47 protein-coding genes, 2 tRNA genes, 2 rRNA genes and 5 pseudogenes (1 of these 56 running past the window's edge) are annotated in these 54,162 nt (G+C 61.7%); 30 read left to right on the forward strand and 26 right to left on the reverse strand.

Annotated features, from left to right (window positions below; all coding sequences use genetic code 11):
- From X760_RS69535 to X760_RS69545, 3 genes are all read left to right on the forward strand, one after another.
- Positions 1-1,664 (forward strand): 23S ribosomal RNA (locus X760_RS69535) (it extends 1,143 nt beyond the left edge of the window).
- A gap of 96 nt (positions 1,665-1,760) precedes the next feature.
- Positions 1,761-1,875: ribosomal RNA gene (gene rrf, locus X760_RS69540) — 5S ribosomal RNA — on the forward strand.
- Positions 1,876-2,109: 234 nt separating this feature from the next.
- Positions 2,110-2,186: transfer RNA gene (locus X760_RS69545), tRNA-Met, on the forward strand.
- 66 nt (positions 2,187-2,252) lie between these two features.
- Here X760_RS69545 and X760_RS78425 read toward each other — a convergent pair.
- The 7 genes and pseudogenes from X760_RS78425 to X760_RS69570 all read right to left on the reverse strand — a co-directional run bounded on the left by X760_RS78425 (position 2,253) and on the right by X760_RS69570 (position 8,849).
- Positions 2,253-2,579: a hypothetical protein gene (locus X760_RS78425; protein WP_084643056.1), complete on the reverse strand. Its 327-nt coding sequence runs from the start codon at positions 2,577-2,579 to the stop codon at positions 2,253-2,255.
- 321 nt (positions 2,580-2,900) lie between these two features.
- Positions 2,901-3,407 carry an L-2-amino-thiazoline-4-carboxylic acid hydrolase gene (locus X760_RS69550; RefSeq protein WP_023722304.1) on the reverse strand — a complete coding sequence of 169 codons (507 nt, stop codon included), beginning with the start codon at positions 3,405-3,407 and terminating at the stop codon, positions 2,901-2,903.
- Positions 3,404-4,195 carry an ATP-binding cassette domain-containing protein gene (locus X760_RS69555; RefSeq protein ID WP_031195064.1) on the reverse strand — a complete coding sequence of 264 codons (792 nt, stop codon included), beginning with the start codon at positions 4,193-4,195 and terminating at the stop codon, positions 3,404-3,406. The genes X760_RS69550 and X760_RS69555 overlap by 4 nt, the downstream gene beginning before the upstream one ends.
- Positions 4,192-5,146, reverse strand: a pseudogene (locus X760_RS0139860) (ABC transporter ATP-binding protein). Before X760_RS0139860 ends, X760_RS69555 begins: the two are co-directional and overlap by 4 nt.
- The gene (locus X760_RS69560) at positions 5,143-5,973 is read right to left on the reverse strand and encodes an ABC transporter permease (RefSeq protein ID WP_023722306.1); all 831 of its coding nucleotides are present in this window, start codon (positions 5,971-5,973) and stop codon (positions 5,143-5,145) included. The pseudogene X760_RS0139860 and the gene X760_RS69560 overlap by 4 nt, the downstream one beginning before the upstream one ends.
- A complete protein-coding gene (locus X760_RS69565) occupies positions 5,970-6,956 on the reverse strand; it encodes an ABC transporter permease (RefSeq protein WP_023722307.1) in 987 nt (328 codons plus the stop codon). The genes X760_RS69560 and X760_RS69565 overlap by 4 nt, the downstream gene beginning before the upstream one ends.
- Positions 6,957-7,238: 282 nt before the next feature.
- Positions 7,239-8,849 carry an ABC transporter substrate-binding protein gene (locus X760_RS69570; RefSeq protein ID WP_023722308.1) on the reverse strand — a complete coding sequence of 537 codons (1,611 nt, stop codon included), beginning with the start codon at positions 8,847-8,849 and terminating at the stop codon, positions 7,239-7,241.
- A gap of 364 nt (positions 8,850-9,213) precedes the next feature.
- On the opposite strand from X760_RS69570, the gene X760_RS69575 reads away from it, so the two are divergent.
- Positions 9,214-10,401 carry a Xaa-Pro peptidase family protein gene (locus tag X760_RS69575; RefSeq protein WP_023722309.1) on the forward strand — a complete coding sequence of 396 codons (1,188 nt, stop codon included), beginning with the start codon at positions 9,214-9,216 and terminating at the stop codon, positions 10,399-10,401.
- Positions 10,402-10,413: 12 nt separating this feature from the next.
- On the opposite strand, the gene X760_RS69580 is transcribed toward X760_RS69575, so the two are convergent.
- The 3 genes from X760_RS69580 to X760_RS69590 are packed head-to-tail and all read right to left on the reverse strand — an operon-like array spanning position 10,414 to position 12,897.
- On the reverse strand, positions 10,414-10,833 hold the full coding sequence (locus X760_RS69580; protein ID WP_023722310.1) for a cupin domain-containing protein: 420 nt from the start codon (positions 10,831-10,833) through the stop codon (positions 10,414-10,416).
- Positions 10,834-10,849: 16 nt separating this feature from the next.
- Entirely contained in the window at positions 10,850-11,689 is an 840-nt protein-coding gene (locus tag X760_RS69585) for a phosphoenolpyruvate hydrolase family protein (RefSeq protein ID WP_023722311.1), read from the reverse strand.
- An 11-nt stretch (positions 11,690-11,700) separates the two neighbouring features.
- Positions 11,701-12,897, reverse strand: a complete 1,197-nt coding sequence (locus tag X760_RS69590; protein WP_023722312.1) for a Tm-1-like ATP-binding domain-containing protein — start codon at positions 12,895-12,897, stop codon at positions 11,701-11,703.
- 107 nt (positions 12,898-13,004) lie between these two features.
- Between X760_RS69590 and X760_RS69595 the strand changes: the two genes are divergently transcribed.
- The 7 genes from X760_RS69595 to X760_RS69625 all read left to right on the forward strand — a co-directional run bounded on the left by X760_RS69595 (position 13,005) and on the right by X760_RS69625 (position 19,738).
- Positions 13,005-13,700 (forward strand): TetR/AcrR family transcriptional regulator, encoded by a 696-nt coding sequence (locus X760_RS69595; protein WP_023722313.1) that lies wholly within the window; start codon positions 13,005-13,007, stop codon positions 13,698-13,700.
- A 359-nt stretch (positions 13,701-14,059) separates the two neighbouring features.
- Complete coding sequence (locus X760_RS69600) at positions 14,060-15,376, forward strand: extracellular solute-binding protein (RefSeq protein ID WP_023722314.1); 1,317 nt, start codon at positions 14,060-14,062, stop codon at positions 15,374-15,376.
- Positions 15,377-15,450: 74 nt separating this feature from the next.
- Positions 15,451-16,356 (forward strand): sugar ABC transporter permease, encoded by a 906-nt coding sequence (locus tag X760_RS69605; protein ID WP_023722315.1) that lies wholly within the window; start codon positions 15,451-15,453, stop codon positions 16,354-16,356.
- Between the two features lies 1 nt (position 16,357).
- Complete coding sequence (locus tag X760_RS69610) at positions 16,358-17,317, forward strand: carbohydrate ABC transporter permease (RefSeq protein ID WP_023722316.1); 960 nt, start codon at positions 16,358-16,360, stop codon at positions 17,315-17,317.
- The gene (locus X760_RS69615) at positions 17,314-17,535 is read left to right on the forward strand and encodes a hypothetical protein (protein WP_023722317.1); all 222 of its coding nucleotides are present in this window, start codon (positions 17,314-17,316) and stop codon (positions 17,533-17,535) included. Before X760_RS69610 ends, X760_RS69615 begins: the two co-directional genes overlap by 4 nt.
- A complete protein-coding gene (locus X760_RS69620; protein WP_023722318.1) occupies positions 17,532-18,635 on the forward strand; it encodes an ABC transporter ATP-binding protein in 1,104 nt (367 codons plus the stop codon). The genes X760_RS69615 and X760_RS69620 overlap by 4 nt, the downstream gene beginning before the upstream one ends.
- Entirely contained in the window at positions 18,635-19,738 is a 1,104-nt protein-coding gene (locus X760_RS69625; RefSeq protein ID WP_023722319.1) for an ABC transporter ATP-binding protein, read from the forward strand. The genes X760_RS69620 and X760_RS69625 overlap by 1 nt, the downstream gene beginning before the upstream one ends.
- An 85-nt stretch (positions 19,739-19,823) precedes the next feature.
- Here the strand turns inward: X760_RS69625 and X760_RS78435 are convergent, their stop codons facing one another.
- Positions 19,824-20,477, reverse strand: a complete 654-nt coding sequence (locus tag X760_RS78435; protein WP_245278744.1) for a transposase — start codon at positions 20,475-20,477, stop codon at positions 19,824-19,826.
- A 799-nt stretch (positions 20,478-21,276) separates the two neighbouring features.
- A complete protein-coding gene (locus tag X760_RS69640; protein ID WP_023722322.1) occupies positions 21,277-24,132 on the reverse strand; it encodes a winged helix-turn-helix domain-containing protein in 2,856 nt (951 codons plus the stop codon).
- 226 nt (positions 24,133-24,358) lie between these two features.
- Here X760_RS69640 and X760_RS69645 point away from each other — a divergent pair, with 226 nt between their 5' ends.
- The 7 genes from X760_RS69645 (at position 24,359) to X760_RS0139875 (ending at position 30,936) form a co-directional block, all read left to right on the forward strand.
- Positions 24,359-25,720, forward strand: a complete 1,362-nt coding sequence (locus X760_RS69645) for an epoxide hydrolase family protein (protein ID WP_023722323.1) — start codon at positions 24,359-24,361, stop codon at positions 25,718-25,720.
- Positions 25,721-25,807: 87 nt separating this feature from the next.
- Positions 25,808-26,236 (forward strand): DUF6130 family protein, encoded by a 429-nt coding sequence (locus X760_RS69650; protein ID WP_023722324.1) that lies wholly within the window; start codon positions 25,808-25,810, stop codon positions 26,234-26,236.
- Entirely contained in the window at positions 26,233-27,513 is a 1,281-nt protein-coding gene (locus X760_RS69655; RefSeq protein WP_031195070.1) for an epoxide hydrolase, read from the forward strand. The genes X760_RS69650 and X760_RS69655 overlap by 4 nt, the downstream gene beginning before the upstream one ends.
- A 103-nt stretch (positions 27,514-27,616) precedes the next feature.
- Entirely contained in the window at positions 27,617-28,207 is a 591-nt protein-coding gene (locus X760_RS69660; protein WP_156948277.1) for a VOC family protein, read from the forward strand.
- A gap of 72 nt (positions 28,208-28,279) precedes the next feature.
- Positions 28,280-29,398 carry a redoxin domain-containing protein gene (locus X760_RS69665; RefSeq protein ID WP_023722327.1) on the forward strand — a complete coding sequence of 373 codons (1,119 nt, stop codon included), beginning with the start codon at positions 28,280-28,282 and terminating at the stop codon, positions 29,396-29,398.
- A 43-nt stretch (positions 29,399-29,441) separates the two neighbouring features.
- Complete coding sequence (locus X760_RS0139870; protein ID WP_031195075.1) at positions 29,442-30,461, forward strand: alpha/beta hydrolase; 1,020 nt, start codon at positions 29,442-29,444, stop codon at positions 30,459-30,461.
- A gap of 55 nt (positions 30,462-30,516) precedes the next feature.
- Positions 30,517-30,936 carry an Ohr family peroxiredoxin gene (locus tag X760_RS0139875; protein ID WP_031195077.1) on the forward strand — a complete coding sequence of 140 codons (420 nt, stop codon included), beginning with the start codon at positions 30,517-30,519 and terminating at the stop codon, positions 30,934-30,936.
- Positions 30,937-31,301: 365 nt separating this feature from the next.
- Here X760_RS0139875 and X760_RS69670 read toward each other — a convergent pair.
- From X760_RS69670 to X760_RS69705, 8 genes and pseudogenes are all read right to left on the reverse strand, one after another.
- Positions 31,302-33,231: pseudogene (locus tag X760_RS69670) on the reverse strand (adenylate/guanylate cyclase domain-containing protein).
- 635 nt (positions 33,232-33,866) lie between these two features.
- A complete protein-coding gene (locus X760_RS69675; protein WP_023722328.1) occupies positions 33,867-34,571 on the reverse strand; it encodes a GntR family transcriptional regulator in 705 nt (234 codons plus the stop codon).
- 102 nt (positions 34,572-34,673) lie between these two features.
- Positions 34,674-35,414: an aspartate/glutamate racemase family protein gene (locus X760_RS69680; RefSeq protein WP_023722329.1), complete on the reverse strand. Its 741-nt coding sequence runs from the start codon at positions 35,412-35,414 to the stop codon at positions 34,674-34,676.
- 8 nt (positions 35,415-35,422) lie between these two features.
- Positions 35,423-36,145, reverse strand: coding sequence for an ABC transporter ATP-binding protein (locus X760_RS69685; RefSeq protein ID WP_023722330.1), 723 nt, complete (start codon positions 36,143-36,145; stop codon positions 35,423-35,425).
- Between the two features lie 2 nt (positions 36,146-36,147).
- Positions 36,148-36,927 (reverse strand): ABC transporter ATP-binding protein, encoded by a 780-nt coding sequence (locus X760_RS69690; protein ID WP_023722331.1) that lies wholly within the window; start codon positions 36,925-36,927, stop codon positions 36,148-36,150.
- Positions 36,928-36,931: 4 nt separating this feature from the next.
- Positions 36,932-37,906: a branched-chain amino acid ABC transporter permease gene (locus X760_RS69695; protein WP_023722332.1), complete on the reverse strand. Its 975-nt coding sequence runs from the start codon at positions 37,904-37,906 to the stop codon at positions 36,932-36,934.
- A 5-nt stretch (positions 37,907-37,911) separates the two neighbouring features.
- Positions 37,912-38,778, reverse strand: coding sequence for a branched-chain amino acid ABC transporter permease (locus X760_RS69700; protein WP_023722333.1), 867 nt, complete (start codon positions 38,776-38,778; stop codon positions 37,912-37,914).
- A gap of 76 nt (positions 38,779-38,854) precedes the next feature.
- Complete coding sequence (locus X760_RS69705) at positions 38,855-40,057, reverse strand: ABC transporter substrate-binding protein (RefSeq protein WP_031195079.1); 1,203 nt, start codon at positions 40,055-40,057, stop codon at positions 38,855-38,857.
- A gap of 189 nt (positions 40,058-40,246) precedes the next feature.
- Here X760_RS69705 and X760_RS75610 point away from each other — a divergent pair, with 189 nt between their 5' ends.
- Positions 40,247-40,555 (forward strand): DUF4143 domain-containing protein, encoded by a 309-nt coding sequence (locus tag X760_RS75610; RefSeq protein ID WP_245278745.1) that lies wholly within the window; start codon positions 40,247-40,249, stop codon positions 40,553-40,555.
- A gap of 102 nt (positions 40,556-40,657) precedes the next feature.
- Here the strand turns inward: X760_RS75610 and X760_RS0139885 are convergent.
- A pseudogene (locus X760_RS0139885) lies at positions 40,658-40,957 on the reverse strand (diacylglycerol kinase); the annotation flags it as partial.
- A gap of 663 nt (positions 40,958-41,620) precedes the next feature.
- Between X760_RS0139885 and X760_RS69710 the strand changes: the two are divergent.
- The 3 genes and pseudogenes from X760_RS69710 to X760_RS69715 all read left to right on the forward strand — a co-directional run bounded on the left by X760_RS69710 (position 41,621) and on the right by X760_RS69715 (position 43,831).
- Complete coding sequence (locus tag X760_RS69710; protein WP_023722337.1) at positions 41,621-42,295, forward strand: protein-L-isoaspartate(D-aspartate) O-methyltransferase; 675 nt, start codon at positions 41,621-41,623, stop codon at positions 42,293-42,295.
- Between the two features lie 669 nt (positions 42,296-42,964).
- A pseudogene (locus X760_RS75615) lies at positions 42,965-43,092 on the forward strand (IS6 family transposase); the annotation flags it as partial.
- A gap of 301 nt (positions 43,093-43,393) precedes the next feature.
- A complete protein-coding gene (locus tag X760_RS69715; RefSeq protein ID WP_023722338.1) occupies positions 43,394-43,831 on the forward strand; it encodes a hypothetical protein in 438 nt (145 codons plus the stop codon).
- A gap of 306 nt (positions 43,832-44,137) precedes the next feature.
- On the opposite strand, the gene X760_RS69720 is transcribed toward X760_RS69715, so the two are convergent.
- Positions 44,138-44,773: a carboxymuconolactone decarboxylase family protein gene (locus tag X760_RS69720; protein WP_023722339.1), complete on the reverse strand. Its 636-nt coding sequence runs from the start codon at positions 44,771-44,773 to the stop codon at positions 44,138-44,140.
- A 206-nt stretch (positions 44,774-44,979) separates the two neighbouring features.
- Between X760_RS69720 and X760_RS69725 the strand changes: the two genes are divergently transcribed.
- Positions 44,980-45,894 (forward strand): LysR family transcriptional regulator, encoded by a 915-nt coding sequence (locus tag X760_RS69725; protein ID WP_023722340.1) that lies wholly within the window; start codon positions 44,980-44,982, stop codon positions 45,892-45,894.
- Between the two features lie 12 nt (positions 45,895-45,906).
- On the opposite strand, the pseudogene X760_RS75620 reads toward X760_RS69725, so the two are convergent.
- The 3 genes and pseudogenes from X760_RS75620 to X760_RS69735 form a co-directional block, all read right to left on the reverse strand.
- Positions 45,907-46,200: pseudogene (locus X760_RS75620) on the reverse strand (DUF3363 domain-containing protein); the annotation flags it as partial.
- A gap of 776 nt (positions 46,201-46,976) precedes the next feature.
- Positions 46,977-47,053, reverse strand: a tRNA-Arg gene (locus X760_RS69730).
- A gap of 47 nt (positions 47,054-47,100) precedes the next feature.
- Positions 47,101-47,793 (reverse strand): helix-turn-helix domain-containing protein, encoded by a 693-nt coding sequence (locus X760_RS69735; protein WP_023722341.1) that lies wholly within the window; start codon positions 47,791-47,793, stop codon positions 47,101-47,103.
- Positions 47,794-48,133: 340 nt separating this feature from the next.
- Between X760_RS69735 and X760_RS69740 the strand changes: the two genes are divergently transcribed.
- From X760_RS69740 to X760_RS77475, 6 genes are all read left to right on the forward strand, one after another.
- Complete coding sequence (locus X760_RS69740) at positions 48,134-48,460, forward strand: DUF1330 domain-containing protein (protein WP_023677873.1); 327 nt, start codon at positions 48,134-48,136, stop codon at positions 48,458-48,460.
- 121 nt (positions 48,461-48,581) lie between these two features.
- Positions 48,582-49,112, forward strand: a complete 531-nt coding sequence (locus tag X760_RS69745; RefSeq protein ID WP_051409763.1) for a hypothetical protein — start codon at positions 48,582-48,584, stop codon at positions 49,110-49,112.
- Between the two features lie 238 nt (positions 49,113-49,350).
- Positions 49,351-49,875: a TetR/AcrR family transcriptional regulator gene (locus tag X760_RS69750; protein ID WP_051409761.1), complete on the forward strand. Its 525-nt coding sequence runs from the start codon at positions 49,351-49,353 to the stop codon at positions 49,873-49,875.
- Between the two features lie 86 nt (positions 49,876-49,961).
- Positions 49,962-50,987, forward strand: coding sequence for an alpha/beta hydrolase (locus X760_RS69755; RefSeq protein ID WP_023722344.1), 1,026 nt, complete (start codon positions 49,962-49,964; stop codon positions 50,985-50,987).
- A gap of 86 nt (positions 50,988-51,073) precedes the next feature.
- A complete protein-coding gene (locus tag X760_RS69760; protein ID WP_023722345.1) occupies positions 51,074-51,364 on the forward strand; it encodes a DUF768 domain-containing protein in 291 nt (96 codons plus the stop codon).
- A gap of 41 nt (positions 51,365-51,405) precedes the next feature.
- Complete coding sequence (locus X760_RS77475) at positions 51,406-51,549, forward strand: hypothetical protein (RefSeq protein WP_198023575.1); 144 nt, start codon at positions 51,406-51,408, stop codon at positions 51,547-51,549.
- A gap of 72 nt (positions 51,550-51,621) precedes the next feature.
- Here X760_RS77475 and X760_RS69765 read toward each other — a convergent pair whose 3' ends face one another.
- The gene (locus tag X760_RS69765) at positions 51,622-52,785 is read right to left on the reverse strand and encodes a M20 aminoacylase family protein (RefSeq protein WP_023722346.1); all 1,164 of its coding nucleotides are present in this window, start codon (positions 52,783-52,785) and stop codon (positions 51,622-51,624) included.
- 270 nt (positions 52,786-53,055) lie between these two features.
- Between X760_RS69765 and X760_RS69770 the strand changes: the two genes are divergently transcribed.
- Positions 53,056-54,162: D-alanyl-D-alanine carboxypeptidase family protein (locus X760_RS69770; protein ID WP_023722347.1), on the forward strand; the 1,107-nt coding region annotated here is incomplete at its 3' end.

The raw sequence follows: 54,162 nt of genomic DNA on the forward strand, positions 1-54,162 counted from the left end.
ACAGCTCACTGGTCTAAATAAGGGTCTTTGCGCCGAAAATGTAACGGGGCTAAAGCCATACACCGAAGCTTAGGGTTTGCAGCAATGCAAGCGGTAGCGGAGCGTTCTGTAAGCTGATGAAGCCATACCCGTGAGGGATGGTGGAGGTATCAGAAGTGCGAATGCTGACATGAGTAACGTAAGGGGAGTGAGAGACTCCCCCGCCGAAAGTCCAAGGGTTCCTGCTTAAAGCTAATCTGAGCAGGGTTAGCCGGCCCCTAAGTCGAGGCAGAAATGCGTAGACGATGGGAACCACGTTAATATTCGTGGGCCTGGAGGAAGTGACGGATCATTGAGGTAGTCCAATCTTATCGGATTGAAAGGGCTGCTGCGTGGTTCCAGGAAATAGCTCCTCCTTATAGACCGTACCCGAAACCGACACTGGTGGACTGGTAGAGTATACCAAGGCGCTTGAGAGAACTATGCTGAAGGAACTCGGCAAATTGCACGCGTAACTTCGGAAGAAGCGTGACCCTTTCATGCGCAAGCATGGGAGGGTGGCACAGACCAGGGGGTAGCGACTGTTTATCAAAAACACAGGGCTCTGCGAAGTCGCAAGACGACGTATAGGGTCTGACGCCTGCCCGGTGCTGGAAGGTTAAGAGGAGGGGTGCAAGCTCTGAATCGAAGCCCCAGTAAACGGCGGCCGTAACTATAACGGTCCTAAGGTAGCGAAATTCCTTGTCGGGTAAGTTCCGACCTGCACGAATGGCGTAACGACTTCCCCGCTGTCTCCAGCATAGACTCAGTGAAATTGAATTCCCCGTGAAGATGCGGGGTTCCTGCGGTTAGACGGAAAGACCCCGTGCACCTTTACTATAGCTTTACATTGGCATTCGTAGTGGCATGTGTAGGATAGGTGGTAGGCTTTGAAACCTGGGCGCCAGCTCAGGTGGAGCCACCCTTGAAATACCACCCTTATCACTATGGATGTCTAACCGCGGCCCGTTATCCGGGTCCGGGACAATGTATGGTGGGTAGTTTGACTGGGGCGGTCGCCTCCTAAAGAGTAACGGAGGCGCGCGATGGTGGGCTCAGAACGGTCGGAAATCGTTCGCTGAGTGCAATGGCATAAGCCTGCCTGACTGCGAGACTGACAAGTCGAGCAGAGACGAAAGTCGGTCATAGTGATCCGGTGGTCCCGCGTGGAAGGGCCATCGCTCAACGGATAAAAGGTACGCCGGGGATAACAGGCTGATGACCCCCAAGAGTCCATATCGACGGGGTTGTTTGGCACCTCGATGTCGACTCATCGCATCCTGGGGCTGGAGCAGGTCCCAAGGGTATGGCTGTTCGCCATTTAAAGCGGTACGTGAGTTGGGTTCAGAACGTCGTGAGACAGTTCGGTCCCTATCTGCCGTGGGTGTAGGAATATTGAAAGGATCTGTCCCTAGTACGAGAGGACCGGGATGGACGGATCTCTGGTGGACCTGTTGTGGCGCCAGCCGCATAGCAGGGTAGCTATATCCGGACGGGATAACCGCTGAAGGCATCTAAGCGGGAAACCCACCTTAAAACGAGTATTCCCTGAGAACCGTGGAAGACGACCACGTTGATAGGCCGGGTGTGGAAGAGCGGCAACGCTTGAAGCTTACCGGTACTAATAGTTCGATCGGCTTGATCGTTCTCATTCCTAATGCCCATTTCTGGCGACAATCCTTGGATTGCGCCGACATGGATGGCACAGAAAACAGCTTCTCGAGCAACGTGCGTTTTGCCGACCTGGTGGTTATGGCGGAGCGGCTGCACCCGATCCCATTCCGAACTCGGCCGTGAAACGCTCCAGCGCTGATGGTACTTCGTCTCAAGACGCGGGAGAGTAGGTCGCTGCCAGGTCTGCCAAGCGCACGTTGTTTAATCTTCTCCTTACGAACAGGCCCGCCAACGGGGCTCCGGGCCGCGCAAGCGGCCCTTTCATTTGGCGGAAGCTTGAATTCAGTGAGCCAAGGCTTACTTCTAGGGTTGACGCGGGGTGGAGCAGCGCCCCATCCGCCCACAAAGGCCGAAGGCCTTGAGGACGGACAAACAAAAAAGCCCGGGCTGCCCGGCCGGCGGTCGCCGTGAAGTTGACGCGGGGTGGAGCAGCCCGGTAGCTCGTCAGGCTCATAACCTGAAGGTCACAGGTTCAAATCCTGTCCCCGCAACCAAAGTACGAAAGCGGCCCGCCTTGTGCGGGCCGTTTTCGTTTGCTCCGAAGTGCAGCGACAGGATACTCAGCGTTCCGCAGCCAATTTTTCGCGTATGTGTTCCGATCCACCTCTCATACGTCGGGCGAATGGCCGATCGGGATTTACGACGCGCCAAAAGGGCGCGCTGCCGTCTTGACTGATATGCACCAAGTGCCGCCGCACAGTCACTGGGCAGCAGGCGTCTGCCCCGTATTTTGCCGCGAACTTACGTCGTAACTCTGCAAGGTCCGACAAGTGGCCAGGTCGCGCAGCCCGGAGCTCGTCTGCGACCATGTTCTCCGTTGGGATCAGCATGCTCTGCGTAAGGTTTTTGCCTTTGCGTCGCGTTTTGACTACCGGCAATTCGCTCATAATTCACCTCCAGGAATTCCCCTACAGAAGACGAACAAGAACGCCGCAATCCGACAAATCTCGGATTGATTTGATTGGGCCGTGGCTCGAACCTACGGTTTGAGGCCACAGCCATGAACCCACAAAGACGCCTCCGGCCGGACACTTACCAACGAAGCCGACACAGCGGGACACCGAGGCAGATCCTGTCCGCACCAAATTCCTCGCAATGCAAACATCAAAACCCCCGGTTGCCTTGCGGCGCCGGGGGTTTTTGTTGGCTCTGTGCTGCCCAACGGGACGGAGCTTTACGTCTTCGCCGACATGGCTCGAACTGCAGCTCTAGCCGGCATCCCGGTTGGTCAAGGCGATGTGGCAGCAGCCGGAACCGTGGCCCGGCGTCCAGGTGACGTTGTCGAAGCGCACTCCGGTGGCCTCGAACAGGCCGCGGTCGAAGGCGCCGGCGATGCGGCAGAGCGTGGCGAGCTTCTTGTCGCCAACGCCGGCTTCGACCCAAGCGTCCTTCAGCGGACAGCGCTTGACCTTGAAGGCGATGCGGCCTTGGCCGCGTTCGACGTCGGTCGGATACATGCGGCCGCCATCCGGGCTGACGGCGAGGAACGCCTCGCCGATTGCCGGTGCGTCGTTCGGGCCGAAATCGGCGAAGGCCGACGCCGCAACCTCCTTGCCGCGCCGTTCGATGGTGCGGATCATGATAGCCTCAGCCTTTTCCGCGCCAACTTCCGCGGTTAGCTCGTCGAGCAACAGACGATAGAGATCGGCGCGGTTACGGAAGGCGGAATCGAGTTCGCGCGACAGTTTTTCGGCTCGGGCTTCGACGTCGGTCATGATGCGTCCTGTTCGATCCTTGACAGTCTTGGCGCTGCCGCCACCAGCGCCTTGCCGATCGCGGATTGCGGCGCGTCGATGACGGTACGGGCATCGCCGCTCTCGGCAATGCGCCCGGCGTCCAAAATGGCGACGCGGTGGGCGATGGCACGGACGACACCGAGATCGTGCGAAATGAACAGATAGGCGATGCGCTCCTCGCGTTGAAGGTCGAGCAGCAGCCGCAGGATCTGCCCGCGCACCGAAACGTCGAGCGCCGACACGGCCTCGTCGAGCACGACCAGCGACGGTTTTGTGGCGATGGCGCGGGCGATTGCGACGCGTTGGCGTTGGCCGCCGGAAATTTCGTGAATGGCGCGGCCGGCGAGACCGGGGCTGAGGCCGACGCGTTCCAGCAGAGCGGCGATACGGCGCGGGCGCTCGGCACGAGAGGCAATGTGGTGGATGCGCAAGGGGTCGTCGAGCACGCGGGCCACCGTGGCGCGCGGGTTTAAGGCGGCGAGCGGATCCTGAAACACCATCTGCAGACGAGCGCGCCGGTGGCGCAAGGCAGCGCCGTTCATTGACAGGAAATCGCTGCCTTCAAATTCGATATAGCCGGCGTCGGGTTCGATGAGCCGCAGCATCAGCCGGGCTATCGTCGACTTGCCGCTGCCTGAAGGTCCGGCCAGCGCCAGCGTCTCGCCAGCTTCGATGTGGAAGGAAACGTTATCTGCCGCGGCAATGATCTTGCCGCCGCGAGGGTATCGTTTGGTCAGGCCGGAAACGGCGAGCAGAGGACTGGTCATGTTCGCTGCAACAGCGGCTCGGCGTCGAGGCCGAGATGAGCGTCAAGCAGCGCCCGAGTGTAAGTGTGCCGCGGCGCACTGACGACCTGCGCCGTCGCACCGAGTTCGATCAATTCGCCATTCCGGAACACGGCGATGCGCCCCGCCAGCTCAGCGGCCAGCGCGATGTCGTGGCTGACGAACAACAGCGTCATGCCGTCCTCGGCCACCAATTGCCGAATTAGCGCGACGATCTCGGCCTGCACGATGGTGTCCAGCGCGCTGGTCGCCTCATCGGCGATCAGCAGTTTCGGGCCGGACGCGATTGCCGCGGCGATGGCGACGCGCTGCTTCTGGCCGCCGGAAAGCTGGTGTGGAAAGGCATGCATAGCCGCATTGGGGTCGGGCAGACGGACCCGTTCAAGCAAGTTTTGGGCCTTCGCGTAGGCTTGCGGCCAATTGAGGCCGAGGTGGGTGTAGGCGACCTCGGCGATCTGCTTGCCAATTGGCATCACCGGGTCAAGGCTCGCCGATGGATCCTGGAAGATGAAGCCGATGTCACGGCCGCCGATTGAAGCATGGTCGCGAAGACTTGCAGGCTGACGTCCCGTCGCACCCCCCTCTGTCCTGCCGGACATGTCCGGCAGGACAGAGGGGGGTGTCTTGGCACCAGACATTGGCGGCGGNCTCTGTCCTGCCGGACATGTCCGGCAGGACAGAGGGGGGTGTCTTGGCACCAGACATTGGCGGCGGGCGCAAGAGCCAATCGATGCGGCCTTCGATCCTGGCAGAACCCGGCAGCAGCCCGGCAATGGCAAGCGCCAGCGTGCTCTTGCCCGAACCGCTCTCGCCGATGATGGCAAAGCGCTCGCCGGCGGGAATGTCGAGGCTGACACTCTTTAGTGCCGTCACCTCGGAGCCATCGCGGCGATAGGTCACCGTCAGATTGCGGATCGAAAGCAGCGCCGTCACGACAGGCCCCTCCTCACCGCCGTCGTCTCGACGACGCCTTCGCCGGCGAGATACACACCTAGCACCGTGAGCACGAGTGCTATTCCCGGAACGATCGACAGGAACGGCGCGGTGCGCAGCACGGCACGGCCTTCGGCGATCATGCCGCCCCAGGTAACGCGGTTGGGGTCGCCGAGGCCGAGAAAGGACAATGCCGCTTCGGTGAGAATCGCCGCGGCGACGATCACCGACGACAATGCCAGTACCGGCGGCAATGCGTTGGGCAGCACCTCGCGAAAGGCGATCTCCAGCGGATGCATGCCGATGACGCGGGCGCCCGCTACAAAATCGCGCTCGCGGATCGACAGCACTTCGGCTCGCGCCACGCGTGCCGGTCCGGTCCAGGCGCCCAGTGCGATCGCCGCGACGACGACGCCGAGCGACGGCCCGACGATGCTGACGAAGGCCAAAGCCAGCAGAAAAGCTGGCACGGTCTGGAAAGCGTCGGTGATGCGCATCAGCACTTCGTCGATAAGGCCGCCGGCAAAGCCGGCCAGCGTGCCGATCACTGCGCCGACGGCAAGGGCGGCGGCGGCGGCCGCCAGGCCGACCGCCAGCGAGGTGCGGGCGCCGTGGAAAAGCTCGGCCAGCATGTCACGGCCGAGGCGGTCGGTGCCTAGTGGTAGCGACCAGTCCTGGAACGGCGGCAGCAATGCCGGCCCGGCAATGGCCTGCGGATCGCCGGGAAAGAACAAAGGTGCGGCAAGCGCCACGGCAAACAGCGCCGCCAGGATGACAATGCCGGCGATCGCTTCCGGCGTCCGGAGAAAACGGCGAAGCGGGTTCACGCGCCGGCCTCATTGGCTCCGACGCGCGGATCGAGGACGGCGTAGGCGATGTCGACGAGAAGGTTGATGATGACGACCAGAACGGCGCTGACGAGAATGATGCCGAGCAGCAACGGCGTGTCGCGTGCCGCCACCGCTTCCTGCGCCAATCGGCCAAGGCCTGGCACCGAAAAGACGCTTTCGATGACGACGCTGCCGCCCAGCATTTGCGCGGACTGCAGGCCAAGCATGGTGACCAGCGGCAACAGCGCGTTGCGGGCGACATGGGCGAGCACGACGCGACGGCGGGAAAGTCCCCTGGCGCGAGCGGCGAGGACAAAATCCTGCCGCCAGACCTCGGCCATGCCGGCGCGCATCATGCGCAGATAGAGCGCGAGATAAATGAAGCCGAGCGCGGAGACCGGCAGGACGAGATGGCGGGCGATGTCGCCAGCGCGATCAAGGCCGGTCCTGGCCGAGGCGATGCTCTCGATGCCGCCGATCGGAAACCAGCGCAGGTCGACGGCAAAGACGATGATCAGCACCAGCCCGAGCCAGAAGCCCGGTATGGCATAGACCGCCAGCGAGCCGATAGACAGGAAGCGATCACGGACGCTGCCGGGTCTGGCGCCGGCATAGATGCCGAGCACCGAGCCGAGTCCGAAGGAGAGCGCGGTGGCGCTGCCCATCAACAGCAGCGTGTTGGGCAGGCGCTCGGTGATGACATCGCGGATCGGCCGCGAAAAGGTGACGGACTGGCCAAGGTCGAGATGCAGCAGCGCCCAAAGGTAATTGGCCAGCCGCGTCAGCTCAGATTGGTCGAGCCCCCAGCGGTGACGCAACAGCTCGATCATGCCGGCGTCGCCGCCGGTCGAGACGATGTAGGCATCGACCGCATCGCCGGGAGCGGCTTCGAGCAACAGGAAGGTGCCGATGACGACAATCAGCAACACGAAGATGCTGCCGACGAGGCGACGGCGAAGGAGGGTGAGGGCGCGGCTCATGGCGGCGCCGGGTGCTTGGCGCAGTGGCAATTAGGAGATGCGGTGTTTCTTCCCACCCCCCTCTGTCCTGCCGGACATCTCCCCCGCAAGGGGGGAGATCGGATGTCATTAGCGATTTCGCCAATCTTCAACGCAGCAGGCAAATAAGCCGACGTTGCGGCCAGCCAATCTCCCCCTTTGCGGGGGAGATGTCCGGCAGGACAGAGGGGGGTGTGAAGGAACTCGGTATTTGACCAAGTTTCCACACGGATTCCGGCGCGAATTTTCATCCGCCAGAATGTGTCACGATTCTAAATAGGTGTCCGCCCAGTTCGACACCGCCCAGCGCGGGGTGTTGGCGATGTTCTTGACCGTATCGCGGGCGACGCTGATGAAACTCCATTCGGCGACGTTGATCAGTGGCAGGTCGGCGGCAACTTTTCTCTGGAACTCCTTGTAGAGTTCGGTGCGGGCGGCGGTGTCAAGCGTCTCCGATGCCTTGGCGATCAGAGCGTCGAGATCGGCGTTCTTGTAGCCGCCCTGGTTGGAGAAAGGCACCCCGTCGGGAATGCCGCTCTGCACCAGGATGGTGGTCGAGATCGCCGGATCGCCGCGGAACACCGGCGGCCCGACCGCAAGGTCGAAGGCGTGGTCGGTGTAAACCGCCTTGATATGCGCGGCAGAGTCGTTGTTGACCAGCTGGGCGTCGATGCCGATGGCGGCGAGCGCCTGACGAAGATAGTCGCCGAACTGCTTGGTCTCGTTGAAATAGGGCGCCGGCAGCAGTTTCAGCGAAAAGCGCTTGCCATCATCGCCTCGGCTGTAGCCGGCCTCGTCGAGCAAGGCGTTGGCCTTGGCGACGTCGAAAGCATAGGTCGGCACGTCGGCGGTGTAGAATTGCGGGTCGTTTTTCGGCACCGGGCCAGTGGCGGTGGCGGCATAGCCGAGAAACACCGTCTTGACGACGAAATCCTTGTCGATAGCGTGAGCGATCGCCTGGCGCACTTTCAGGTCGGCCAGCTCCTTGCGGCGATGGTTGATCTCGACGACCAGTTGGTAAGTCAGCCCTTCGTATCCTTTGGTGATCACCTTGAGGCCGGGCACTTTGGAGATGCGGTCGAGATCGGCCAGGGGCACGGCGGAGAAGGCGGCGAGCTGGATCTCTTCGGCCTCGAGCGCGCTGGCCGCCGACGTGCGGTCCGGCAGCACCTGATAGATGATCTCATCGAGATAGGGCTCGTCCTTGCCCCAATAGTCGGTGTTCTTCTCCAGCCGGTAATATTCGCCGGGCTTGTATTCGGCAAATTTGAACGGTCCGGTGCCGACCGGGGCGTTGTTGGCCGGGTTGTCCTCGATCTTTCCGGTCTCGTAGATGTGCTTGGGCACCACGCTGCTCAGCGTCGGCAAGGCGTTGCGGATCAGCTGGAACGGGGTCGGCTTGGCGAATTTGAACACGGCGGTCGCCTCGTCCGGCGTGTCGACCGCCTCCAGATCCTTGAACACGGTGCGGCCGAGATTCTGCAGCGGTTTCCAGACCTGCAGCGCCGAGAAGGCGACATCGGCTGAGGTGAAGGGCTTCCCGTCATGCCATTTGACGGCCTCGCGCAGTTTGAACGTCACCGACAGGCCGTCGGCGGCGCCTTCCCAGCTGAGCGCCAGCCGTGGCTCGAGCCCGTCCTTGCCGCCGAAGGAGGCCTCGGCCAAGGTTTCCACGATCTTGCTCGAGATGAAGAAGACGCCGTTCGAGGCGACAATCGCCGGATTGAGATTGCGCGGCTCGGAATCAGCGGCGACAACCAGTCGTCCGCCCTTTTTCGGCGTCTGCGCCCAGCCGATCGTCGGCATGGCGGTGGAGGCCAGCAGCAATGCCGAACCCGCAAGCATCGTACGCCTGGAAATGGTGAACTCTGGCATGATCGAACTCCGTCCTCTCCGCGACCCGGCCGGGTGCGCCGTACCCCTCGGACGCTCGTGAGCATCCTGCAAAGCTGATTATGGCCCTTGTCCGGGGTTTCGCCAGAGACGGAATTGGCGCATCTTCACGTGGCTTTGAAATTTCCGTCCGCTGGACCAGTTACAGGGAAGCGGTCCAATGCGCTGATCTGGCCGGACCAGATTAGACCATGCCGGTAGCGGAATGAGCTTTTGGCGCCCGCTCGACCCATTCTGGCTGGACCAGACCGGGCAAAATGATGCAGATTTGAGGGGAGCCAAGGCTCTAAAACCAGAAAGGCCGGCGCCACGTGCGGTCGGTCATGGCACTTCAGGGAGAGAGACAATGAACGTTGCTCCGGGCAAGAATGTCGTCGGCAGCGTGCCGTTCGACCAGGCCAGGGTGGACGGGCTGATGGAGGAAGCCGGCATCGACGTGCTGCTCGCCACCTCCAAGCACAACACGCAATATCTGCTTGGCGGCTACAAGTTCATCTTCTTCGCCGCCATGGATGCGATCGGCCATAGCCGCTATCTGCCTGTCGTCGTCTACGAGAAAGGCGCGCCGGAGCATGCCGCCTATATCGGCAACCGCATGGAGGGCGGCGAGCACCAGAACCATCCGTTCTGGACGCCGACACTGCATGCCGCCTGCTGGGGCACGCTCGATGCCGCCAACCTGGCGGTCGAGCATTTGCGGAAGATCGGCAAGGGCAATGCCCGCATTGGCATCGAGCCCGCCTTCCTGCCGTCCGACGCCTATATGCTGATCCGCAACGCGCTGCCGGACGCCAAGCTGATCGACGCCACGCACATGCTGGAGCGCATGCGAGCAATCAAAACCGAAGCCGAGCTGGAGAAGCTGCGCATTGCTTCGGAGCTGATCACCGATTCCATGCTGGCGACCATCGGCTGGGCACGCGAAGGCACAACCAAGAGCGAGATCATCGAACAGCTCAGGCGCGAGGAGACCAATCGCGGCGCGCATTTCGAATATTGCCTGTTGACGCTAGGCTCCAGTCACAACCGCGCGGCCTCGCCGCAAACGTGGAAGAAGGGCGAGGTGATGTCGATCGATTCCGGCGGCAACTACCACGGCTATATCGGCGACCTTTGCCGCATGGGCGTGCTGGGTGAGCCTGACGCCGAACTCGAGGATCTGCTGGCCGAGATCGAGACGGTGCAGCAGGCGGCCTTCTCCAAGGTAAAGGCGGGCACGCTGGGCGGTGACATGATTTCTCATGCCGAAGGCGTGCTGAAGAAATCCAAGGTTGCGGCCTATACCGATTTCTTCGCGCATGGCATGGGGCTGATCACGCACGAAGCGCCGTTCCTGATGACCAACCATCCGGTGACCTATGAAGGCACCTATGCCGCAAAGCCGCTGGAGAAGAACATGGTGCTTTCGGTCGAGACGACCATGCTCCACCCGACGCGCGGCTTCATCAAGCTGGAGGACACGGTGGCGGTGACCGGCGCCGGTTACATTATGTTCGGCGATCGGGGTAGGGGCTGGAACAGGGGCGGGGCTTAGGCGCCGTCTATCTCAATTCCCACCTGACGGCAGCAGCCTGAAATCCGGCAGGTCGCGCAGTGCCAATTCCGGCCCGGCCGGCGAATAGACGACGAAAAGCTGCATCGGCGCGTCGCCGGTATTGAGCGTCGAATGGAAGCGGCTTTCCGGCACATAGATGGTGCAACCGGGGCCGACCTTCTCGACGACCGGATTGCCCTTCTCGTCTTCGACCATCTGCTCGCCATTGCCTGAGATGACGAAAATGATCTCCTCGGCACCCGGATGGTTATGACGCGTATGGCCCTTGCCCGACGGCAGGTCGACGACACCACCGGAAAAGCGCTTCGCGCCGTTCACTTCGGGAGCGACCGTCAGCGACAGCCTGCCCCAGTCGAAGCCGAAGGCGCTGACGTCTTTTGGGTATACGAACACCTTGCTGTTGTCGGTCATCGTCTCACCCCTTCTTCTACGCAGCGCCGAACGTGACGGCCTTGAAATCCGCCGTTTGCCTGGCGATCGAAGCTTCCGCCGGCAGCCGTTCCATCGAACTCGCGCCGTAGAAACCGTGCAGGCCCTTGCAGCGCTCGAGAATATATTTGGCGTCGTCCGGCATCGAGATCGGCCCGCCATGGCAAAGCAGGATGATATCCTCGCGCACTGAGCGTGCCGCTTCGGCAATGGCGTCGATCTCCTTCACACAGTCGTCCAGCGATTTAGCCGAGGTCGCACCGATCGAACCGCCGGTGGTCACCCCCATATGGGCGACGACGATGTCGGCGCCGGCTTGTGTCATGGCGCAAGCCTCGTCTGGATTGAAGACGTAGGGCGTGGTCAACAGGTCGAGTTTGTGAGCCTCGGCGATCATGTCGACCTCGAGCCCGAAGCCCATGCCGGTTTCTTCAAAACTCTGCCGCATCTGGCCGTCGAACAGGCCGATGGTCGGAAAGTTCTGCACACCGGAAAAGCCCATCGTCTTCAACTCGGCCAAAAGCAGCGGCATGATGACGAAGGGATCGGTGCCGTTGACGCCGGCCAGCACCGGCGTCTTCTTCACTACCGGCAGCACTTCGTAGGCCATCTCCTTGACGATCTCGTTGGCGTTGCCATAGGCGAGCAGGCCGGCGGCCGAGCCGCGCCCGGCCATGCGGTAGCGGCCGGAATTGTAGATGATGATCAGGTCGATGCCGCCAGCTTCCTCTGCCTTGGCCGACAGGCCGGTGCCGGCACCGCCGCCGACGATCGGAACGCCGTCCGCGATCATCTTGCCGAATTTCTCCAGGATTTTCTTGCGCGGTATGGCGGCCATATCTTGGTGTCTCACTGTCTGGCGATGTCGAGGAAGGCCGTTGTGGCGGCCCAGGCGAATTCGGGGTCGTTGATATGCAGCGGCAGGCGCAGAACGCGCCGCGTTTTGGCGGGTTTGATGGTGCGCTCGATCGCCTCGAACAAAGCTGCATCGGCTTCAGGGTCGAAGAAGGCGCCGCCTTCGATGTCGAGCGCCGACACGCCTTTCTCCGGAATGAGGAAACGAACCGGACCCTGGCAGAGGCTCAGCCTTGTACCGATCCATTCGCCGATCATTCTGCTTTCGTCGGCGGTGGTGCGCATCAGTGTGACGTTTGGATTGTGCTCATAGAATAGCCGGCCGCGATAGCGTTCCGGAATTGTTGGCGGCGCCCAGAAATTGACCATGTCGAGCGCGCCGACCGAGCCGACATAAGGCAGCCCGGTGCGGGCGATGGCACCAAAGCGATCGTCCGTCGCCGGCAGCACGCCGCCAAACAGCAAGTCGCAGACTTCGGTCGTGGTGATGTCGATGACGCCGGACAACAAGCCGCTGTCGGCCAATTTTTCCATGGTGCGGCCGCCGGTGCCGGTGGCATGAAATACCATACAGTCATAAGTCGAACGAAGTTCGTCGGCGATGGCGGTCACGCACGGCGTGGTGACGCCGAACATGGTGAGGCCTATCGAGGGTCTGCCGTCGGCCGGCGGCGCCGGCTTTGCCGCCATGCCTGATATCGCCTGGGCGGCATTGTGGAGCACGACACGGGAAAGCCGGTTGAGGCCGGCCATGTCGGTCACCGACGGCATCATGACGATGTCGGAGACGTCGACATAAGGCGCGGTGTCGCCGGAGGCCAAGGTCGAAACCATGATCTTGGGCAGGCCGAGCGGCAGCGTGCGCATGCCTGTGGTGATGATCGAGGTGCCGCCGCCACCGCCGATACCGATAATCCCGGCAATATCGCTACGCGATTGAACAAATCGGGCAAAGGCGGCAGCCATCGCCGCCACTGCGGTGCCGTGGTCGTCGACGCCGAGCACGGCATTGCGACCCTCTGAATGGTGGCTGGCGACCTCGTCTGCCGAAACATCGACCGGCACGGTCGCGCCGCGTGTTCCGATGTCGACACGGGCAATCGAAGCGCCGGTTGCGGCGACCGCATCGGCCAGAAAAGCGAGTTCCTCGCCCTTGGTGTCGGCGGTGCCCACCACATAGATGCGCTTCATCGCGTTTCCCCGGTCCTGGGCGTGTTCGATGCTGCCGCCCCTTAGCCCGGCCATTCGACGGCGCGAAGGGCCATTGCAATTTTTTGAGACGCGCGTATCGTATTGACATGAATGTCTCACGTCAACAAGCGGCAACGGACGACGATGCCGGCCAGGGGCCGAACCCGCGGGTAGAGCGCGGGGCCCGCGCGCGCACCAGGCGGCTGATGCTGGAGACGGCGACAAAGCTGATGCAGGCGGGCGCCACGCCGTCGGTCAGCGAGGTGGCGGAGGCGGCGGAAGTCTCACGCGCCACCGCCTATCGGTATTTTCCGAGCCAGGCGGCGCTGGTGCAGGCGGTGGTCGATGAGGGGCTCGGACCGATCCTTACCTGGAAATCGAGCTCTGCCGATCCCGAGCGCCGGGTGGCCGAGCTGTTCGAGACCGCCATGCCGCGCATCGAGGCCTTCGAAGCGACGTTCAAGGCGGCGCTGAAACTGTCGCTCGACCAGTGGGCGCAGCGACAGGCAGGCACGTTTGACGGCGAACCGGCGTTCACGCGCGGCCATCGCGTCGATCTTTTGAAAGATGCGATTGCGCCACTCAAAGGCCGGTTGCCGCCGCGCGAATTCAAGCGGCTCGCGCAGGCGCTGTCATTGATCTTCGGTGTTGAGATGCTGATCGTACTGAAGGATATATGGGGATTGGACAGCCGCAGTATGATGTCGGTCGCGCAATGGGCCGCCAGCGCGCTGGTACGCGCAGCTGTGACGGAATCGATGATTGAAGGAGATGGGATCGCACCGATGACAGCCGCTAGATGACGCCAATCTGGTTCGACCAGATTTGCACCCTGCCTACTCATACTATTGGCGATGCAGCGGCCGAGGCAAGGCCCCTATGTATCAAGGAGTAGGAAAATTCAGGGAAAACAGGCAGATATCGCAGAAACCAACTTGTCTGCGTGTCCGCCACCGTCCAAGAAAGGGCTTGACGTTCGTCTGAAATTGGTAATACCAGATCAGGACAAATAAAGCGGATCAAAGGGTGAAGGCTAATATCCGTTTCGGTCGAACGAGGAGGCTCAAAAACCGGAACGGTGCCGTCACGGGAGGACTACCAGGGCCGGCCTCGCCGCCGGCTCGCATGACGCGGTAGAATGCGCACAAGGGAGGAAATCATTATGCGCAAGACAATGACCAGCTTGCTTGCTGGTATCGGCTTAGTGCTAGCCTGCGGAACGTCCGTCTACGCGCAGGAAAAGGAACTTACAATCTTCTGGGCGGAATGGGATCCGGCCAATTACCTGCAGGAACTCGGCAACGAGTACGAGAAGGAAACCGGCGTGAAAATCACGGTGGAAACCACACCGTGGCCCGACTTCCAGACCAAGGCCTTCACCGAGTTCAACGCCCATGGCGATGCCTATGATATGGTCGTCGGCGACTCGCAATGGCTCGGTGCCGGCTCGACTGGTGGCCACTATGTCGACCTGACCGACTTCTTCAACAAGCACAAGGTCGGCGACGTGATGGCACCGGCGACGGTGAAGTACTACGCCGAATATCCGGGCGGCAGCAGCAAGTACTGGGCCATCCCGCTTGAAGGCGACGCTGTCGGCTGGTCCTACCGCAAGGACTGGTTCGAGGATCCGAAGGAAAAGGAAGCCTTCAAGGCCAAGTATGGCTACGATCTCGACGTGCCGAAGGATTTCAAGGCGCTGCGCGACATCGCCGAGTTCTTCTACCGGCCGGACCAGAAAAAATACGGCATCGCCATCTACACCGACAATTCCTATGACGCGATGGCGATGGGCTTCGAAAACGCGCTGTTCTCCTTTGGCGGCGAGCTGGGTGACTATAAGACCTACAAGGTCGATGGCTTCATCAACTCCGACAAGGCGATCGCGGCGCTCGACGCCTACAAGGAACTCTACAAGTTCACGCCTCCGGGCTGGGCCAAGTCGTTCTTCGTCGAGGACAACCAGGCGATCACTGAAAACCTGGCGGCGATGAGCATGAACTACTTCGCGTTCTTCCCCTCGCTGATCAACGAGGCGTCGAACCCGAACGCCAAGAACACCGGCTTCTTCGCCAATCCTCCCGGCCCGAACGGGGACCAGTTCGCCGCACTCGGCGGTCAGGGCATCTCCATCGTTTCCTACTCGCAGAAGCAGGAAGAGGCGACCAAGTTCCTGGAATGGTTCATCAAGGACGAGACCCAGAAGAAATGGGCAGCGCTTGGCGGCTACACCTGCAGTGCCGCCGTGCTCAAGTCGCCCGAATTCCAGAACGCCACGCCCTACAACAAGGCGTTCTACGAGACCATGTTCAAGGTCAAGGACTTCTGGGCGGTTCCGGAATATGCCGAACTGCTGCAGCAGCTCAACCAGCGCATCTACCCCTACATGATCGGCGGCGAAGGCACCGCCAAGGAGACGCTGGACGCACTGGCAGCCGACTGGAACGCGACCTTCAAGAAATACGGCCGCGGCCAATAAGTATGAAGCTTCACGGAGGGGGCGTTCGTGCCTCCTCCGTTTCTTTTTCTGATTCTTGAACCGGGAGCAGGGTCTTGGCGACCACGATGATCACCACGCTGGACAGGTCCTCGCGGGCCGCTGCTCGCGGTCTAAGCGACATTTCGATCCGCAATCTTTTCATCATCCCGACGATCCTGTTTCTGATCGTCTTCAACATCTTCCCGCTGATCTATTCGCTGGGCTATTCGTTCACCGATTTTCGCGCCTCGACCAGCGCGGCGGCGAATTTCGTCGGGCTGCAAAACTATCGCGACCTGCTCAGCGATCCCTATGTCTGGTCCAACTTCGCCATCACCGCAAAATACGTCATCATCTCGGTCGCCGGCCAGCTGCTCGTCGGCTTCGGCGTGGCCATGCTGCTCAACCGCGACATTCCGCTCAAGGGCCTGCTGACGACGCTCCTGTTGTTGCCGATGATGCTGTCTATGGCCGTCGTCGGCCTGTTCTGGAAACTGCTCTACGATCCGTCCTTCGGCATCATCAATTATGCGCTGGGCCTCGGCACCTTCGAATGGCTGTCGGATCCGAAAATGGCGCTCTATGCGGTCGCGCTGACCGATATCTGGATGTGGTCGCCCTTCGTCATGCTGTTGTCGCTGGCCGGCCTGTCGGCCGTGCCCAAGCATCTCTACGAGGCCGCCGCGATCGACAGGGCCGGGCCGTTCTACACCTTCTTCCGCATCACGCTGCCGCTGGTCGCGCCGATCCTGATGATCGCGGTCATCTTCCGCACCATGGAGGCGTTCAAGACCTTCGACCTCGCCTATATCCTGACCAGCCAGCCGACGGCCGAGCTGATCTCGATCCGGCTCTACAAGATGGCGTTCCAGGAATGGCAGACCGGGCGCTCCTGCGCGCTCGCCTACATCGTGTTGATCATGGTGCTGGCGATCACCAACATCTATGTCAAATACCTCAACAAGGTGAAGGAGCGCTGAGATGGCCGCAGTCCGCACTTCTTCCGAAATCACCTTCAACCGGGTCGCCATCGTCGCCGTCCTGCTGGTGACGATCATCTTCCTGGCGCCGATCTACTGGATAGCCTCGACGGCGTTCAAGCCGCGCAACCTCGCCACCACCATTCCGCCGACGGTGGTTTTCCAGCCGGAGATATCGCCCTTCGTCAAGTTGTTCACCAAGCGTTCGCAGCTGCGCAGCCCGCCATCACCGGAGGAGTACGCGGCTGCGCCGTGGTGGGAGCGCGTCGTCTTCAATGGCGGCGAAAAGATCGTGCGCGACGGCAAGGGCCAGGTGCAGTGGTCGGGCTATCCGAGCCGTTTCATGAACTCGCTGATCGTTGCCATAACCTCGACCGTCCTGGCCGTCGGCATGGGCACCTTCACCGCCTATGGATTCTCGCGCTTCAAGGTGAAAGGCGAGGCGGACCTGCTGTTCTTCATCCTGTCGACGCGCATGCTGCCGCCGGTGGTCGTCGCCATTCCGATGTTCCTGATGTACCGGGCGGTCGGCCTCAACGATTCCCATGTCGGCCTGATCATCCTTTACACCGCCTTCAACCTGTCCTTCTCGGTGTGGCTGATGAAAGGCTTCATGGACGAGATCCCCAAGGAGTATGAGGAGGCGGCCCTCGTCGACGGCTATACGCGCATGGAGGCCTTCTTCAAGATCGTGCTGCCCGAGGCCGCCACCGGCATCGCCGCCACCGCCGTGTTCTGCTTTATCACGGCGTGGAACGAATATGCCTTCGCACTGATCATGACCAGCCGCCGTGCCCAGACGGCGCCGCCTTTCATTCCCAGCCAGGTCGGCGCCGGCCTGCCGGACTGGACGGTGATTGCCGCCGGAACCTTCCTGTTCCTGCTGCCGGTCGCGATCTTCACCTTCCTGCTCCGCAACCATCTGCTGCGCGGCATGTCCTTCGGAGCGATCCGCAAATGAGTTTTCGCGACATCAATCAGAAATATCTCGAACCGGGCAGCCAGGTGCTGATGGTGCTCGGCATCATCGCGCTCTGCCAGCCATGGCACATGCTGCTGCACAGCTACGGCGTGACCATCATCCTGATCGGCCTGATCGGCTTCAACATCACCTCCAAGATCGCGCCGGAGGAGAAGGCCGGCACCGGGCAAGGGGCAAACCCGGGGGCGCAGCATTGACCCAGATCGAGCTTCGCGGTGTCCAGAAATTTTTCGGCGCCGTCCAGGTCATCAAGGACCTCAACCTGAAGATCGACGACAACGAGTTCATCGTGCTGCTCGGCCAGTCGGGCTGCGGCAAGACGACGACGCTCAGGGCCGTTGCCGGACTGGAGACGATCGACGGCGGCGACATCCTCATCGACGGCAAGCCGGTCCAGCATCTCAAGGCCGCCGACCGCGACATAGCCATGGTCTTCCAATCGTTCTCGCTCTATCCGCATATGAGCGTCTACGAGAACATCGCCTTTCCGCTGAGAGCGACGCGCAAGAGCAAGGCCGAGATCGACAGCGAGGTGCGCTCGGTCGCCAAGACGCTGCAGATCAGCGATCTCCTCGCCAAGAAACCGTCGGCCCTGTCCGGCGGCGACATGCAGCGCGTCGCGATCGGCCGAGCCTTGGTGCGGCGGCCGAAGGCGATGCTGATGGACGAGCCGATCGGCGCGCTCGATGCCAAGCTGCGCGAGGAGATGCGGGCCGAGATCAAGCGGCTGCACATCAAGCAGGGCTCGACCAGCATCTACGTCACCCACGACCAGATCGAGGCGATGAGCCTCGCCGACCGCATCGTCATCATGCATGAGGGCGTGCTGCAGCAGGTCGGCTCGCCGGACGAGGTCTATTCGCACCCGGCGAATCTTTTCGTCGCGCAGTTTGTCGGCAGCCCAGTTATGAACGTCGCCGACGCTTCGGTGACCGAGAAAGCCTCGTCGGCCTCGGTCACGGTCGGCGATGCGGCCGCCGGCTTCGAATTCCCGCGCACCTTGCTGTCGAAGCTCAACGGTCATGCCGGCGGCCAGCTCGCGCTCGGCATCCGGCCGGAGGGCGTTCTCGTTCGCCGCGAAGCCGCCGAGGGGTTCTTGCCGGTGGAGACGCAGATCGTTGAGCCGCTCGGCTCCTTCGATATCGTCGACCTCAAGGTCGGCTCCAAGATGCTGCGTGCACGCACCAAGAGCGGCTTCATCGGCGGCCCCGGCGAAAGGGTCTTCGTCAGAATCGATCCCAGCCAGGCGCATTTCTTCGACACGGCGAGCGGCAAATCGCTGGGAGTGAGACTCTGATGGCCCACATCCAGCTCAAGAACATTTCGAAGAAATTCGGCAACCACACTGCTTTGACCGGGCTCGACCTCGACATCGCCGACGGCGAGTTCTTCGTCCTGCTCGGCGAGACCGGCGCCGGCAAGACGACGACGCTGCGCATGATTGCCGGCCTGGAAAAACCGAGCGAAGGCCAGGTCTTTATCGACGGCGTCGATGTCGCCGATTGGGGCGCGGCCGAGCGCGACGTGGCGCTGGTGCTGCAGCAATATTCGCTCTATCCGCGTTATACGGTGCGCGAAAACCTCGAATTTCCGCTGAAGCCGAAGATCCGCCGGTTGCCCGATGCCGAGATCAAGGATCGTGTCGACCGCGCTGCCAGGACACTGCGGATCGAGCATCTGCTCGACCGCAAGACCGACCGGCTTTCAGGCGGCGAGATGCAGCGCGTCTCGATCGGCCGCGCCATCGTGCGCAAGCCGCGGGTATTCCTGATGGACGAGCCGTTGTCGGCGCTCGACGCCAAATTGCGCGAGGCGCTGCGCACCGAATTGAAGAACCTGCAGATGCAGCTCGGCGCCACCTTCCTGTTCGTGACGCACGATCAGATCGAGGCGATGTCGATGGGTGACAAGGTCGGCGTGCTCAACCATGGCCGCATCGTCCAGACCGGCACGCCGTACGAGATTTACAACAATCCGCGCGACACCTACGTGGCGAGCTTCGTCGGCTCGCCGCCGATGAATCTCATCGACGGCAAGCTTGTTAACGGGCGTGCGGTGATGGCACCGCTGAATTTCGAATTGCCGTTTGCGGGGGGTGCCAAGACTTCGGGGGGTGCCAAGACGGGCGCGGCGACCGACGGTCGCCCGCTCGTCTTCGGTATTCGTCCCGAGGACGTCTATCTCGAGACCGGCGCGCCGGTCGAGGCGCGGGTCCATGACGTCGAGAACCATGGCGTCGAGAAGATCCTGACGCTGCGGGTCGGCGACGCCATGCTGCGCGCCACTGTGCCGGCCAGGACCGACGTGCAGATAGAGCAGCCGGTGCGCTTTGCCTGGAACCCGGACAAGGTGGTGCTGTTCGATAAGGGCAGCGGAATAAGCCTGCGTCACGCCGGCTAAGTACAAGCCTCTTTACTGCAGCTAGAGTATCCGTCTTGGTCAAGGAAGGGATGGCGACCATTTTCGGTCGTCCCTGATGAGGGCGTTAGCGAGAACGACGAGCTTTCTCATGATGGCGGTTATGGCGAGTTTTGCAGGTNCGGTCGTCCCTGATGAGGGCGTTAGCGAGAACGACGAGCTTTCTCATGATGGCGGTTATGGCGAGTTTTGCAGGTTTTCCGCCGTCTCGGAGGTCTTGGTATTTTGTCTTGAGTGACTGATTGAAACGGACCGCGACGAGGGCTGGCATATAGAGCGCCTGCCTGACCGACGATCTTCCTCCCCGGATGAAGCACTTGCCCTTCCACTGCCCCGACTGGCGATCGACCGGTGCGAGGCCGGCGAGGCTTGCGACCTGCTTGTTGGCAAGGGTTCCCAACTCCGGCATGTCGGCGATGATGGCGAAGGCTGTGACTTCGCCAAGGCCTGGGATACTAGTGAGGATGTCGAAGCGACGGACAAGATCTGGCTCGCGGGCGACCAGCGTACGACATTCGGCNTTGTTGGCAAGGGTTCCCAACTCCGGCATGTCGGCGATGATGGCGAAGGCTGTGACTTCGCCAAGGCCTGGGATACTGGTGAGGATGTCGAAGCGACGGACAAGATCTGGCTCGCGGGCGACCAGCGTACGACATTCGGCGTCGATCGCATTGATCTGGGTGGTGATTTGCCTGAGCCGCTGCTCGGCCTGGCGCTTCAAAAGCGGGATGGTCAGGTTCTTCTGCCTGTTCTGNGGTGGTGATTTGCCTGAGCCGCTGCTCGGCCTGGCGCTTCAAAAGCGGGATGGTCAGGTTCTTCTGCCTGTTCTGCGCGGCGGTACGGTCCTTGACCAATGCGCGGCGCATCCGTCACTATGGACTGCTCGCCGGCTCCGCCCGCAAAGCCAGCCTCGCACTCGCGCGCAAACTGCTGGGCGTCGCTCCGCCGCCCGAAAACGACACTCCAGAAGAACCGGCTGACGTCCGCCCGCCTTGCCCTTGCTGCGGCGGGCGCATGGTGGTCATCGAGAGGTTCGAACGGTGGTGCCAGCCTCGTGCGCCGCCAACCTCACGAGCGCCGAACCGGGAGAACACCTCATGACCCGGCATGACCAAGTTGCTCGTACGACCGCGCCACGCCGGCGACGGTCAACGGGATGTTATGTGCACATTGCCGTCGAGCCGGTCGTCACGCACACCAATCCCGTCGGAATCAACGCTCCAGGCTCTGCGACCGGGCCCGGAAGCCGCTTCCACGACATGCCCACCGCATCCTATGCGGAAGTTCGCCCCAGGCGCTGGCACGCTCCGAAACACAAATCCCCATAGGCCGTCGTCTGCGGCCCGCGGGTTCCTGCATGAGAGACTTTCGTACGCCTGACGGCACCCGAAACCCTTCAGCATGTCGGTCATTCAGCCAGCCACTCCTGTCCTCCCGAAGCCGACATTAATAGTGCCCACACCACCGTCGAAATTGCGCCGAGAGGGGACGACACCATTAGGAGAAGTGGCATTGAGGCTCTACCTCAGTGTCGCCAGCAGGTGTTCGGCAGCCCCGACATCCGCCGTATTCAGGCTCTCCACAAAATACGCCGCAACCGACTGCAAGAGCTCGCGAGCGCTGTTGATCTCCCCGCGCCCGGCCATCAGCGTCGCCATGTCGATTGCGGTTCGCAACTCCCATGCCCGTGCGCGCTGACTTCGGCTCAACTCCAGTGCCTGCATGAGGTAGGCGGCAGCTTCATCACGGTTGCGCTCCGACTGGAGAAGGAGGCTTCCCTTCATCCGTAGCAACTCCGGGAGGTACAACTGGTCGCCGTTCTTTTCGACTTGACCAAGCGACTCGTCGATCAACGCAATGGCTTCATCAACCTGACCGATCGCGGACAGTCCCCTAACTAGCGAGAGGTTGAGCGGCGTCGTGAGCAATTCATAAGGCGCCGCGTGGAGCTTCCGAAGAGATGTCTGCAGGCCCTCGACGCCGCTTTTTGCATCGCCGTGACGGATCGCGACTTCGCTTTTGAAGCCCCGACCGACCAGCAGGTAAGGAGTCATGGAATGGGATTCCGCGCGGGCGATGAGCATATCTATGTACGCCTCGGCGCTCTTCAGGTCACCGGTCCACAGGAAGACCGATATCGCCCAGATCAACGCGATCGCCAACGTTAGAGAATGATCCATGGCGGCAGCCTCTTCGACGGCCTGTCGGGCGTGTGCCATGGCTTGGTCCGGATGGCCTTGTAGCCAAAGGTTCCTCGCCAGGATGGCCCTGGCCAGGATTTTGCCTTCGAAGCCCAGATAGATCGTCGTGGTCCGCTGGGAGCGCGGCCCACGGTCGAGCGCCGCCTCCAGCTCTGCGCGGGCCTCCGCGAGGTCGCCTCGCAGGTGGAGCGAGATGCCCAGGATCGAGTGTGCCAGCGCGTTGACGACCGAGTCGTCCAAGGTCGCGGCTGTGGCTGAACAACGCCTTGCAAACTCAAGGGCGGTTGCGAAATTGCCCGTCCGCAGATGGAACATGTTGAGCGAACCCAACAGACGCACCCGGTCCAGCGGATCGCCGCGCTGCTCGGCGATCGCCAGGCTCCTCTCCAGAGCTACGCGCGCCCTGTCGCGTCCTCCCCGCATGAACATGAAGGACACGCCGAGGGCTGCCTGAAGATGCATCTCGTCAAGTCCGCCAAGGGCGGCATCGTCGAAAGCGAATATTGCTCTTTCAGACCAGCGATGACACTCCGGCAACAAGGACATTGCCAGGAAAACCGGCGCGACAGCGCTGGCGAGTCCGACGCCGATGTCGGCGTTTCCGCTGTCGCCGAAGCACCATTCCAGGGCAGCCCGGACATTGTTGATGGCGGCGAAGTGGGGCGCCCGCTCCTCACCGGTCGCCAGGCTTGGCCACTCGATCCCGGTCTGCTCCAGCCATCTCCGATAGTAGGCGGCGTGGCGCACTGCCAGATCGGCAGCCTCGGCGTCATCGATCCGGATGTCGAGAACGTAGGCGCGCGTCGTATCGAGGAGCCTGTAGCGCATCATTGCTCCAACCGGACGCGTCGCCACGATCGATTTGGCGACAAGACTGTCCATGGCGCCAAGGACGGTCGATCGGTCGAGGGTCGCGCTCGTCACGACCTCCAGGGCGGCATCGAGCGTGAAATGACCGACGAATACAGCGAGCCTGCGAAGCACCACGCGCTCAACGTCGGTCAGGAGCCCAAAGCTCCAGTCTAGTGTCGCCTGCAAGGTCTGCTGACGCGGCGGCGCTGTCCGTGAACCGAGCCACAGCAGTGTCAGGCGTTGATCGAGAAGCGCGGCTGTCTGCTGCAGCCCATAGGATTCGACACGTCTGGCCGCCAGTTCGATCGAGAGCGCCACCCCGTCAAGCTTTCGGCAGATGCTTGCGATGATCAAGGCCTCGGCGTCGCCGACGTCCAAACGAGCGCCACCTGCCACCGCTCGCTCGACGAACAGTTGGGTGGCCGGGAATGTCTGGACGATGGCCGCCGTTAGCCCCGGTTCGTCGGGCGGAAACGCAAGCGCATCCAACCGGCAGATATGTTCGCCCTCGACCCGAAGCGCCTCGCGGCTCGTCGCCAGGATGTAGACCTGTGACGCCGCATCGACGATGCTCGAGGCCAGAGGCGCCACCGCATCCACGAGATGCTCACAGGTATCGAGGATCAAGAGAATCCGCTTGTTGCGCAAGTAAGCGATCAGGTTGGGCGTCGCATCCTCTGTTTGAACCGTTAGTCCAAGCATCGAGGCGACGGCTGTCGTCACCAGACCGGGATCGCCGATCATTCCCAGATCGACGAACAAGACCGCCCCTGAAAATGCTTCGATCAGGTGATGCCCGACTGCGATCGCGACGGTGGTTTTGCCGACGCCACCGGCGCCAACGATGGTGACGAACCGCGAAGCATTCAGCTGCACCGACAGCTTAAGAACATCCTCGTCCCGTCCGACCATCCGGCTCAAGCGGTTTGGAAGATTCGCGTGCGGAAACTCAGCGGCAATGAATAGGGCTTCGTCGCGTGGGCTGTTTAATCGCAAAACCGGCGCAACGAAGCAATAGCCCCGCCCCGGAAGCGTCGCGATGTACCGCGCGCCATCCTTTCCATCGCCCAGCGCCCTGCGCAGTCCGGTCATGTGGAACCGCAGGCTGCCTTCCTCGACGACGACATCCGGCCAAACCCGCGACATTAGATCTTTCTTGCTGACGACTTCATTCGGTGCAGAGGTCAGGACTATGAGAATGTCGATGGCGCGCGAACCCAACTCTACGGGAGCGCCTTCTCTTGTCAGGAGCCTTTCACCCGCAGCAAAATGGAAAGGGCCAAACGACAATCTGTCTTTGGCTTGTATTCCCGTTTTCGTCATGGCGTCTTCTTTTGGAGCCGCCTGCACCCAGCGCCGCAGTTTAAGTCAAGGAGCGCTCCTGCACCATAGGGAGTCTCACAGTCTAGGCGCCTCCTATCTGCTCAAAAAAGCGGCAGGCTGGCAGCGGCTAACACAAGCTCACGACGCATAACGGGCTAATCCCGCCTCCTGGGCGTAGTTCAAGCTACGTAGATAGATCGCAAACCCATCAACCCAGGAGAGACCCATGGACACGACCAGAACCTCCGAAGCAATCGACCAGGATCGCCGGCGACTTTTGGGCACTGCGGCGGCCGGCATCGCCGCCGCCGGCGCGGCAAGCCTGCTCCCGTCGCAATTGGCCGCCGCATCCACGAGCGATGCCATCCGCCCTTTCTCCGTCAGTTTCCCGCAGGAGGAGATCAATGAGCTGCGCCGGCGCATCGCCGCCACGCGCTGGCCCGAGCGCGAACTCGTCTCCGACGAGGCGTCCCGGCGGATCTGGTCGACCCCAGCAACTGTAGGGCCAACGCAGGGCGTGCAACTCGCCACAATGCAGAAGCTCATGCAGTACTGGCGAACGGAATACGATTGGAGCAAGTGCGAGGCGCAGTTGAAGGCGCTGCCGAATTTCGTCACTGAGATCGATGGGCTCGACATCCACTTCATCCATGTAAAGTCTAAGCATCAGGGCGCCCTGCCTGTCATCATCACGCACGGCTGGCCCGGTTCGGTCATCGAACTTTTGAAGATCATCGACCCGTTCACCAATCCCACTGCGCACGGAGGCACGGAGGCGGAGGCGTTCGACGTGGTGATCCCGTCGATGCCGGGCTACGGCTTTTCCGGCAAGCCCACCGAAACCGGTTGGGATCCCGGGCGCATCGCGCGGGCGTGGATCGTGCTGATGAAACGCCTTGGCTACGACCGCTACGTCGCGCAGGGCGGCGATTGGGGAGCACTCATCACGGAACAGATGGCCCTGATCGCACCTCCCGAGCTGGTCGCCATCCACACGAATATGCCGGGGACCATTCCGCCGGAGATCGTGAAGGCGCTGGCCTCCGGCGGTCCGCCCCCCGCTGATCTTGGCCCCGACGAGAAGCGTGCCTACGAGCAGGTAGCGTTCTTCTACCAAAACGGCCTGGGCTACGCCAACGAGATGGCTCTTCGTCCGCAAACGCTCTACGGGATCGTCGATTCACCGGCCGGCCTGGCGGCGTGGATCCTCGATCACGATGCGGACAGTTATGCGCTGATCGCCCGCTCCTTCGATGGAGAGCCGGAGGGCCTTACCCGCGACGACATCCTCGACAACATCACGTTCTACTGGCTGACGAACACGGCGATCTCGTCGGCACGTCTCTATTGGGAACATACGCAAACGGCGAAGGCCGGCTTCTTCGACGCCAAGGGCATCACCATTCCCGTCGGTGCGACTGCGAACCCCAGTGAAATCTACACCGCACCGAAGAGTTGGACCGAACGCGCGTTCCCGAAGCTTCTGCACTATGGCCGCACGGACAAGGGCTGCCATTTCGCCGCCTGGGAGCAGCCGAAGAGTTTCACCGATGAGGTGCGCGCAACATTCAAGACGTTGCAGACATGACGTGTTGGCGGGGGATGGCGCGCCGGACGCTCGTCATCTTCCGCCCAGCGATAGCTGCGTAGCGAACCTCCGAAGGGAGCGACTGCAATGAACCCCCTCATCAAGACGCTCACCGCACTCGCGGTTTGCACCGTGCTCGCCACGGGCGCGTTTGCCCAGAGCACGGTCGTTCCCATCGACAACGAGCCCGCATCCAAGCTGATCGTGGAGCCGCCGCTTCCGGGTCCGTTGGCCAACGGCGTCGTGTTCATCCCGTACCGGGTGGAGAACTTGCGCATCCTGCCTGTGGGCGGGGCGGCCGCGCGCAACGTGTCTCCGCGGGTCGGGCATCTGCACGTCACCGTCGACGACCTGCCTTGGGCGTGGGCGGACTACGGTCAGAGCAACACCATCATCTTGGTTGGCATGCCAAGCGGCCAGCACAAGGTGCTGATCGAGGTGGTGGATCCCGAAGGCAAAGTCTTCACCAAACAAACGGTGACGTTCCACACTCCGGACAAGAAGGTGCAGCCATGAGGCTCGACCAACTGGCGGCCGTGCTGGCATTCGGGCTTTGCATCCTTTCCGCGCCCGCCTCCGCCAACCCGGTCGAGGATCGCTCGATCCGGCCCTTCAAAGTCTATGTGCCGCAAGCGCCGCTCGATGATCTTCGCAGTCGCATTGCGCAGACAAGGTGGCCCGACCGGGAGACGGTCGATGACCAGTCGCAGGGCATACAGCTCGCGAAGATCAGGCCGCTCGTCGAGTATTGGGGCACGGCCTACGACTGGCGGACAGCGGAAGCGAAGCTGAATTCCCTGCCCCAGTTCATGACCACGATCGACGGAGTGGACATCCACTTCATTCACGTTCGCTCGAAACATCCCAATGCCTTGCCGCTGATCATGACGCATGGCTGGCCCGGCTCGGTGCTGGAACTGCTCAAGACCGTCGGCCCTCTCACCGATCCCACGGCGCATGGCGGTAGCCCGGAAGACGCGTTCGACCTCGTACTGCCGTCGTTGCCGGGTTTCGGCTTCTCCGGCAAACCCACAGATACCGGCTGGGGTACAGACCGCATTGCACGAGCCTGGGCAGAGCTGATGAAGCGCCTTGGCTACACAGATTACGTCGCCCAGGGCGGCGACTGGGGCTCTCCCGTTTCGAATGCAATGGGACGTCTGGCCCCGGCAGGCCTGCTCGGCATTCATGTCAACCTGCCGGCTGTCGTACCGCCAGAGATTGCCGCGGTGCTCGCCGCCGGCGGACCGGCGCCGGCGGGGCTCATGGACAAGGAGCGCGCGGCGTTCGATGCGCTCAGCATGGCCGCCAAGATGGGGAACAGATCCTACGCCACGATGATGGGCACCCGGCCCCAGACGATCGGTTACGCCATCAATGACTCCCCCGCAGGGCTCGCCGCTTGGATGCTCGGGCATCCGGGCTTTTCGGGCTGGACCTACGACAAAAGCGACCCCGAAAAGTCGCCTGACGAGGTGCTGGACGATATCACGCTGTACTGGCTGACGGACACCGCCACCTCGTCCGGGCGAATTTACTGGGAGTACGGCGGCGGGCGCAGTCCCGTTTTTGCCGGCCCTGAAAAGACCAGCGAAGTCTCGCTGCCGGTGGCCATCACGGTCTTTCCGGGGGAAGGCTATCAGGCCCCCGAGACGTGGGCCCGGCGCGCCTACCCCAACCTGATCTACTTCCATGAGGTCGACAAAGGCGGCCACTTCGCCGCGTGGGAGCGGCCGGAGCTCTTTTCTGCCGAGTTGCGCGCCGCGTTCAGGCCGCTGCGGCAAACCAAATAACCACCTCACTCGAAAGGAACGACAAATGTCTCAAACCATGAAAACGCCCCGTGACGAAAAGCACGAAACTGCGACCGGGACCCTCAAAAAGCAGGCGCTCGACATGAAGCTCGAGGTCGTGGTCATCCCCGTCTCGGACGTCGATCGCGCCAAGAGCTTTTATATCGGCCTGGGCTGGCGGCTCGACGGCGATTTCGTCGTCGGCGATACGTTCCGGGGTGTGCAGTTCACACCTCCGGGCTCGCCTGCCTCGATCCACTTCGGCACGGGGGTCACGACGGCGGAGCCCGGCTCGGCAAGCGGGCTTTATCTTGTCGTGTCGGACATCGAGGCGGCGCGCGCCGAGCTCATTGGCCACGGCGCCGAGGTCAGCGAGGCGTTTCACCGCACAGGTCCCGGCAAGCCGGCGGTCAAGGGGCGCGATCCCGAGCGGCGCAGCTACTCCTCGTTCGCGACGTTCAAGGACCCGGACGGCAACGAATGGCTGCTGCAGGAAATCACCACCCGCTTTCCCGGCCGGATCGACACCACGACCTACGCTTCCGGAGCGGATCTTGTTGCCGCGCTGCGACGCGCGTCGGAGGCCCACGGCGAGCACGAGAAGCGCAACGGCGGCCAGCGCGATGAGAACTGGCCGGACTGGTACGCGGAATACATGGTGGCTGAGCAGGCCGGCAAAGAGCTTCCGCTCTGAAGGATTCAGCGCGCAGCGCGCCGCTGAACCGTCTGCGCGGCGATATCGATCGAAACTGAAAAGGCGTCGTCGATGAAAGCAATTAAGCTGCTCGTCGCCGTGGCGCTCGCAATGGCAATCGGGGCTCCGATTGCCAGTTTTCTGGGAGACACGAATGTGGCTCAGCCGATACCCTCCGCACCGATGAGGGTTCCGTTCCTTCACGGACTTTCCTCCGACCAGTTCGAGAGTCAATCCGAGCTTGCTTCGCTTGGCGTGGCGCACGAGTGGATAAATTCGCCGCCGCTGACGGCGTCGGCTTTGCATGGCAAGGTCGTCCTCATCGATTTCTGGACCTACACCTGCATCAACTGGCTGCGCACGCTTCCCTACGTTCAGGCCTGGGACGAGAAATACCGGAAGCATGGTTTGGTGGTGATCGGAATCCACGCGCCGGAGTTCTCGTTCGAAAAAGACCTGAACAACGTGCACCGGGCGGTGAAAGACCTGGGGATCGATTACCCGATCGCCGTCGACAACGACCATCTCATATGGCGGGCTTTCAGCAACCAGTACTGGCCGGCACTCTATTTCGTCGATTCGCGGGGACGCGTCCGGTATCACCACTTTGGCGAGGGCTCATACCAACAGTCGGAAATGGTCATCCAGGAATTGCTGACTGAGGCTGGCGCCGGCGGATTCGACCGTGAGCCTGTGTCGGTGGATGCCCGCGGCATCGAGGCCGCGGCCGATTGGGAGACCCTCAAGTCTCCGGAAAATTATCTCGGCTACGAACGCACCCAGAATTCTGCCTCCGGCGGTGAAGCGGTCTTGGACGCGCCGCACATCTACGACGTGCCGGCGCGACTACGCCTGAATGAGTGGGGGCTGTCTGGCAGTTGGACGGTAAGGAAAGAAACCGCCGTACTGAACAAGTCCGATGCCCGCATCGCGTACCGTTTTCACGCGCGCGACCTTCATCTGGTCATGGGTCCGGCAGCGCCGGGAACGTCTGTGAGATTTCGCGTGCTGATCGACGGGCAGCCGCCAGGCACGGCTCACGGCATCGACGTCAATGAAATGGGCGAAGGCGCAGTGACAGAGCAGCGCCTGTACCAACTGATCCGACAATCGAAACCCATCGTCGATCGCCAGTTCGAGATCGAGTTTCTCGACTCAGGCGTGGAGGTCTTTGCATTCACGTTCGGCTGATCGCCCGCGCAAGGATAGAGGTTCCCAAATGCATTCGCTCAATATCCCCGATGAAATCGACCAAGATCGCCGTCGGTTCTTTGGCGCCGCCGCGATGGCTGTCGCCGCCACTCAGTTCGGCCTGATCGGCCCGGCACAAGCGCAACAGACGACTGGAGAGCCTGCGGCGTCCTTTGGGCCCTTGAAGCGGATCGAGGCCGGCGTGCTGAGCGTCGGCTATGCGGAACTTGGACGGACCGACGGCCCGCCCGTCATCCTGCTACATGGCTGGCCGTATGACATCCACACCTATGCCGATGTCGCTCCTCTGCTGGCAGCGAAAGGCCACCGCGTGATTGTTCCCTACCTGCGCGGATACGGCACGACCCGATTCCTGTTGGACGACACGATGCGCAACGGTCAGCAGTCAGCGATTGCCGCGGACATTGTCGCCCTGATGGACGCACTGGGCATCGAAAAGGCGACGATTGGCGGCTGCGACTGGGGCGCGCGCACCGCGAACATCATTGCCGCACTATGGCCTGAACGCTGCAAGGCGATGGTCTCGGTGAGCGGCTACCTCATCGGCAACCAGCAAGCCGGCAAGCTGCCGCTGCCACCCAAGGCCGAGCTGCAATGGTGGTATCAATATTACTTCGCCACCGATCGCGGCCGCGCCGGCTACGAGAAATACACACGAGATTTCACCAGGCTGATCTGGCAACTCGCGTCGCCGCGGTGGAATTTCGACGATGCCACATTCGAGCGCAGCGCCGCAGCCTTCGACAATCCCGATCACGTGGCCATTGTGGTCCACAATTATCGCTGGCGGCTCGGACTCGCCGCCGGCGAGCAGCAATACGACGCGTTCGAGGAGCGACTCGCGCAGGCACCGGTCATCGGCGTGCCGACGATCACCCTCGAAGGCGACGCCAATGGCGCGCCGCATCCGGACGCCAGCGTATACGCCACGATGTTCCCGGGCAGATACGCGCATCGGGTCGTCACCGGCGGCATCGGGCACAACCTGCCCCAGGAAGCGCCGCAGGCCTTTGCCGATGCCGTTGTCGAAGTCGACGCCTGATCGAGTTCGCGGCAACCGCCGAAGCGGCGGTTACCGCTACCAGCAAAGAATGCCCATGAGCCACATCACAAGGGTTGTCTATACGGCCAGGACCGCAACCACGGGCAGTCGCGAAAATGGCGCCTCGCGCAGTTCCGACGGTCTTCTGGACATCTGGCTATCGACGCCTGGATCGGCGCGCATCGGCACCAATCCGGAGCAGTTGCTCGCGGCCGGCTGGTCGGCCAGCTTCGCAAGCGCAATCGCATCTGCGGCCCACGAACGAAAAATCGCGCTGCCTGCAGGGATGAGCATCGAGGCCGAGGTGAATCTGAACTACGGAGAAAACGGCCACTTTCTTAGCGTCCAACTGGATATTGCCGTGCCGAGTCTGGAGCGCGATGTGGTACAAATTCTGGTGGATGAAGCGCACGAGATTTGTCCTTACTCCAAAGCGACACGGGGCAACATCGATGTCGTAATGAGGATCGTCTGATTTGACCTAAATCGCTCTTCGGCGTTGAAGCTTTTGGCACCTCGCTCCCAGTCTGTTCAGGGTCAGATGATGATGATGCCCACATCGACGTGAATGTCCGCTTTCGATATCCACGGGCTCGAAGCTGCCGATCCGTTGTCGGCCCATTCCTGACATAATCGCCACTGCTCAGAAAATCACTTGCTCAGCCGGCTTCCACCGTAGGGATACTCACTTGAGCGTTTGACCCTGAGTTCTTCGTTCGCTAGCGGGAGCCTCGCGCGGCGTCACAACCATATGTGTCATCGCCTCCAACCTTCGGCGACAGCGCCCGCCAGTGCCGGGGTGATTCGCGGCTCACGTCTCCCTTTTGCGCCGAGCTTGTTCTATGGCTGCCCGAGAGGCTGCGCCTCCCCCGCCTCGCATTCCGGCAGCCGCACAGGTTTGGCGAGTTTTGCCAGCGACCCGGTCTTGGCGCACGCCGGGAAGCCGGCTAGCGGCATTGTCTCGATGAAACGACCGCGCTCCGTCTTGCTCAAGCTGAATTCATTGACCATGCCCTCGACGGTCAGGTCCGGATACCGTTTGAGGGTTTCCCGGACCGAAGCATTCGCCTCATCGATTCGACCCAGAGCCGCAAAGGAGCTGCTACGCACCACCCAACCCCCTTTGCCGTAGTTATCGGGCGTCTTGCGCTCCAGCATCTTCAAGGCGTCCTCATAGCGACCAGCCATAAAATAGGCAGTGGAGTAGAAAGCAGTTGCCCACATCGGGTAATTCGGGTCGAGCCGTATAACTTGGTCGACCAACTGAGCGCCGCGTTCGGGTTCGTCGAAGCCTGCCGCAAAGCCGGAATAGAATGTCAGGATTTCGGCCGAACCCGGAGCGAGGCGGAGGGCCGTGTCCAGCTCGACCTTGGCGCGGGCGTTGTCGCCCTTGTCTTTGAGGCTCATGCCAAAAACGGCGTGCGCCTCGGCGTCGCTCGGATCGAGCCGCACCGCGCGTTCGGCTACATCGGCAGCCGCCTTGATCTCGCTCTCGGGATTGATACCGAAGCCAGCCAATATGTTATGAGCATGATAAAGTTCCACCCAGGCGCGGGCGAACCCCGGGTCCAGCTCGACAGCGAGGTTGAGCAGCCTGATGGCCTCCTCCTCATCCGCTACGGTAATCTTTTCAATCCTTTCGGTTCCGAGCAGGTAGTAATCATAGACAGTCAAGTTGTCCGGCCGTTTACGCTTCGCTGCAGCCCGCCCCGCGCCTTGAATCAGCCCCACGCCGTTGCCGAGGCGGTTGGTGACCTGCTCGGCGATCTCGGTTTGAACGGCGAATACGTCTTCAGCAGGCCGGTCCCATCGCTCCGACCACAGATGGTTGCCGGTTTTTGCATCGATCAGCTGCGCGGTGATCCGCAGCCGACCGCCCAGGCGCTGGATCGAGCCTTCCAGCACATAGCCGACGTCGAGCGCACTCGCGACCTGGCGGACATCCAGCGACTTGCCTTTGTACGCTTGCGTCGAATTGCGTGCCACGACGTCGAGTTCGGGAAACTGCGCGAGATCGGTGATGATGTCTTCGGTGAGGCCATCGGCCAAACGCCCGGTGGCCTCGTCGCCGCCATAATTATTGAAGGGCAGCACCGCGATCGACGGCTTGGCCCCCAGTGGCGCAGGCTGAAAGACCCACCATGTCCCTCCACCCGCCAGAGCCAGCACCACGATGGCCGCCGCAGCCGTCCTGGCCCAGCGCGGCATCATTCCGAGAAGCGGGCGGCGCGCCGGCTTGCCATCGAGCCTCAGCCGGTACATCCGCACGGGGCGATTGATATTCTTGACTTGCTGCTCGCCAGCGAAATCGAGGGGCCAATCAAGCTTGCCCTGCAGATGGTCAAAGGCCGTGCCCGATACGATCACGCCGCCCGGGTCAGCGAGTTGCTGCAACCGAGCGGCGATATTGACGCCGTCGCCATACACATCGCCATCCACGAGCGCCACATCGCCAAGATTTATCCCGATGCGGAACACAATCCGCTCATGCTCCGGCAGTCCACCATTGCGAACGGCCACAGCTTTTTGAATTTCGGCTGCGCAGATTACCGCATCGACCACGCTGTCGAAGACGACAAGTGCGCCATCTCCTAATAGTTTGACAATTCGACCCTGGTGCAGAGCGATCGCCGTATCGGTTACGTCGGCCCGGATAGCTCTCAGGCGTCCGATGGTGCCCTGCTTCGTCAATTTCGATCGCCGTTGAATAGCCGACCATATCCGCTGCAAGGATCGCCAGCAGTTTCCGGTTCAATGGAGGGACGATCATCATCCGGCCCCGGACCCAACATGGCTAAAATTGTACACCTATCGCGGCGCCCTGACGAGCCCGCCCGGCCAAAGCCAGGAGGTCGTCCATTAGCCCCAGTGGTCCGAAAGGTCGCTTCTGGCGCACAGCGGTCAGACGGGGCTGGACGCAAGGGCCGGCTATCTTGTCCAGTCATCTTGAAAGCTGACAGTCCGGTTCCGGCCCCTTCCAGGCATTCACAATGCCGGTCGATCGCCGATCTGACCGCCAGAGGCTGTTGACGTCGAAAACACATAAGCCGCTAGGTGTTCCCCTTTTGTGCTTCCAAAGTCGCATAAACTGGAACTGGCCTCTCGCGAGGGCCATCGACCGATCGCATCAGGTCGTATCTAAAGGCCGTAAGAAAAACCGGCAGTTTGCCAATCCTTGCTGCGACTGCGTGCCTCAAGCTCTGATCGGCGCATTGCCCGTCCGTTGTGCGGCAGCAGGAGTAGCCGAAGCTGGAGGGCAGCGCCGCGGACTCAACGAGCGCTACTGTTATGACGGCAGGAACGAAGAAGCAGTCCTCATGGATCGATGCATGCTATGCATTGCTTCGATCACGCCCAGCACGTGCGGACATAGGCGAACTCCGGCGAAGAGTTTGACAGCGGAGATCAGCGCAAGATGTCCGACAGGCTCTCGGGCTTCTTCTCGCCAAGCGACAGATCAAGGCCCGACAGAAGGTCGATGAGATGACTTTGCATCAGGTCGGACGCGTTTTTTGCGTCGTGCTTTTCGATGGAATCGACGAGAGCGTGATGGGCGTGGCTTTCGCAGGTGGTGTCGCGGCGGCGCCAGTAGAGCGCGATGATCAGCGACGACCGCGACAACAGGTCCTTGACGAAGCCGGTCAGGATCGAATGGCCGGCGATTTCAGCGATGCCGACATGGAATTTAGCCGACAGCATTATGGCGTCGCTGTCGCGGCCGGCATGCAGGGCCTCGTGCTCTTTTTCGAGATGAAGCCGCAGTTGCGCGATCTCGGCCGGCTTTGCCACTTCGGCGGCAAGCGCCGCGACCTTGGGCTCGATCAGCGCTCGCGCTTCGAACACCTCGCGCGCTTCCTGCTTGGTCGGCTGGGCGACGAACGCGCCGCGGTTCGGCTCGAGCCGAGCCAAGCGGTCATGCGACAGCGCCTGCAGCGCCGCGCGTATCACCGCGCGGCTCACCGAATAGATCGAGGCGAGCTCGTCCTCGGGCAGCTTTGTGCCCGGTGCGAGGCGGTGGCTGACGATGGCGTCGCGCAGGCCGGCATAGACCGGAAACCAGCGCATCGTCGGCTTGTCGCCATCCCGTGTCTTTGGTCCAAGCAGGTCCATCGTCTCATTGTCCCGGCGGCCGGATCGCATAGCGGCGCGAACACCGCGTTTCCGGCCGGACATCGAACATCCTGTGTGGGAGTGTCAACAATTTTGCACGCATCAGGATACACGGCCGGAGGGCGAAAAGGGCGCAAAGATTCCGGCGAAGGATTTTTCGAGTGGAACCTGGTAGCCGCCGCGCTTCGAGGTCGACAGGCCAAGGCTGACGAGGCTCTCGCAGAGTTGTACCGCGCAGGCGACGCCGTCGAGCACAGGAAGGCCATGTTCGCGGCTGAGCGCGGCGGCGAGGTCGGCCATGCCGGCGCATCCCAGCACAATCGCTTCGGCCCGGTCGTCGCGGATGGCGCGCTCGATCTCCTCCGAAATTCGATGGCGGGCGTTGGAGCCGGGCACTTCGAGCTCCAGAACGGGAACGTCGCTTGCCCGCACCCTGGCGCAGCGGCTGGCGAGGCCGTAGCGCACCAGATTGTGCTCGATCGCCGGCACCGAACGCGACAGCGTCGTCACCACGCTGAACTTGCCGGCAATTAGGCTCGCCATGTGAAACGCCGCTTCGCCGATGCCGACCACCGGCATCTCGCCGACGCAGCGTACTGCGTCGAGGCCGGTGTCGTCGAAGCAGGCGATAACGCAGGCGCTCGCCGCCGGATGTCTCTGGATCTCGCCGATCATTCCCGGGATGGCGAAGACCTCGTCAAAATAGCCTTCGACGCTCGGCGGCCCGTCCTTCGGATTGACGGCGATGATCCTGGTGCCGGCCGAAGCCGCGCCGCGCGCCGCCTCGCCGATCTTTTCGGTCATGGACGCGGTGGTGTTGGGATTGACGACGAGTATGTCCATTTGCGCTTTCATATTTCGCCGCCGAGATAGAGTTTCTTGACCCGGTCGTCGCCAAGCAGCTCAGCCGAATGTCCGGCCAGCGCGATCTTTCCGGTCGTCAGTGCGTAGGCGCGCTGCGAGATGCGCAGCGCCATGCGCGAATTCTGCTCGACCAAGAGAACGCTGACCTTTTCGTCGCGATTGATCGCCACGATGGAGCGGGCGATGTCCTGGACGAGCTTCGGCGCGACGCCGAGCGAGGGTTCATCGAGCAGCAGAAGCTTCGGTTTGGCCATCAGCGCCCGCCCGATCACCAGCATCTGCTGTTCGCCGCCGCTCATCGTGCCCGCCGTCTGGGAATAGCGTTCCTTCAGGCGCGGAAAGCGCGCGAGCACCATGTCCAGCGTCCTGGCGATTTCGGCCTTGTCGGTGCGGGTGAAGGCGCCCATCATCAGATTGTCGCGCACCGTCATGTAGGAAAAGACGCGCCGACCCTCCGGCACCATGGCGATGCCCATCCTGACCAGCTCGTCCGGGCGCGTTCCGTCGATGCGGTGGCCCCGGAAATGAATCTCGCCGCTGCGGACTTTCTTCAGGCCGGTGATGGCGCGCAGGATCGAGGATTTGCCCGCGCCGTTCGCGCCGATCAGCGCGACGGTCTCGCCCTCGTTGACGTTGAGCGACACGCCCTTCAGTGCATAGACATGGTCGTAGTAGAGTTCGATGTCGGAGACTTTCAGCAGTTCGCTCATGGCTAAAATCCGATCGTCTCATCTTCGACGCCGAGATAGGCCTCGATGACCTTTTCGTTCTCCTGGATTTCCTTCGGCGTTCCCTCGGCGATTTTCACACCGAAGTTCAGGACGACGATGCGGTCGGAAATGTTCATGACGGCGGGCATATCGTGCTCGACCAGCAGGACAGTCACGCCGCGCTTCCGCACGCCGCGCACCATCTCCACCGCGCGCACGGTTTCGTCATGGTTCATGCCGGCGAAGGGCTCGTCGAGCAGAAGCACGGTCGGGTTGGTAGCGAGCCCGATGGCAATCCCGAGCGCGCGCAGATGGCCGTGCGGCAACGTGCTGGCGATCTCATGCCGTTGCGTGCCGAGATCGAGGAAGTCGATGATCTCGTCGGCCGAGCGGCCGAATTCATCCTCGTCGCGCCGTGCGGTGTTCGTGCCGAGATAGAAGCCGGCAAGGCTGGCATTGGAACGCAGGTGATGCGCGATGATGACATTGTCGCGCACCGTCATGCCCTTGAAGATCGTCGTCTCCTGGAACGTGCGCACCACGCCCTTCCGGGCGACGATATGCGGCGCCAGGCCTGAAATCCGCTCTTCCCGGAATAGCACTTCGCCCGAGGTCGGATTGAGGAAAGAGGAAATCAACTTGAACAGCGTCGACTTGCCGGCGCCGTTGGGGCCGATGACGGAGAGGATTTCGCGTTCGCGGACCGCGAAGGAAACATTGTTGACCGCGACCAGCCCGCCGAAGCGTTTGTTCACGGCCTTGATCTGGAGAAGCTCAGTCATGGTCCTAGCCCTGCTTCTTGCCGAACAGCCTGAGGCTGAGCAGGCCGTTGGGAAGGAACAGCATCAGCGCGATCAGCACCGAAGAGAAGATCAGCAACTGGAACTCGCCGGTCTCGAACAGGAAATCCCAGCCGAAATAGAGCACGAAGGTGCCGATCATCGGCCCGAAGACGTGGCCGAGCCCGCCGAGGAAGCAGTTCAGCATGAAGTTCACCGAGTCGGTGACGGTGAAGCTCGACGGATAGATCGACTGCGAGATGGCGACGAACATCGCACCGCCGAGACCGCCGAGGAATGAGGAGAAGGCGTAGGCGATAACGCGCAGATAGGCGATGTTGACGCCGATCGAGGAGGCCAGTTCCTCGTTCTGCTGCAACGACTGGCAGAGTTTGCCAATGCGCGAATGGACTAGGCGGTAGAGCGCCGCAAAGCACAGCGCCATCAGCACAACCGACACCAGATAGAAGGCGGGACGCGGATTGGGGAGCGCCGCGAAATCTGGAAGGATGGTCAGCCCGAAGATCGAGATGCCGCCGGGGAGCGGAATGCTGACCATGCCCTTGGCTCCGTTGGTGATCGGCAGCGCCAGCGCGAGCAGCCGCGCCACTTCGGTCAAAACCAGCGTGACCATGGCGAAATAAACGCCGCGAAGCCTGAGGATGGGCAGTCCGATCAGCACGCTTGCAGCGGCGCAGAATAGCCCAGCCAGCGGCAGTGTCAGCCAGAACGACACACCGTACTGGACGACAAGAATGGCCGAAACATAGCCGCCCATAAGCGCGAAGGCGCCCTGGCCGATATTGATGCGGCCGATGTAGAAAGTCACCCACACCCCGGCGCTGGCGATGCTGAGCAGCGCGACCGAGGTCAGCGTGTAGTAGAGGTCGAGCCGACCGGTCGCCTCAATCAGCCAGGGCACGCCGACGAGTACGACCAGCAGGAAGACAGCGACGACGAGGATGTTGCGTGTACGCTTCATGTCCATCATCCCCACGGCTTGCCCATGAGCCCGTTCGGGCGGATGCTCAGGAACACCATCAGCGCGGCGAAGATGACGAGATAAGTGACGTCGCCATATTGGCGTAGCACCGTCAGGCCGACCGATTCCATCATGCCGAGGATGAAGCCGCCGGCGATCGCTCCGCTGACCACGCCGGCCCCGCCGATCATCACCATCAAGAACGCCTTGATCGAGATCGGCCCGCCGATGCCCGAATTGACGCCGGTGATGGCGACCAGCAGCCCCCCGACTATGCCGGCAAGCATGGCGCCGAGCGCAAAGCCGATCATCGAATAGCGGTCGACCTCGACGCCCATCAGCTGCGCCGCGACCCGGTCCTGCGCCAGCGCCCGCATGGCGCGTCCCGGCTTGCTGTACTGCATGAAAAGCACGAAGGAGGCGATGAACAGTATGGCGAGTGCGCCGACCAGCAGCCGGTCGTAAGGCATTATGAGGCTGTCGGAGACGAAGACGCCTTTGACGATCTTCGGCACGCCGCGCTGCTTTTCGCCGAACAGGAGGAGGATCACGGCGTCGAGGAAGAATGCGACCGCCGCCGCGAGAAGCATCGTACTTTCCTCCCGCACGCTTCGCTTAATCACCGTCCTGAAAAGGAATTTCTCGACAAGCGCTCCAATGACCAGCAGCGTGACCCCGGACGCGACGAGCGCGACGACGAAAGGCATGCCGAGCTGGCCATAGACGGTGTAGGTGACGAAGCCGCCGAGAACGTACATCTGCCCATGGGCAAAGTTAAGCACGTTCATTAGCGCGAAGATCAGGGTCAGACCGAGCGCGATCAACGCGTATTGCGCGCCAAGATAAAGCCCGTTGGCGATGACTTGTTCCATCAGGATGGTTCCGGCCGTTCAGAGGCTGAAGACGAATGCTCGAGTCTCTGCGGCAATCCGCTTCAGTGCAGTTGCGTCAATCGACTTGAGCGACGAAGAGCGTCTCGAACTTGCCGTCGCGGTATTCCGTGACCACCATCGGGACCGAAAGCTGGCGCTTCTGGCCAAACGACGTCATTCCGACATAGGTCAGCTTGGCATCGTCCTTCAGATAGGGATTGGGCGCCGAGAAAGTGTCGATCGTCTTCTTGAACTCCTCGACATTGTCGATCGCGGCCGGGTTCGCCTTCAGCGTCTCGATGATGTATTCGAGCGCGTAGACCTTGGTGTTGGACTCGTCATTGTATTCGCCGAACATTTTCGTATAGCGTTCGACGAATTCCTTCATCGTGTCGGACGCGATTTCGGGCGTCGATGCGCCGCCGACCGAGATGAAGCCGTTGGCCAACTCGCCCGCGCCCTCTTCCAACACCTTGGCATCCTGCGCCGTTTCGGTGGAGATCAGGCCTTCGTAGCCGAGCTCGCGCGCGGCGCGGATCAGCAGCGGCGCATTGCCCGGCGCGACGCCCGAAAGCACCAGCAGGTCCGGTTTTTGCAAAACGATCGGCGTCAGTACCGGCGTGAAATCGCGGGTGTCGTTTTGGTAGACATCCGTGGCAGCCACAACCTCGAGCCCGAGCGCCTTTGCCGCGGCAACACCGCCATCCCGCTGGCTCAGCGGATCGGATTCGTTGGCGGCGACAAAGGCAACTTTTTTCACGCCCCTGTTTTCCATGAGATATTTGTAGATCGCCGGAGCCGACTGGTAGTTGGCGATCATGCCGAGCACGGCGTTGGATGCCGGCGGGGTGTAGAGTTCCTTCGGGAATGCGTAGGGAAAATAGATGATGCCCTTGGATTCTGCCACGGGACGCACCGCCGCCGCGCCGTCGTCGACATTCGGACCGACGACATAGTGGATGCCCTCCTGGGCCATCTTCTCCATGCCGGCGATCGCCCGCTTCGGGTCCTTCTGGTCGTCGAAGGTGACGATTTTGACGTCATAGGTCTCGTCACCAATCTTCACACCGCCGGTTTCGTTGATCCAGGCGGCGCGCGTCTGCATCGAGCGGACGTTGGATGTGCCCCACGCAGCGGCCGCGCCACTCGTCACGCCGACAAAGCCGATCTTGAGTTCCTTGTTGGCGGCGTGCACCGCTATTGTGCCGCCGGCCATGATTGCCAGCGCGGAGACGGCGCCGCGCGCCGCGGATGTGATTATTGAACGTCTGTTGATCATTGTTCTTTCCCCTTTGGAGGCCGCGCATTGTTGCGACAGAACTCGACCGATACGCGGATTTTGTGAGTGAAGGCTCAAATCAATCACCTGTCAACAAAACTTTGTCAGATTGTTGACAATCTTGTGAGCGGCCGTAGACGAAGAACGTAGGACCGATCGCGGTTCGGTGCTTTGCTCGAGAGGTTCGTGGTGTCGGAATTCCTGAAGCTCGCATGGTGGTCAGAGCGACGGGTGTCTTTCTCACACTACCGGACCAAGGATCAGGACGAGGTCGGCGTCGTGATCGAGGATCGACGCGGTCGGGTCGTCGGTATCGAGGTGAAGGCCTCCGCAAACGGTTCCGCAGGACTTTCGGGGATTGCACCAGTTGCAGGAAGGAGTCCGCGATCGTTTTGTGCGCGGGCTGGTGCTGCACGACCATCACCGTGTGACGCCGTTCGGCGAAATAATTGCAAGCTGCGCCGCTGTCGGTTCTGTGTTCGATGTAAAGTTGCATAAAATGCGGTCTGGAACTTGGGTCGCGAGGTGGTCTAAATAATCCCAGATCGATACGAGCCGAGCCTTCATTGGTCGCGGTGATTTCTGGCAACTTCGCCACCCCGTAAGCCATCTTGCATCGAACCAGCGGTCCGCCGGCCCGTCATAGGGCAGCCGCGTGACATCCCAGTGGCTGACGAAGCGCGCGTAGGCGTCCCAGACCGGTGGACCGCCGCCGATGAAGACGACACGGCCGGCAAAGCGCTTGAGCGTGTCCTCGGGATCCATACTGGAGCGAACGACGACAAGTTCCCGATCCGCGCGAGCAAAATCCGGAACGCTCGCGATCGTCTTGGGACCGGCGAGCAAGACGTGTCCTCTCGTGACGTCGAAAAACCGTGCAACGTCGGCTACGAACTCCGGCGAGCCGAAGCGATATTGGCAAACTGAAACGTCAGAGCGGGCATCGCGCAGATGCCCGCCACCATGGGTACGGATGCACGCAAGGGACCGAAGAAGCGCCGGCGACCCCCCACCGCTCGAAGAACAGGAGAGGGGCCAATAGTGCGAAACCCGCTTTCCAAGCCGTTTGCCGATCCAGAAGGACAGCCAGTCCCCCAGTGCCGCGCCAATGGCGGCGGCAAGCCATCACGAAATTCCGGTTCTTCTCAGCAGCGCCACGCGGGCTAACGCTGATTATCGTATGGCCGGCCTGCAGCGCGAATCGCGCTGCTGGCTCGCCCAGGTTCGGCCATCGTCAATCGCCAGATCACGCACGATCAGCACGGGATGGAGCCGGTGAACGACAGCGCAGGGTTCGGCGTCGTTTTGGCCTTCGGCCTATTGGTGCTCAATTGGCTGGCGATCCGCTATATCGATGTTGTCGCCTGGCTGGCGAGCTTCTGATGCGCACGCCGTTCCACCCCGGTGCGAGGAACGGGAGAGCACCAAGGACGGCGACGAAATAGCAGGGCGGTACAACCCGCCCCAACCGAAGCCGCGTTCTCGACGACATGGTTACTGTGACAAGACGAACAGGGTATAAGGCTATGAGGCAGCAGACTGGTTGAGGAGCGCCCCACCGTCATGAAGCCGATGAACGAAGAGCATCTCGCGGTTCTACGCAGGCACATGGTCGAGATGATTGCAATTCACACCGATCTTGCAAGCGAAGAACTTGGCAAGGCGGCGCTCGATGAGCGGGTATTGGCGGCGATGAGGCGGATACCGCGGCATCTCTTCGTGCCAGCATCAGTTGCGCCTTATGCCTACCAAGACATGCCGCTGCCGATCGGCTTTGATAAAACCGTCTCGCAGCCCTTCATCGTTGCTCTCATGACCGATCTCCTTGCGCCGCAACCGCACGAGGTAGTGCTCGAGATCGGCACCGGCCTAGGCTACCAAACCGCAATCCTCGCGGACCTTGCCGGGCAAGTTTGGAGCGTCGAAATCATCGAGGAATTCGCAAGCCATGCCGAGGCTCTCCTGCAGGGTCTCGGCTTCTCCAATGTCGGCATTCGTGTCGGAGACGGGTCTCGCGGCTGGCCTGAGCACGCCCCATTCGACAAGGTCCTGGTCACGGTGGCGGCTGAGCGGACACCGCCGGCTTTACTGAAGCAACTCAAGCCGGGAGGACGCTTGGTTCTGCCTTTGGGATCTGAAAATGCACAGTTTCTGACGGTCATCGACAAGGATGCGGCAGGGCAACTGAAGACTCGCAAACTCATCCCGGTTCGGTTCAGCCGTCTCGAAACGGTCTAATGAGGGGTGCGGCTGCGCGGAGCCGTGCTGGAAGATCAGGATAACGCGCGCCGCATCGATCACACAGGCGCTGGATGGCATCGCCGATCTTTTGACATCCATGCCGCAACGCCACTCGTCGAGCACGCCTGCCGCCGCCGGTCGCAGCCGCTGGCGATCATGCCGGCGCGGTCGTATTGCGCGCTTCTCAAAGACCCCTTATCCAGCCTACTGTGTGCCTGCCAGACGGCAAATGGGTCGCTCATCTGGGAAATGACGGCTAAAGGCTCAAGGAATTCGCCCAGTGGCCAACACGTAGCGGGCAGGAGGTAACGATGGATCTCAAGGACAGGCGCCTCTGGTACGGCGTGGTAGCCGTGATCGTGGTATTGGTCGTGATTGCGTATGCGGCTGGTTGGTTTGGCGGCACACCGATACCAGCGCCGCAGCAGTGAGAGCGATCGTCATTCTCGCTTGGCGGCAGCTGACTGCTCAGTCTCTAAAGGTCGAAGGAAGGGACACCTGATTGGCTGTTTCGCTGGTTCGGCTACCATCCTGACGACGCACAGCCTGGACCGTTTTTGAGATGGCTTCCGCGCAACTTGTTGGTTGTTGGACGGACCGGTCCTTGGATCGCGAAATCCGCAACACTCCGCCATCGGGCCGGGTAACTTCGATAATGGTTTCGACACGGACAAACTGCGATCCTACGGAGTAGCCAGGCGCCAGGTCATGCCGGAAGTCGTACACTGGAGCCACAAGGGCCCAACGACCGGGCGGAGAACTCGCATCAGCCCGGCCTTCGGCGGTTTCGAAGCTAAACTGCCACTCGCTTGATCCCGCTGCCCGGCCAGCGATGGAGCCGGGCTACTCCAGCACAGACTCTGCCCGTCGATCACCTCGATCGGCACGGACTCCAGACCGACATCGTCGAACAGCCGCGCATTTGACCGCGTTCGCCAAATTAATGGCCGGATCTTTGCGAAGCCTCCGCATTTTCGTGGGGGGAAGCCCTCCCAGCATCATCGTGATTGGACTTCACGATCGGTCGGAGTCACGCTGGCCGCAGGTATAAGAAGGATATGGGTGGGCCAACTATCGTCCGAATAGGAGGCTAAAATGAAGCACCAGACGCTTGAGCAACTGCAGATCGTCGCCGAGATCGATCAGGACTACCTGCGCCAGGCCATGTCGCGCAGCGAACGTCTTGAACGCTGGGCGGAGCTCCTTGAACGGAACCCTGACCGGCGACTCTCGACGCTACACCAGACCGAGTATCAGCCGGTTAGATCACGCGGGGCCCTGCGCGGCGACGGCTCGCCGATCTCAGTCGCTTTCGAGGATCCTGTCCTCCGCGCCGCCGGGTTGGAAAACGACAACTACGGCGAAGCGAAGCGGTTCTTCGAACTGACCGACAGGCAATTGCATGAGATCATCTGCTATTGTCATTTCGGCGCGACGGTGAGCGCCGTAACGGCCGCCCGTCACATCCGTGCGGCGATTGCCGGGAGACAGCCAGGCATGTTCGCTCGGATGCGTGAGGCGTTCGTCGGATAAAGCCGGAGCCGTTTCGCAGCATCATTTTTGAAGCGGCTCGCATGGAAAGCCGCCGCCGTAGCGCAGGCAAGCGCTCCCCACGCGGGGAGGCTGCGTTTGCATGAGGGGGTGCGGCTTTCCGCAGGAGCACGCTGACGCCCCCTCCTGCATCTTTTCCATCCGAACCGGAAAGATCCCAATGCTGCCAGCACATCCGTGTCAGCGCCGGGGTTCAAAGGCTCGAACAGAGCGACATGCGCGCCGGATAAGCGCTATACATTCGCTGTCGAAAATTCGATGCTTCATGGTGGGTCGAAGGTCGCGGACCTATGTCGATCGGGACCGGGAAAGCCAAATCGTGATCGCGAGCAGCTTGGCCTTGTGATCGAGGCCGTCCCGAGCCAGCGCCTCCCCGAACCCGAAATCGATCGAAAGCTGCGCGAGGTCGGGCGCGGTGCCGGCGAAGCGGTCAAAATAGCCCTGGGCGTCGCCCGCTACGAGCCGCTCCAGCATCTCGCGTCCGGCCCATCCGCGTCCCGCTCCGTCACCCGTCGCGGGCTTGATGGGCTGAAATGCCAGCTCGCGTTCGGCGAATACCGACCGGACGATGCCGACGGCATTGACGGTTGCAGGGAAGCCCAGGACCGCGACCGAGACGAAGAGCAGTTCGACGATCGCTTCGGGGGTGCCGCCGGCATTGAGAAAGCCGGCGATATGAAACTTCAATTGCGGCTGGGCGCTTCCGTCGGCCAGCAGCATCGAGACGGTGCAGAGCTGCCTTAGCGGGAGATCCAGCCCCGGGCGGGACAACACATCGCCATAGGGATATTCGACGGTGAAGCGCGACAAATCGGCGGAGGTCTCCGCCAGAGCATTGATCGGTCCATCGAAATTCTCCCCGCCGATCCGGCGGAGCATCTCCAGGCCGCGTGAAAATCGATCCTCATGAGTTTCCGAGGCCATGGCTTGCCCGCTCCGACTGATGGCGAAAGAACTTGCTGCGATGAAGGCAGCCTCAATAAAGCGTCGGCGAGAACTTACTCTTCCCGTTGCTGCGGTGGTGGGACCTGACACTCATGTTCTCTAACTCTGCCCGCCCCCGCTTTATTTCAGGTCAGACCTTGCATCGGCGATTGCGATAAATCCAATTCATTATTAGCATCGCCGTGATGAAGAAGATTCATATCGCTAACGTCGATCTCAATCTGCTGGTCGTCTTCGACGCCCTCGTTGCCGAAGGGCACGCCACGCGCGCGGCCGAGCGGATTGGGCTGACCCAGCCGGCGGTCAGCCATTCGCTCAATCGCCTTCGGGCTCTGTTCGGAGACCCGCTGTTTGTCCGATCCCCACGCGGCATGACGCCGACGCCACTGGCGCAGGACATTGCGCCGAGTGTTCGGTCGATCCTCGAACAGGTTGAAGGCGTCCTGCTCGGCGGGCGCTCGTTCGATCCGACCGAAAGCACTCGGCAATTCGTGGTCGGTCTCTCCGATTATGCCGCTTTCGTGCTGCTACCGCGTCTGACTGCACGGCTCGGCCGCGAAGCACCAGGCGTTTCTCTGGTGGTCCGCAACACGAGCCGCAGCGTCGGTTTGCCGATGCTGGACGACGGCGCAGTCGAACTCATCGCCGGCAACTTCCCCCAGCCGCCGACCCATATGCGAGAAGAACTGCTATACGAAGAGGACTTCATCTGCGCTGGCCGCGGCGATCACACCGATCTGGCCGATAGTCTCGACCTCGACCGCTATCTCTCGCTGCGCCATCTTCAGGTTTCGATGAAGGGCAATCCGAGCGGCTATGTCGATGCTGTGCTCACCGAGAAAGGATTGAAGAGGAATGTCGTCGTGACGGTCGGCCACTTCTTGATGGCACCGATGCTGGTCGATGCCTCCGAGCTCGTGGCAACGGAACCCCGTCGTCTCTTCGCGCCGTTGGCAGGGCGGCTACCGCTCCGACTTTTTCCGCCGCCATTGGATATTCCTTCATTTCGAGTGGTGCAGACTTGGCATGCGCGCCACGACGCCGACCCAGGGCATCAATGGCTGCGACGGGTGCTCAGTGAAGTCGGTCAAGGGGTTTGAGGGCGAAAGCCCCAATCCCCGCTGCCGCCCCAACTGCCAGGACACCGATCCGCCCTGCACGATGCCACTGACCTCGCGGCCGAGCTGGCGGTCGATGACTGGCCGCCACGGGACAAGCGTGAACTCGTGGGACTTCTCGACGATGGCGAACTTGCCACTGGATAGCTGCGCGGCCCCGGTGAAGGTGCCGGTCACGGTTTCGCCCTCGGCGGCAGCTCGGAACGGCAGTGCCTTTTTCGCCGCCAGTTCCCCACCGGCACGGTCAACCTCGCGTTCCTGAAGCGTGGCGATCAGGTTGCGCCGGTAAGCGCCCCTTCAAATTTGTAGATTCGCTGAAAGATCTGTCGATCGATCCAAGCCGCGATTGCCGACGAGGAGCTGAGGACCCTGTGAGAGTATGGCGCTGCAGATCAGGTCCTCGGCAACAAATTTCGTTCTAGCAGTACCGCATTTTTCGAGGGCAGCCACAGCCGGCCTACTGAAAGCCACCCTTTGACCTTGCAGCCTCGGCACTGACGTTGGCTGCTTATGGGACGCGCGTCCCATCCATCAATGTCGGAAATGGGGGGCGGTAGCAGTCATCCAGCTCTTAATCGTCGAATGCGAACTTTTCCGTGATCCACACCTAGGAGCTGCCAGTCCGCTCTCGGCTCCATGGCTGTCGTTCCAGACCAAACGTGCAAGGGACCGTATGTAGCGCTGGCACGACAACATTGATTACGGCTCAGGCCTCGTAAGACGTGCCATTTTACCAGGTGGCTAGGTCAGCCTCGTGCGATACGGACTGAGATACAAACTGTGATACAAATCGCTGTGGGCTCCTAGACTAGAAAAAACATCGTAAAATTAATGCCTGCCGAGGCGCGGCATTGCGTCTCGACAGACCCCACCTCAAATCGCCACCTGAAGCGACATCGGTGGCCGCCCGTCCCAACAATCTACTCAATTCCAGAATCATGGAAATCCACAACTCGGTTGGATTGAGCAGCTGAAGCCGAAGTTCATGCGAAATTCGCCGTACTAATTGCCGTACTAATTTACCAAAAAGTACGGCGGCTTGTTGGCTAAGCGCTTGAAAAAATTGGTGATCCCGACAGGAATCGAACCTGTGACCTACAGATTAGGAATCTGCCGCTCTATCCTACTGAGCTACGGGACCATCGCGCCCGACACATAACCGCTTCGGATCGTTTCGCCAAGAGGCAGCTAGGCTGCTCGCTTGGGTTCGACAGCGAACGGGCTCAGGCCCAGCCAAGTCTGCATTTTGCGGGCGATATCCTGATCGCCCGTCAGAATGACTTTCGGCCCGGCCTTCTCGACGGTGATCAGCCCCATCCAGATTTCGGTCATGGTGTGCAGGTCGGTCGAGACGTAGAGATCGACATCGAACCCCGGATCGTACCAGCAGAGGTCGACCTCGCCGTGCTTCTCGACGATCAGCCACCACGACCGTTTGGAGGCGGGGAGCTCCTGGTACAGAAATTGTATCACCGTGCGCCCGTCGGGCAGCGGCGACGCGTTTAGATTGCGCCGCATGTCCCACATCAGCAGCGACGGATCGAGGTTCTTCAGCGACAGCCGCGACTCGACCCATTTCTGCCCCCAAAAGCCCATCGCCTCGACGACGGACCGCAGATCCCTGCCTGCCTCGGTCATCCGGTATTCGAAGATGCCTTTCTCGCCGCGCACCTCCTTGCGCTCGACGATCCCGGCCAGCTCGAGCTCCTTGAGCCGTTGCGACAGAAGGGTCGGCGACATTTTGGGGACGCCGCGGCGCAGATCGTTGAAACGGGTCGAGCCCGCCACCAATTCGCGAAGCAGAACCATGGTCCAGCGGGTGCACAGCACCTCCGCGGCCATCGATAACGGGCAGAACTGCTTGTATCCGGCCTGGGTCATGATGTTGCCTTCCCCTCAAATTCAGCCGGGAGCATAGGCCTTTCCCAGCGGTGCGGCGAGTACAGAAACTGTACCGGCCCAAGTGTGGTGGATTTGAAGTTCCTGCTTTCTGGGTGGCATCAGCGTTAGGAACTTCAAATCCAAAACCACACTGGAAATCCAAGCACTTGCTGGTGTGGCTTTTGAATCCGAAATTCGCTCGCTGCGTTGCTCCAAAGTGAATGCGAATTTCGAATTCGCCGCACCAGTACAGATCGCGGACTGGCTGGCGCCGGCCTTGCCATGCGACCCCTCTGCCGCTGCACGGGATATCCCTGTGCACGACCAGGAGACATGACCCATGACCGCTTACGTTATCGCAGACATCAAGGTGAGGGACCCGAAGTGGATGCCGGCCTATGCCGCGTCGGTCCACGACCTCGTTCACAAGCACGGCGGCAGATATCTGTCGCGCAGCGGCAATGTGAAGACGCTCGAAGGCAAGCCGCTCGACACGACGCTGATTGCCTTGATGGCGTTCCCGACCGAGGCCGCGGCGCGCGCCTTCACCGACGATCCTGCCTACGCACCCTTCGTTTCGGCCCGTCAGGGCGGCAGCGACAGCCGTTTCCAGCTGATCGACAACTCCGATCTGGCCGGAACCATCCCGTATCTGCCGAAGGGATGATCTTCCCCTGCATTCGTCGCATCGGGACAGGGATCTCCCAGCAACAACAGCCACAGCGCCCACCTGCCGGACCTCCTTACTTCCGGCGGCCGGCCGGGCTGTGCTTTTCAAGAAGAATGGAATGACTATGACAATCACCTTTCGCAACAAATTCCTCGCTGCCGCGGCGCTGCTGGCGGCCTGCACTGCGTTGGCGCAGGCGCATCAGGCAGCGCCCGCGTCCGGTCCCAATCCGCTGGCCGAAAAGGTGCGAGCCGCCAACAGCCGCTTCGAGAATGTGGCGGCGGCGACCGCCGAGGGCTATGCGCCCATTCCTTGCGCCAGCGGCATCACCGGCGGCGCCATGGGCATCCATTACGTCAATCCCGGCTACCTCAAGGACGACGCTGTAGATGTCGCCAAGCCCGAAGCGGTGATGTACGAGCCGATGGCCGACGGCACGCTAAAACTGATCGCGGTCGAATACATCACCTCGAAAGGCCCGGCATCGCTCGATGGGCATCTGTTCAACTTCAACAGCGCGCCCAACCGCTATGGCCTCGGCCCGTTCTACGAGCTGCATGTCTGGGCCTGGAAGGGCAACCCGACCGGCGCGTTCGCCGACATGAACCCGAACGTGTCGTGCGAACCGACGACTGCTGCCAGCCAGTAAGCAGCCGGGCCAGGCGGCGCCAACGCCGCCTGGTTTTTAATCTCACAGAAGGGCCAGGCTCCGGGAGATCGCGATGCAACCTGGCATCGCTGGCGTGCCTGTGTGCCCATCGAGCTGTCTTTGCAAAAAGAGTCGCTTGACTGGCGATGTAAAATGCTCATTCTAGAATGATCATTTTACATTGGGCTCCATGACCAGACCGCGACTATTTGACGAAGCCACTGTGCTGGGTGACGCGATGAACGCGTTTCGACGGGCCGGTTTCGCGGGAATTTCGATCAAGGATCTGAGCGATGCCACCGGCCTGACGTCTGGCTCGATCTACAATGCCTTTGGCGACAAGGAAGGTCTCTATCGGGCGGCCTTCGGCCACTATATCGATGCCGTCATCCGACACCGTATCGAGACCTACATCGGCGAAGCAAGCGATCTGGATGGTTTGGAACAGTTGTTCCTGTCGTTGTTGCTGCCCGCCCCGGAATCCGGCGACCTCGGCTGTTTGTTAACGAATGCTGCTGTCGAGTTCGGTGCGCAACCGTCGGTCGCCTCGGAAGGTCTCGCGGAAGGCTTCGCCGTGCTGGAAGCCGCCATCCGGCAGGTCGTGGAGCGCCAGATCGGCGGAGGTCAGGTCGATCTCCACGTCGTCAGGCTTCTGCTTCTCTACCAAGGCATTCTCGTGCTGATCCGCGCCGGCCGAGACGTCTCGGCCTGCCCGGCCGTCATTCGATCAGAATTCGAGCAGCTAAGGAAACTTCTGCCATGATCACCCTTTCCCGCAGGGCGGTGCTTCTCGGCACCGCCGGCAGTCTTCTTGCGCCTTGCCTGCCGGTCTTTGGCGCGTCGCCGGCCATGCCGCCGGTCCGATACGTTCGCTCCAACGGCATCGATATGGCTGTTTATGAAGCCGGCAAGGGACCGGCGGTTGTTTTGCTGCACGGCTTTCCCGAACTCGCCTTTTCCTGGCGTCACCAGATCGCGCCGCTCGCGGCCGCCGGCTACCACGTCATTGTTCCCGACCAGCGCGGATATGGTCTGACCGACCGGCCGTCCAAGGTCGAGGATTACGACATGGTCCACCTGACCGGCGATCTCGTCGGTCTCCTCGATGCTCTCGGCGTCGAAAAGGCCGTGTTCGCGGGCCATGACTGGGGCGGCCTGGTCGCATGGCAGATGCCGCTTTTGCATCAGAGCCGGGTCACTGGCGTCATCGGTGTCAACACGCCATTCATTCCCCATGAAATGCTGTGGCTGCATCCGAGCCTCACCAAGGGGCTGACCGCCCCGGACAAGCCGTTCGTGGCCAACCCGGCAAAAGACCCGATCGCGCAGATGCGCGAAGTCTACAATCCCGACATGTATGTGCTGATGTTCGAAGATGGTGATCTCGCGGACCGTTTGATGGCGCACGACGTGGCGCGGGTGTTCAGGAGCAATATGCGCGAGGGTGTTATCACCGCCGCGCAATACGCCAAGCTGCCGCCGCAGGCCCGACACATGACATTCCTACAGGCGCTCTCGCAACCGGAGCCGAAGACGCTGCCCGGCGAGCTGATCCTGACGCCAGACGAGCTTGCTTTCTATGCCGAGAGCTTCGGGCGCACCGGTTTCACGCCGGGCATCAACTGGTACCGCAACTTGTCCCGCAATTGGAGAGCCGGCTTGAATGTCGACCAGACGATAAAAGTGCCTTCGCTCATGATCGGCGCTGAGGACGACGTCGTGTTATCTCCAGCGATGATGGATGGAATGGACGCCCACATCGCCGATCTCGAAAAACATGTGGTCGCCGGCTGTGGACATTGGTCACAGCAGGAGAAGCCGGGCGAAGTCACCACGCTAATGGTCGATTGGTTGAAGCGGCGGGTTCCTGCGTAGCCGACATGGCGAGCGGTGCAAAGACGGTTAAGATAGCGGAACTTTCGGGATGCCGGCGCGCTTTAGTGTCCCGAAGGAGACACCGCATGAGCGCCACAAAAGAGTTCTTTGAAACCTGGCTGCAGGAGAATGTCGGCAATCTGCCGGCCGAGAGCGAGGTGAGCGTCGCCGTCCTGGCGCAGCAATTCGAGCAGGATGCCGATGCTGCCGGCTACGGCCACGAGGTTCGCGAAGACGAGCTCGGCAACATCCAGGAGGCGATCGAGGCAGCCCTGAAGAAGGCAAGGACAGGCGAAGAGCCGCAGGCTGCCGACGACAATGAGCTGGCGCCGGTTATGGAGGCGCTGGAGGTCGAGGATCCGAAGAGCGGACCGTAGCGGTTGCGGCTCTTCCCTTCCACGCTACATGACCGGGCATAATGGATGCCAAACACCTCACACTCGGCGTCGTGATCGGCGTGGCCATCGGCGTCGTGTTGGACAACATTGTTGCGGGCATTGGTATAGGTATTGCTCTGGGCATTGCCTTCGGCCTTGCCCGGAAGTCGTCCGGCCGGAAGTGACCAGCAGAACATGTCCTGCCCGATTTTGCCGCCCAGAGGTGCGGCGGTCGCCGCACCGCCGATGCCGAACGGCTACGCCGCCAGCGCCGTCTCCGCCAGCTTCACCCAATAGCTCATGCCGTGCGGGATGACCTCGTCGTTGAAGTCGTAGGCCGGGTTGTGCAGGCCGGCGGTATCGCCATTGCCGATGAAGATGAAGGCGCCCGGCCGCGCTTCCAGCATGTAGGAGAAATCCTCGCCGCCCATCACCGGCTGGATGGCGCGGTGCACATGGCTGTCGCCGGCGACGTCGGCCGCGATGTCGCTGGCAAAGACCGTCTCTTCCGGATGGTTGAAGGTGACGGGGTAGTTGGCATTGTAATCAACCTCGATTGTCGCGCCGAAGGCAGCGCCCACGCCTTGGCAAAGCGCGCGGATGCGCTCTTCAGCCTTCCTGGCGACCTCCTTCTTCAGCGTGCGTACGGTGCCGGCGATCTCGGCGCTCTCGGGAATGATGTTATAGGCGTCGCCGGCATGGAATTTCGTCACCGAGACGACCACCGCCTCGACCGGATCGGTGCTGCGCGAGGCGATCGTCTGCAATGCGCCGACAAGCTGGCTGGTGATGACGATCGGATCGATGGTGCCGTGCGGCATCGCCGCGTGGCCGCCCCGGCCCTTGACGGTGATGGTGAATTCGGCGGTCGCCGCCATGATCGGACCCGGCCTGATGGCGAACTGGCCGACCGGCAGGCCCGGCATGTTGTGCATGCCGAACACCTTGGAGATGCCGAAGCGCTCCATCATGCCGTCCTTGACCATCTCGTTGCCGCCGCCGCCGCCCTCTTCGGCCGGCTGGAAGATAACCGCGACGGAGCCGGCGAAATTGCGTGTTTCGGCGAGGTATTTGGCGGCACCCAAAAGCATCGCGGTGTGGCCGTCATGACCGCAAGCGTGCATCTTGCCCGGGACGGTCGAGGCATAGGATTTGCCGCTGAACTCGTTGAGCGGCAGGGCGTCCATGTCGGCGCGCAGGCCGATCGTCGAGCCTTCGCCGTGGCGGCCGCGGATGATGCCGACGACGCCGGTCTTGCCCAAACCCGTCACGATGTCGTCGCAGCCGAAAGCCTTCAGCTTCTCGGTGACGAAGGCGGCGGTCTTGAAGACGTCGAAATTCAGCTCCGGCGTCTGATGCAAATGGCGGCGCCAGCCGGCCACCTCATCCTGCATTTCGGCGGCTCGGTTCAGGATCGGCATGATGGTTCCATTTCGCTGTTGGAGCAGGCGGTCTTGACCTGCTGCTGTGCAATTGTGCCTGCTGCCCTGCAACCATGCACGCTGCTTTGCATTGTGCTGCTGCTTCCACATTGTGATCGGCAGCACTTTGCCATGTTGACGTCACATAGAGTAAATAGCACCGCGACTGTGGTCCGGGAACAGAGAGCCGGACCATTATCCTGGCGATCGTGTAACGAAATCTTACGGAGCCAGGGGCGACTGCGGCAAGAGGCTATTTCGGTTTTCATGATGCGCTATAGGCATTTCCTCAAACTGTTGGTGGCGGGCGCGGTGGTGCTTGCGGCGCTGGCCGGGCCTGCCTTGGCCAATCCGACCATCCTGTTCGACCTGAACAGCGGCAAGATCCTGCAGCATCAGGAGGCGTTCAGGCGCTGGTACCCGGCATCGCTGACCAAGCTGATGACCGCCTATGTGGCGTTTCGTGCGATTGCCGCGGGCGAGGTCCAGCTCGATTCGCCGATCAAGGTGACGAAACATTCCGCCGGCGAGCCGCCGAGCAAGATGGGCTTCAAGCCGGGTTCGGTGATGCGGCTGGACAATGCGCTGAAGATGATGCTGGTCAAATCGGCCAACGATATCGCCATGGCGGTCGGCGAGAATATCGGCGGTTCGCAAGCGGCCTTTGCCGAACGCATGAATGCGGAGGCGCGGAGGCTCGGCATGAGCGGGTCCCATTTCGTCAATCCGAACGGGCTCTATTCGCCGGACCAGTATACGACAGCGCGCGATCTCGCTTTGCTGGTGATGGCGATCCGCAAGGAATTTCCGCAATATGCCCCCTGGTTCTCGATCGAAGGCCTTGCCGTCGGCAAGAAGGCGATCTCCAACTACAACCTCCTGATCGGCCGCTATCCGGGTGCCGACGGCATGAAGACCGGTTTCGTCTGCTCGTCCGGTTTCAACATGATCGGCTCGGCTACCCGCAACGGCCGCACCCTGGTCGCCGTGGTGCTCGGCGAGCAATCGGCCGTCACCCGCGCCGAGGCGGCGGCAAAACTGCTCGACCAGGGCTTTGCAACCCCGGCCCCGAGTTGGCTGACGGTCGCAGCGCTGCCTGCCTATGGCGACACCATGTCGGCCAACGACATGAACGACGAGATCTGCAAGAAGAAGCCGGTCGAGGAGCAGTCGGAAGCCGCACCCGCCGTCGGCGACAAGGGCAAGGACGTGCCGAAATCGCCCTATCAGGAAAAGCTCGACCATGTGCCGACGCTGATCGCCGTCGGCCTCGGCGGCGCCACGGGGCCGAAGCCGAAGGCGATGCTCGATGCCTCCGGGCAGGAATATGCCGACGTGCCGCTGCCGACATGGCGGCCGGACCGGGCGCCGCCGGCC

The organism is Mesorhizobium sp. LSHC420B00, from assembly GCF_000503055.1.
GTDB lineage: Bacteria > Pseudomonadota > Alphaproteobacteria > Rhizobiales > Rhizobiaceae > Mesorhizobium.

Excerpts from the sequence above, each read along its gene's own strand:
- X760_RS78425 (WP_084643056.1), bottom strand. The coding sequence starts at position 2,579 with ATGAGCGAATTGCCGGTAGTCAAAACGCGACGCAAAGGCAAAAACCTT.
- X760_RS69550 (WP_023722304.1), bottom strand. The coding sequence starts at position 3,407 with ATGACCGACGTCGAAGCCCGAGCCGAAAAACTGTCGCGCGAACTCGAT.
- X760_RS69555 (WP_031195064.1), bottom strand. The coding sequence starts at position 4,195 with ATGACCAGTCCTCTGCTCGCCGTTTCCGGCCTGACCAAACGATACCCT.
- X760_RS69565 (WP_023722307.1), bottom strand. The coding sequence starts at position 6,956 with ATGAGCCGCGCCCTCACCCTCCTTCGCCGTCGCCTCGTCGGCAGCATC.
- X760_RS69570 (WP_023722308.1), bottom strand. The coding sequence starts at position 8,849 with ATGCCAGAGTTCACCATTTCCAGGCGTACGATGCTTGCGGGTTCGGCA.
- X760_RS69575 (WP_023722309.1), top strand. The coding sequence starts at position 9,214 with ATGAACGTTGCTCCGGGCAAGAATGTCGTCGGCAGCGTGCCGTTCGAC.
- X760_RS69580 (WP_023722310.1), bottom strand. The coding sequence starts at position 10,833 with ATGACCGACAACAGCAAGGTGTTCGTATACCCAAAAGACGTCAGCGCC.
- X760_RS69585 (WP_023722311.1), bottom strand. The coding sequence starts at position 11,689 with ATGGCCGCCATACCGCGCAAGAAAATCCTGGAGAAATTCGGCAAGATG.
- X760_RS69590 (WP_023722312.1), bottom strand. The coding sequence starts at position 12,897 with ATGAAGCGCATCTATGTGGTGGGCACCGCCGACACCAAGGGCGAGGAA.
- X760_RS69595 (WP_023722313.1), top strand. The coding sequence starts at position 13,005 with ATGAATGTCTCACGTCAACAAGCGGCAACGGACGACGATGCCGGCCAG.
- X760_RS69600 (WP_023722314.1), top strand. The coding sequence starts at position 14,060 with ATGCGCAAGACAATGACCAGCTTGCTTGCTGGTATCGGCTTAGTGCTA.
- X760_RS69610 (WP_023722316.1), top strand. The coding sequence starts at position 16,358 with ATGGCCGCAGTCCGCACTTCTTCCGAAATCACCTTCAACCGGGTCGCC.
- X760_RS69615 (WP_023722317.1), top strand. The coding sequence starts at position 17,314 with ATGAGTTTTCGCGACATCAATCAGAAATATCTCGAACCGGGCAGCCAG.
- X760_RS69625 (WP_023722319.1), top strand. The coding sequence starts at position 18,635 with ATGGCCCACATCCAGCTCAAGAACATTTCGAAGAAATTCGGCAACCAC.
- X760_RS69640 (WP_023722322.1), bottom strand. The coding sequence starts at position 24,132 with ATGACGAAAACGGGAATACAAGCCAAAGACAGATTGTCGTTTGGCCCT.
- X760_RS69645 (WP_023722323.1), top strand. The coding sequence starts at position 24,359 with ATGGACACGACCAGAACCTCCGAAGCAATCGACCAGGATCGCCGGCGA.
- X760_RS69650 (WP_023722324.1), top strand. The coding sequence starts at position 25,808 with ATGAACCCCCTCATCAAGACGCTCACCGCACTCGCGGTTTGCACCGTG.
- X760_RS69655 (WP_031195070.1), top strand. The coding sequence starts at position 26,233 with ATGAGGCTCGACCAACTGGCGGCCGTGCTGGCATTCGGGCTTTGCATC.
- X760_RS69660 (WP_156948277.1), top strand. The coding sequence starts at position 27,617 with ATGAAGCTCGAGGTCGTGGTCATCCCCGTCTCGGACGTCGATCGCGCC.
- X760_RS69665 (WP_023722327.1), top strand. The coding sequence starts at position 28,280 with ATGAAAGCAATTAAGCTGCTCGTCGCCGTGGCGCTCGCAATGGCAATC.
- X760_RS0139875 (WP_031195077.1), top strand. The coding sequence starts at position 30,517 with ATGAGCCACATCACAAGGGTTGTCTATACGGCCAGGACCGCAACCACG.
- X760_RS69675 (WP_023722328.1), bottom strand. The coding sequence starts at position 34,571 with ATGGACCTGCTTGGACCAAAGACACGGGATGGCGACAAGCCGACGATG.
- X760_RS69680 (WP_023722329.1), bottom strand. The coding sequence starts at position 35,414 with ATGGACATACTCGTCGTCAATCCCAACACCACCGCGTCCATGACCGAA.
- X760_RS69685 (WP_023722330.1), bottom strand. The coding sequence starts at position 36,145 with ATGAGCGAACTGCTGAAAGTCTCCGACATCGAACTCTACTACGACCAT.
- X760_RS69690 (WP_023722331.1), bottom strand. The coding sequence starts at position 36,927 with ATGACTGAGCTTCTCCAGATCAAGGCCGTGAACAAACGCTTCGGCGGG.
- X760_RS69695 (WP_023722332.1), bottom strand. The coding sequence starts at position 37,906 with ATGAAGCGTACACGCAACATCCTCGTCGTCGCTGTCTTCCTGCTGGTC.
- X760_RS69700 (WP_023722333.1), bottom strand. The coding sequence starts at position 38,778 with ATGGAACAAGTCATCGCCAACGGGCTTTATCTTGGCGCGCAATACGCG.
- X760_RS69705 (WP_031195079.1), bottom strand. The coding sequence starts at position 40,057 with ATGATCAACAGACGTTCAATAATCACATCCGCGGCGCGCGGCGCCGTC.
- X760_RS69710 (WP_023722337.1), top strand. The coding sequence starts at position 41,621 with ATGAAGCCGATGAACGAAGAGCATCTCGCGGTTCTACGCAGGCACATG.
- X760_RS69715 (WP_023722338.1), top strand. The coding sequence starts at position 43,394 with ATGAAGCACCAGACGCTTGAGCAACTGCAGATCGTCGCCGAGATCGAT.
- X760_RS69720 (WP_023722339.1), bottom strand. The coding sequence starts at position 44,773 with ATGGCCTCGGAAACTCATGAGGATCGATTTTCACGCGGCCTGGAGATG.
- X760_RS69725 (WP_023722340.1), top strand. The coding sequence starts at position 44,980 with ATGAAGAAGATTCATATCGCTAACGTCGATCTCAATCTGCTGGTCGTC.
- X760_RS69735 (WP_023722341.1), bottom strand. The coding sequence starts at position 47,793 with ATGACCCAGGCCGGATACAAGCAGTTCTGCCCGTTATCGATGGCCGCG.
- X760_RS69740 (WP_023677873.1), top strand. The coding sequence starts at position 48,134 with ATGACCGCTTACGTTATCGCAGACATCAAGGTGAGGGACCCGAAGTGG.
- X760_RS69745 (WP_051409763.1), top strand. The coding sequence starts at position 48,582 with ATGACTATGACAATCACCTTTCGCAACAAATTCCTCGCTGCCGCGGCG.
- X760_RS69750 (WP_051409761.1), top strand. The coding sequence starts at position 49,351 with ATGAACGCGTTTCGACGGGCCGGTTTCGCGGGAATTTCGATCAAGGAT.
- X760_RS69755 (WP_023722344.1), top strand. The coding sequence starts at position 49,962 with ATGCCGCCGGTCCGATACGTTCGCTCCAACGGCATCGATATGGCTGTT.
- X760_RS69760 (WP_023722345.1), top strand. The coding sequence starts at position 51,074 with ATGAGCGCCACAAAAGAGTTCTTTGAAACCTGGCTGCAGGAGAATGTC.
- X760_RS77475 (WP_198023575.1), top strand. The coding sequence starts at position 51,406 with ATGGATGCCAAACACCTCACACTCGGCGTCGTGATCGGCGTGGCCATC.
- X760_RS69765 (WP_023722346.1), bottom strand. The coding sequence starts at position 52,785 with ATGCCGATCCTGAACCGAGCCGCCGAAATGCAGGATGAGGTGGCCGGC.